At 40.5% G+C, this 57,671-nt stretch carries 47 protein-coding genes (1 of these 47 running past the window's edge); 29 read left to right on the top strand and 18 right to left on the bottom strand.

Features of this window, described 5'->3' with window-relative positions; genetic code table 11:
- The first annotated feature begins 240 nt into the window (after window positions 1-240).
- The 4 genes from ACK4HU_RS11125 to ACK4HU_RS11140 all read left to right on the top strand — a co-directional run bounded on the left by ACK4HU_RS11125 (window position 241) and on the right by ACK4HU_RS11140 (window position 4,992).
- The gene (locus tag ACK4HU_RS11125) at window positions 241-504 is read left to right on the top strand and encodes a hypothetical protein (RefSeq protein WP_409806735.1); all 264 of its coding nucleotides are present in this window, start codon (window positions 241-243) and stop codon (window positions 502-504) included.
- A 294-nt stretch (window positions 505-798) separates the two neighbouring features.
- Window positions 799-2,331: a SulP family inorganic anion transporter gene (locus tag ACK4HU_RS11130; RefSeq protein WP_409806737.1), complete on the top strand. Its 1,533-nt coding sequence runs from the start codon at window positions 799-801 to the stop codon at window positions 2,329-2,331.
- A gap of 84 nt (window positions 2,332-2,415) precedes the next feature.
- Complete coding sequence (locus ACK4HU_RS11135; RefSeq protein ID WP_409806739.1) at window positions 2,416-3,480, top strand: hypothetical protein; 1,065 nt, start codon at window positions 2,416-2,418, stop codon at window positions 3,478-3,480.
- Window positions 3,481-3,705: 225 nt separating this feature from the next.
- Window positions 3,706-4,992 carry an MFS transporter gene (locus ACK4HU_RS11140; RefSeq protein ID WP_409806740.1) on the top strand — a complete coding sequence of 429 codons (1,287 nt, stop codon included), beginning with the start codon at window positions 3,706-3,708 and terminating at the stop codon, window positions 4,990-4,992.
- A 65-nt stretch (window positions 4,993-5,057) separates the two neighbouring features.
- On the opposite strand, the gene ACK4HU_RS11145 is transcribed toward ACK4HU_RS11140, so the two are convergent.
- The 4 genes from ACK4HU_RS11145 to ACK4HU_RS11160 all read right to left on the bottom strand — a co-directional run bounded on the left by ACK4HU_RS11145 (window position 5,058) and on the right by ACK4HU_RS11160 (window position 10,889).
- Window positions 5,058-5,249, bottom strand: coding sequence for a hypothetical protein (locus ACK4HU_RS11145; RefSeq protein ID WP_409806742.1), 192 nt, complete (start codon window positions 5,247-5,249; stop codon window positions 5,058-5,060).
- Window positions 5,250-5,631: 382 nt separating this feature from the next.
- Complete coding sequence (locus ACK4HU_RS11150; protein ID WP_409806744.1) at window positions 5,632-7,638, bottom strand: glycogen debranching protein; 2,007 nt, start codon at window positions 7,636-7,638, stop codon at window positions 5,632-5,634.
- Between the two features lie 144 nt (window positions 7,639-7,782).
- Window positions 7,783-9,939 carry an acylase gene (locus ACK4HU_RS11155; protein WP_409806746.1) on the bottom strand — a complete coding sequence of 719 codons (2,157 nt, stop codon included), beginning with the start codon at window positions 9,937-9,939 and terminating at the stop codon, window positions 7,783-7,785.
- A gap of 62 nt (window positions 9,940-10,001) precedes the next feature.
- Window positions 10,002-10,889 (bottom strand): aldo/keto reductase, encoded by an 888-nt coding sequence (locus ACK4HU_RS11160; RefSeq protein WP_409806748.1) that lies wholly within the window; start codon window positions 10,887-10,889, stop codon window positions 10,002-10,004.
- Between the two features lie 150 nt (window positions 10,890-11,039).
- On the opposite strand from ACK4HU_RS11160, the gene pfkA reads away from it, so the two are divergent.
- Together pfkA and ACK4HU_RS11170 are read left to right on the top strand one after the other, a co-directional pair.
- Complete coding sequence (gene pfkA, locus ACK4HU_RS11165; protein ID WP_409806749.1) at window positions 11,040-12,014, top strand: 6-phosphofructokinase; 975 nt, start codon at window positions 11,040-11,042, stop codon at window positions 12,012-12,014.
- A gap of 1 nt (window position 12,015) precedes the next feature.
- Window positions 12,016-12,351 (top strand): hypothetical protein, encoded by a 336-nt coding sequence (locus ACK4HU_RS11170; RefSeq protein WP_409806751.1) that lies wholly within the window; start codon window positions 12,016-12,018, stop codon window positions 12,349-12,351.
- Here ACK4HU_RS11170 and miaA read toward each other — a convergent pair.
- Complete coding sequence (miaA, locus tag ACK4HU_RS11175) at window positions 12,339-13,247, bottom strand: tRNA (adenosine(37)-N6)-dimethylallyltransferase MiaA (protein ID WP_409806753.1); 909 nt, start codon at window positions 13,245-13,247, stop codon at window positions 12,339-12,341. The two genes, ACK4HU_RS11170 and miaA, sit on opposite strands and share 13 nt — an antisense overlap.
- A 135-nt stretch (window positions 13,248-13,382) precedes the next feature.
- Here miaA and ACK4HU_RS11180 point away from each other — a divergent pair, with 135 nt between their 5' ends.
- Genes ACK4HU_RS11180 through ACK4HU_RS11200 form a run of 5 tightly spaced genes read left to right on the top strand, consistent with a single transcriptional unit; the run spans window position 13,383 to window position 17,128 of the window.
- Complete coding sequence (locus ACK4HU_RS11180) at window positions 13,383-14,138, top strand: response regulator (protein WP_409806754.1); 756 nt, start codon at window positions 13,383-13,385, stop codon at window positions 14,136-14,138.
- Complete coding sequence (locus ACK4HU_RS11185) at window positions 14,135-14,512, top strand: response regulator (protein WP_409806755.1); 378 nt, start codon at window positions 14,135-14,137, stop codon at window positions 14,510-14,512. The genes ACK4HU_RS11180 and ACK4HU_RS11185 overlap by 4 nt, the downstream gene beginning before the upstream one ends.
- Window positions 14,512-14,790 carry a hypothetical protein gene (locus ACK4HU_RS11190; RefSeq protein WP_409806757.1) on the top strand — a complete coding sequence of 93 codons (279 nt, stop codon included), beginning with the start codon at window positions 14,512-14,514 and terminating at the stop codon, window positions 14,788-14,790. The genes ACK4HU_RS11185 and ACK4HU_RS11190 overlap by 1 nt, the downstream gene beginning before the upstream one ends.
- A complete protein-coding gene (locus ACK4HU_RS11195) occupies window positions 14,787-15,551 on the top strand; it encodes an MBL fold metallo-hydrolase (protein ID WP_409806759.1) in 765 nt (254 codons plus the stop codon). Before ACK4HU_RS11190 ends, ACK4HU_RS11195 begins: the two co-directional genes overlap by 4 nt.
- The gene (locus ACK4HU_RS11200; protein ID WP_409806761.1) at window positions 15,551-17,128 is read left to right on the top strand and encodes an NFACT RNA binding domain-containing protein; all 1,578 of its coding nucleotides are present in this window, start codon (window positions 15,551-15,553) and stop codon (window positions 17,126-17,128) included. The genes ACK4HU_RS11195 and ACK4HU_RS11200 overlap by 1 nt, the downstream gene beginning before the upstream one ends.
- Window positions 17,129-17,130: 2 nt before the next feature.
- Here ACK4HU_RS11200 and ACK4HU_RS11205 read toward each other — a convergent pair whose 3' ends face one another.
- From ACK4HU_RS11205 to ACK4HU_RS11230, 6 genes are all read right to left on the bottom strand, one after another.
- Complete coding sequence (locus tag ACK4HU_RS11205; RefSeq protein WP_409806763.1) at window positions 17,131-17,490, bottom strand: hypothetical protein; 360 nt, start codon at window positions 17,488-17,490, stop codon at window positions 17,131-17,133.
- 3 nt (window positions 17,491-17,493) lie between these two features.
- Window positions 17,494-18,270, bottom strand: a complete 777-nt coding sequence (locus ACK4HU_RS11210) for a LytR/AlgR family response regulator transcription factor (protein WP_409806765.1) — start codon at window positions 18,268-18,270, stop codon at window positions 17,494-17,496.
- Window positions 18,215-19,333 (bottom strand): sensor histidine kinase, encoded by a 1,119-nt coding sequence (locus ACK4HU_RS11215; protein WP_409806767.1) that lies wholly within the window; start codon window positions 19,331-19,333, stop codon window positions 18,215-18,217. The genes ACK4HU_RS11210 and ACK4HU_RS11215 overlap by 56 nt, the downstream gene beginning before the upstream one ends.
- A 145-nt stretch (window positions 19,334-19,478) precedes the next feature.
- Window positions 19,479-21,341, bottom strand: coding sequence for a fasciclin domain-containing protein (locus ACK4HU_RS11220; protein WP_409806769.1), 1,863 nt, complete (start codon window positions 21,339-21,341; stop codon window positions 19,479-19,481).
- 153 nt (window positions 21,342-21,494) lie between these two features.
- On the bottom strand, window positions 21,495-22,925 hold the full coding sequence (pyk, locus tag ACK4HU_RS11225; protein WP_409806771.1) for a pyruvate kinase: 1,431 nt from the start codon (window positions 22,923-22,925) through the stop codon (window positions 21,495-21,497).
- Between the two features lie 6 nt (window positions 22,926-22,931).
- Entirely contained in the window at window positions 22,932-23,360 is a 429-nt protein-coding gene (locus ACK4HU_RS11230) for an IPExxxVDY family protein (protein ID WP_409806772.1), read from the bottom strand.
- Between the two features lie 151 nt (window positions 23,361-23,511).
- Between ACK4HU_RS11230 and ACK4HU_RS11235 the strand changes: the two genes are divergently transcribed.
- The 5 genes from ACK4HU_RS11235 to ACK4HU_RS11255 are packed head-to-tail and all read left to right on the top strand — an operon-like array spanning window position 23,512 to window position 28,746.
- Complete coding sequence (locus tag ACK4HU_RS11235) at window positions 23,512-23,748, top strand: acyl carrier protein (RefSeq protein ID WP_026950184.1); 237 nt, start codon at window positions 23,512-23,514, stop codon at window positions 23,746-23,748.
- 19 nt (window positions 23,749-23,767) lie between these two features.
- On the top strand, window positions 23,768-25,018 hold the full coding sequence (gene fabF, locus ACK4HU_RS11240) for a beta-ketoacyl-ACP synthase II (protein WP_409806774.1): 1,251 nt from the start codon (window positions 23,768-23,770) through the stop codon (window positions 25,016-25,018).
- Between the two features lie 5 nt (window positions 25,019-25,023).
- Entirely contained in the window at window positions 25,024-25,764 is a 741-nt protein-coding gene (gene rnc, locus ACK4HU_RS11245) for a ribonuclease III (protein WP_409806776.1), read from the top strand.
- Between the two features lie 30 nt (window positions 25,765-25,794).
- On the top strand, window positions 25,795-27,633 hold the full coding sequence (gene nadE, locus ACK4HU_RS11250) for an NAD(+) synthase (RefSeq protein WP_409806778.1): 1,839 nt from the start codon (window positions 25,795-25,797) through the stop codon (window positions 27,631-27,633).
- A 9-nt stretch (window positions 27,634-27,642) separates the two neighbouring features.
- Window positions 27,643-28,746 carry a prolipoprotein diacylglyceryl transferase gene (locus ACK4HU_RS11255; protein ID WP_409806780.1) on the top strand — a complete coding sequence of 368 codons (1,104 nt, stop codon included), beginning with the start codon at window positions 27,643-27,645 and terminating at the stop codon, window positions 28,744-28,746.
- Here the strand turns inward: ACK4HU_RS11255 and yidD are convergent.
- Window positions 28,743-28,967 carry a membrane protein insertion efficiency factor YidD gene (yidD, locus tag ACK4HU_RS11260; protein WP_409806781.1) on the bottom strand — a complete coding sequence of 75 codons (225 nt, stop codon included), beginning with the start codon at window positions 28,965-28,967 and terminating at the stop codon, window positions 28,743-28,745. The genes ACK4HU_RS11255 and yidD overlap by 4 nt on opposite strands.
- A gap of 61 nt (window positions 28,968-29,028) precedes the next feature.
- On the opposite strand from yidD, the gene ACK4HU_RS11265 reads away from it, so the two are divergent.
- The 7 genes from ACK4HU_RS11265 to ACK4HU_RS11295 all read left to right on the top strand — a co-directional run bounded on the left by ACK4HU_RS11265 (window position 29,029) and on the right by ACK4HU_RS11295 (window position 40,610).
- Window positions 29,029-30,462: a BamA/TamA family outer membrane protein gene (locus ACK4HU_RS11265; protein ID WP_409806783.1), complete on the top strand. Its 1,434-nt coding sequence runs from the start codon at window positions 29,029-29,031 to the stop codon at window positions 30,460-30,462.
- 68 nt (window positions 30,463-30,530) lie between these two features.
- Complete coding sequence (locus ACK4HU_RS11270; RefSeq protein ID WP_409806785.1) at window positions 30,531-31,349, top strand: hypothetical protein; 819 nt, start codon at window positions 30,531-30,533, stop codon at window positions 31,347-31,349.
- Between the two features lie 95 nt (window positions 31,350-31,444).
- Entirely contained in the window at window positions 31,445-33,442 is a 1,998-nt protein-coding gene (locus ACK4HU_RS11275) for a ComEA family DNA-binding protein (RefSeq protein WP_409806786.1), read from the top strand.
- A 63-nt stretch (window positions 33,443-33,505) separates the two neighbouring features.
- Window positions 33,506-35,920 carry a zinc-dependent metalloprotease gene (locus tag ACK4HU_RS11280; RefSeq protein ID WP_409806788.1) on the top strand — a complete coding sequence of 805 codons (2,415 nt, stop codon included), beginning with the start codon at window positions 33,506-33,508 and terminating at the stop codon, window positions 35,918-35,920.
- Between the two features lie 591 nt (window positions 35,921-36,511).
- Window positions 36,512-38,548 (top strand): M3 family metallopeptidase, encoded by a 2,037-nt coding sequence (locus ACK4HU_RS11285; protein WP_409806789.1) that lies wholly within the window; start codon window positions 36,512-36,514, stop codon window positions 38,546-38,548.
- A 51-nt stretch (window positions 38,549-38,599) separates the two neighbouring features.
- Window positions 38,600-39,694, top strand: coding sequence for an AI-2E family transporter (locus tag ACK4HU_RS11290; RefSeq protein ID WP_409806791.1), 1,095 nt, complete (start codon window positions 38,600-38,602; stop codon window positions 39,692-39,694).
- Window positions 39,678-40,610 carry a tetratricopeptide repeat protein gene (locus tag ACK4HU_RS11295; protein WP_409806792.1) on the top strand — a complete coding sequence of 311 codons (933 nt, stop codon included), beginning with the start codon at window positions 39,678-39,680 and terminating at the stop codon, window positions 40,608-40,610. Before ACK4HU_RS11290 ends, ACK4HU_RS11295 begins: the two co-directional genes overlap by 17 nt.
- On the opposite strand, the gene ACK4HU_RS11300 is transcribed toward ACK4HU_RS11295, so the two are convergent.
- The 3 genes from ACK4HU_RS11300 to ACK4HU_RS11310 all read right to left on the bottom strand — a co-directional run bounded on the left by ACK4HU_RS11300 (window position 40,598) and on the right by ACK4HU_RS11310 (window position 47,622).
- Window positions 40,598-43,531, bottom strand: coding sequence for an ATP-binding protein (locus ACK4HU_RS11300; RefSeq protein WP_409806794.1), 2,934 nt, complete (start codon window positions 43,529-43,531; stop codon window positions 40,598-40,600). The genes ACK4HU_RS11295 and ACK4HU_RS11300 overlap by 13 nt on opposite strands.
- 369 nt (window positions 43,532-43,900) lie before the next feature.
- The gene (locus tag ACK4HU_RS11305) at window positions 43,901-46,168 is read right to left on the bottom strand and encodes an aconitate hydratase (RefSeq protein WP_409806796.1); all 2,268 of its coding nucleotides are present in this window, start codon (window positions 46,166-46,168) and stop codon (window positions 43,901-43,903) included.
- A 137-nt stretch (window positions 46,169-46,305) separates the two neighbouring features.
- Window positions 46,306-47,622, bottom strand: a complete 1,317-nt coding sequence (locus ACK4HU_RS11310) for a TIGR00366 family protein (RefSeq protein WP_409806797.1) — start codon at window positions 47,620-47,622, stop codon at window positions 46,306-46,308.
- Window positions 47,623-47,713: 91 nt separating this feature from the next.
- On the opposite strand from ACK4HU_RS11310, the gene ACK4HU_RS11315 reads away from it, so the two are divergent.
- Window positions 47,714-49,495, top strand: a complete 1,782-nt coding sequence (locus ACK4HU_RS11315; RefSeq protein ID WP_409806798.1) for a histidine kinase N-terminal 7TM domain-containing protein — start codon at window positions 47,714-47,716, stop codon at window positions 49,493-49,495.
- Here ACK4HU_RS11315 and ACK4HU_RS11320 read toward each other — a convergent pair.
- Complete coding sequence (locus ACK4HU_RS11320; RefSeq protein ID WP_409806800.1) at window positions 49,488-50,507, bottom strand: acyl-CoA reductase; 1,020 nt, start codon at window positions 50,505-50,507, stop codon at window positions 49,488-49,490. The two genes, ACK4HU_RS11315 and ACK4HU_RS11320, sit on opposite strands and share 8 nt — an antisense overlap.
- A 135-nt stretch (window positions 50,508-50,642) precedes the next feature.
- Between ACK4HU_RS11320 and ACK4HU_RS11325 the strand changes: the two genes are divergently transcribed.
- The 5 genes from ACK4HU_RS11325 (at window position 50,643) to cas6 (ending at window position 54,776) form a co-directional block, all read left to right on the top strand.
- Window positions 50,643-50,990, top strand: coding sequence for a 4Fe-4S binding protein (locus ACK4HU_RS11325; protein ID WP_409806802.1), 348 nt, complete (start codon window positions 50,643-50,645; stop codon window positions 50,988-50,990).
- A 184-nt stretch (window positions 50,991-51,174) separates the two neighbouring features.
- Window positions 51,175-51,504 carry a DUF3276 family protein gene (locus ACK4HU_RS11330; RefSeq protein WP_409806804.1) on the top strand — a complete coding sequence of 110 codons (330 nt, stop codon included), beginning with the start codon at window positions 51,175-51,177 and terminating at the stop codon, window positions 51,502-51,504.
- Window positions 51,505-51,587: 83 nt separating this feature from the next.
- A complete protein-coding gene (locus ACK4HU_RS11335) occupies window positions 51,588-52,682 on the top strand; it encodes an AI-2E family transporter (protein ID WP_409806805.1) in 1,095 nt (364 codons plus the stop codon).
- Window positions 52,682-53,779 (top strand): redox-regulated ATPase YchF, encoded by a 1,098-nt coding sequence (gene ychF / locus ACK4HU_RS11340; RefSeq protein ID WP_409806807.1) that lies wholly within the window; start codon window positions 52,682-52,684, stop codon window positions 53,777-53,779. Before ACK4HU_RS11335 ends, ychF begins: the two co-directional genes overlap by 1 nt.
- 97 nt (window positions 53,780-53,876) lie before the next feature.
- Window positions 53,877-54,776, top strand: a complete 900-nt coding sequence (gene cas6, locus ACK4HU_RS11345; RefSeq protein WP_409806809.1) for a CRISPR-associated endoribonuclease Cas6 — start codon at window positions 53,877-53,879, stop codon at window positions 54,774-54,776.
- A 33-nt stretch (window positions 54,777-54,809) separates the two neighbouring features.
- Here the strand turns inward: cas6 and ACK4HU_RS11350 are convergent, their stop codons facing one another.
- Together ACK4HU_RS11350 and ACK4HU_RS11355 are read right to left on the bottom strand one after the other, a co-directional pair.
- Window positions 54,810-56,084 carry a DUF5103 domain-containing protein gene (locus ACK4HU_RS11350; protein ID WP_409806811.1) on the bottom strand — a complete coding sequence of 425 codons (1,275 nt, stop codon included), beginning with the start codon at window positions 56,082-56,084 and terminating at the stop codon, window positions 54,810-54,812.
- A 38-nt stretch (window positions 56,085-56,122) separates the two neighbouring features.
- A protein-coding gene (locus tag ACK4HU_RS11355) for an ABC-F family ATP-binding cassette domain-containing protein (protein ID WP_409806813.1) crosses the window boundary here: on the bottom strand, window positions 56,123-57,671 show its 3' portion. Its footprint extends 380 nt past the window's final position; 1,549 of the gene's 1,929 nt are visible here — the last part of the coding sequence; its start codon lies off the right edge, out of view — the gene reads right to left on this strand; its stop codon occupies window positions 56,123-56,125.

Consider the following 57,671-nt stretch of genomic DNA (forward strand, 5'->3'; position numbering starts at 1 on the left):
TTTTTTTTTTCTCGGGGGGGGGTGCGCCGCCCCCCGCCCCCCCCCCCCCCCCCCCCCCTCCCCCAAAAACAAAGCGCACGGACGCCGAGCAGCTTGCCCGCCGTGGAGGGAAGTCGAGGTGCAACTTTATTAAATGTGGCTAGTGGCAGAATTGCGGATATTCATAAAAAAATAAAGCCCGCTAATCATTGATAGATAGTATGCTAGCTTGGGGTATTTTCCAATCCTAAATTTCAAAAAATGGACGATACACCACAACCAACCAAAGAGGAAATCCTGGAAACGATCATTGGAATTTTAAAAAAACAAAAAAGATTCAAGGATCTGAAAATCAAAGAAAAAACTCACCTCGACAGGGATCTGAAAATGAATGCGACGGAAATCTCCGAATTCTCAAGAGGAATTGAAGTTTCATTCGGAGTACTGATCACTTCTAACACAATGGTATTCCTCAGAGATATAGAAAGCTTGGTATTCTATGTTCACAGCCAAATTTTAAAGTAAATTTCCGACGCTTAACCTCATCATGAAGAAAAATATTTCCTCTTCGTTATCGATTGCGGATGAGTAGAATTGAGTTTTTCAATTAAAGCATATTCTTAGGCATAATCCACTTTCGCAAAATATTATTCTGTTCAATCTATTTTAGCTACCTTTGCAAAACCATGCAATTATTCAGCTCGATCGCCACTCCACCTTGATTTTTTCTCGAATCCATTCGGATAGTTGTGCAGTGTAAGCCAGCATAAGTCTTGTTTTTTCTCCTATTGATTATCAGTTTATCATCCCTATTCATCTATGAAGAAGTACTTCAACCTATTTGATTTTAGCCAACGCGTTGATTACAAGACCGAAGTGCTATCAGGTATCACTGTTGCACTTGCCTTGATTCCTGAGGCAGTTGCCTTCGCCTTGATTGCTGGACTTTCTCCTCTTACAGGCCTATATGCAGCTTTTGTAATGGGTTTAGTCACCTCCATCCTCGGTGGAAGACCTGGAATGATATCCGGTGCTACCGGTGCGATTGCGGTGATCATCGTTACCCTAGCTGTTACCCATGGTGTGGAATATGTCTTTGCAGCAGTGGTTCTCTCGGGACTGATTCAAGTTGCAGCAGGATCGCTGAAACTTGGTAAACTCATCCGCTTAGTCCCTCACCCCGTAATCTTCGGATTTGTAAATGGACTGGCAATTATCATTTTCATGTCTCAACTGGACCAATTTAAAGGTGCCGACGGTACTTGGTTAGAGGGAAATACACTTTATATTTTACTTGGCTTGGTATTTTTGACCATGTTGATCATTTGGGGATTGCCCAAATTGACAAAAGTAGTCCCTGCATCATTGGCCGCAATTGTGGTTGTTTTTGGATTAGTTGCAGCTCTTGGAATTGAAACCAAAACGGTCGGAGATATCGCCAGTATCAAAGGAGGATTTCCTCCCTTCCACATTCCTTCGGTCCCTTTCAATCTGGAGACACTGACTTTGATTTTCCCTTATGCGGCTATCATGGCCGGGGTTGGTTTGATCGAGTCTCTTTTGACACTGAATATTATTGACGAAATCACCGAAACTAGAGGCCGAAGTAATAAGGAAGCAGTAGCTCAAGGAGTAGCAAATATCACATCGGGATTTTTCTCAGGAATGGGAGGTTGCGCCATGCTAGGTCAGAGTTTGATCAACATATCTTCCGGAGCTCGAGCAAGATTATCCGGAATAGTAGCCTCAGTAATGCTTTTGGTATTTATTATTTTCGGTTCTGGTCTGATTGAACAAGTACCGATGGCAGCTTTGACGGGCTTGATGATCATGGTAGCAATCGGCACCTTTGAGTGGGCAAGTATCAAAACGGTAACCAAAATGCCTAAGAAGGATATCTTCCTGATGTTTTTGGTGACAATAATTACGGCAGTGCTTCACAATCTAGCCCTTGCGGTATTGATCGGAGTGATCCTCGCAGCACTTTTCTTTGCATGGGACAATGCCAAAAGAATCCGTGCTCGGAAGTTTATTGACGAAAACGGCGCAAAGCATTATGAAATGTTTGGACCGCTCTTTTTTGGCTCTGTGAGTGCTTTTTCAGAGAAGTTTGAGGTGCTAACCGATCCAAATGAGGTGATTATTGACTTTGCAGAAAGCCGAGTAGTCGACATGTCTGCTATCGAAGCTTTGAATAAAATCACAGAACGTTACCATAAAGTGGGCAAAAAAGTTCACCTTCGTCACTTGAGTCCTGATTGTAAGCGACTTTTGGCAAGAGCGGATGAAATCATTGATATCAATATCATGGAAGATCCGACTTACAAGCTTGTTGTAGACGAATTAGCCTAAAAATCATATTTGAATGACCGCCGGGAATTGATTCTCAATTGCTGGTGTTGTCCTTGAGTGAATACCAAATAAAAAAGAAAGAAGATGATCGAAAATGCAACAATTGAAGAAGTTCAAGGACAAATTGAAAAAGAAAGAGAAGGGCTGAGGGTTCTGATCACATCTGAGCATTCACAAGATGAACTAGTTGCGAAATTGGCCAACTTGGAAGTTGATGTACAATGGCGAGAAATAGCAGAGCCACTCACAGGCTTGGAGGATACGTTTACCTTTCGGCATTTAAAGCCTGTTTTTGACTATGCTGAGAAAAATGGCATTGACTTAGTGATTGCGGTGGATTCCACTTACGACAAGTTTACCCTTGGAGTGCGAAAGTTGGTGACGGGCAATTTCGTTTTGTTGAACATCCATCATACTTCTCTGATACTTGCCAAGCTATTGTTGGAAAATCATGGTTCATTAAGCTGCAAGAAGTCAATTTTCATCACAGATCTTTTGGAAAAGATTTTTGCAAAACATGATGCCTCGATTACTACAATTCCAAATCTTCCAACCCCACTGAAGGAGCATTCAGAGTTCTTACTTTCTGAACCTGACGAAACGCTCTTTATTTCTGAGAATCAGGAAATTCTTCTGAAAGGCCAACAAGACAGTTTGGGCTATTTGCTTTCCAGATTAATTCTATCTGCTAAAAAAGCAAAAAGTGAAGATCACACGCTTTTTGACAGTTTGATTGAGATTTATACAGATTATGGATTTCAGCGAGAAAAAAATCTTGCCGTATCCATTGAGGAGCCTTCGCAGAAGGTCTTTTTCAAGAAAGTCATTGCCCGATTGAAAAAGAAACCACCATTGACTCTAGGTATGACAGAGATCACAAGCATCGAAGACCTCAGCAATGGTACTTTGAAAAATCTCCTGAGCGGTCGTATCGTTCCTTCCAAATCTCCTATTGCGGATGCACTTCAAGTTCAATTGGGAAATAATAGCAGATTTTTGATTTTCCCAACGGAACAGAAAATCAACTTCTTCTTTACCAGCCATGGAAAGCTGATTAAGAAGGATGATTTCACCACATTGAGTCAACAGTTTGATCAGCGAGTGGTAAAGTTGCTTTCTGAAATCAACAGATTGGGGATAGAGAATTGAGGGTTTTGATGTCCGATGTCCGATGTCGGATGATAGTAGTTGAAAGTTTGAGATGGGAAGTCCGATTTGAGATATAAATCCAATCTTGAGTTACTGGCATCTTTGAATACATAACCGGAAAAGAAAAGGCTTTAGCCGAAGTACTTTCCAGATAAATTGGATCCAAATGAGAGAATAAAAAACTCCCATTTGGATTTATTTTTGTTTAAAATCCACCAAGAGCCTTTGAATTATTTTCAATTTATTCGGCAAAATAGAATCATGGTCATGTTCGGGATTATGATGACGGCACTATCCAGTTTTGGACAGACTTTTTTGCTTGCGCTGTATGTACCCTACTTGATTTCTGACTTTTCGCTCACCAACAGTTCGGTTTCTTCTTTTTATGGGATAGCGACGATAGTAAGTGCTTCGATCCTACCTAAAATCGGCAAACTGATCGACACGGTTCCTCTCAAAATATTCACTATCATCACCACACTGATATTCTCATCCTCTTTGGTATTGTTTTCATTGGCGACGACGTGGTGGGTAATCCCAATCGCCTTTTTCGGATTAAGACTAGCTGGCCAAGGATTGTACTCCCACATTGCTATTACTTCGATGTCACGGTATTTCGAGGCAAATCGAGGCAAAGCAATCAGTCTAGCCTCTTTGGGACATCCCTTGGGTCAAGCAGTTTTACCGGCACTTATTTTAGTAGTCATTGGCTGGGTAGGGTGGAGAGAGTCTCTTTGGCTAAATGCAGGCCTAGTGACTGTTTTTGTTACCCTTTTCACACTTTTTGGCGTGAAACAAAGACACCTTCAACCTGAGGACTCCTCAGAGGAATTAGAGGCTACTGAGCTTGATAAACCTGCCAAAAAAATACGGCAACGGGACATCATGCGTTCAAAGGAATTCTGGCTTTTGGCTCCAAATATTTTCTTTATTCCTTTCGCGACCACCGGACTATTTTTCTATCAAATTGCCATTGTCGAGTTTAAAGGATGGCAGGAAGGAATAATAGCTGCGGGGCTTTCTACGTATGCATTGGCGGCGGCGACAAGTATTATTTTTGCCGGCCCTATGATCGATCGCTATCGAGCCCGAACTTTCTTTCCGTATTACTTGATCCCTTTTTTGATCGCCATTTTGGGTATTTGGCTGATTCCTAATACTTGGTCCATGTTTGTCTACATGATTTTCATGGGCATCTCAGTTGGTTTTGGCAATGCAATACTTGCAGCCTTGCAGGTGGAGTTTTTTGGGAAAAAGTTTATCGGATCAGTTCGAAGCCTTTTTACTTCGATGATGGTATTGAGTTCTGCGGTAGGTCCCACACTTTATGGGTTAATCTTAGATGCTGGTTGGGGATGGGAAGTCGTCTTCCCTGTCAATTTGGCTCTTTTGATTCCTATTATTTTACAATCTTTTAGAGCTTTACCACTATATACCAGAGCCAAGTGGAAGTTTAAATACAAGCGTGTGACGGGGAAATTCAAGAAGTCAGGAAATCTGCCTCCCGTATAGATCCTCGAATTTTTGGACTTACCCTGCCCCTCTATGGCGATTTATTGTAAAACCACAATTAAACGTCAATCTTCTCCCCCATCCTTCCAAGTATCAAGATTCACCTGTTGCTTGATCAGGAGCTTGTTGTAATGTCTGTTTCTTCTACCCTTTTTGGCATCTGATCTTTTTTGATTGCGCTTATCTACCACAAGGATGTCCAAATTGTTGAGGTCAGTGATAGACTGAATTTGGTTAGGAGAAGTTCTCTTAGGCATAAAAACCAGTTGTGTTATGATGTAAGCTTAACAGCTAAACCGGATATTCAGTTTTTAAAAATATTAATTGTGATTATCCGCTTTTTTGCCATTACATCAAAATGGCCTCGACTTCGCTCGGCCACCGGATTTCAGGTTATTAAAGGGAGGGGAGGAATATGCGGCTGCGCCGCATATTCCTCCCCTCCCCCAAAAACAAAGCCAACGGACACCGAGCGAAGTCGAGGTGCAACTTTATAAAATTTGGCTACTGGCAGAATTGCAGATAATCATGATATTAAATGACCAAAAAAAGAAAATCACAATTTGAAGAACAATCCTTTGATGGATTTAGAATTCAATAAAATAAGAGGAGTTAAAACCCATGTTTCTTCCTTCAGAGTTAAGACTCCAATACTACTATCGAATACGCATTGACCTGAAAATGTGATTCTGTCACCTGAGGTCCGTTTCCCCAATCAAAAATATCCTCAGGGGATTTTCTGTAAGTATTCACCCAAAGTCTCCAATTTTTTCCACGCTCTTGAGGTTGAGGAATCTCAAATTCCAACATTTCAGGTTTAGCATTGATCATGATATGTATCGCAGCCGACTTCCTCATGAACTTAACACTGACTGCGATGGAGCTTGATTGGTCTGACCAATCTGGCTTATTAAGCTTCACGCCATGATAAGAAATTCGACCAGAATTCAGCATCTCATTCAAGCTCATAGTATTTTCCAACTGACCCAATTCACGGCTCCGCCTACGGGCGATCAGCATTTTTACAAATCGAAGCAGATTTCGGTTTTTCTCAACCAAATCCCAATCAAACCAAGTCAATCTATTGTCATGGCAATAGGGATTATTATTTCCAAGCTGAGTTCGCTTGACTTCATCTCCCATAGATAGCATGGGAGTTCCTACTGCCAATAAAATCGTGGTGAAATAATTTCGGATTTGCCTCTCTCTCAGGACTGCTATTTCCGGGTCATCGGTAGGACCATCAACTCCACAATTCCAGCTAAAATTTTCATTTGTACCATCACAATTCCCTTCCCCATTAAGCTCATTATGCTTGTGATTATATGAAACAAGGTCATTAAGTGTAAATCCATCATGACAGGTTACAAAATTGACGCTTTGCTCCGGTTCTCTATTTTGGTGTGAATAGAGATCCGGGCTACCGATCATCCGGCTGATAAACGCTTTTACTTTTCCTTTATCTCCTTTGATAAAGCTGCGGACATCATCTCGGAATTTCCCATTCCATTCTTTCCAGCTGTCCCCTACAAATGACCCCACTTGAACAAGCCCGGCAGCGTCCCAAGCCTCCGCTATTAGTTTGGTTCCTGCAAGAACAGGATCTGATTCAATATCCCATAGGATTGGAGGATTTTCGATGAGATTACCCTTTCCATCTCTGGAAAGAATGGAGGCAAGATCAAAGCGAAAGCCATCCACATGCATGTGCTTTACCCAAAAATGAAGACTGTCGATGATCATCCTTCTGACTACAGGTTGATTGGAGTTGAGGATGTTTCCACAGCCCGAATAATCCTTATACTTAGACTTATCCTCCTCAAGGGCATAATACATTCGATTGTCTATTCCTTTAAAAGAATAGGTTGGCCCTTCTTCTCCGCCTTCGGCGGTATGATTGAACACTACATCCAGGATGACTTCTATTCCGACCTGATGAAGAGCTTTGACCAAATCTCGAAATTCGTTCAATGCATGAATGGGTTCTTGACCACTGGAATACCCTTCATGCACTGCAAAAAATGAAACTGGATCATATCCCCAATAGTTATTTCTCCCGTCCCTAGTTTTGGGATCGAATTGAAATACAGGCATAAGTTCAACGGCTGTAATTCCCAATTCCAGCAGATAGGGGATTTTTTTGATCATCCCTGCATAGGTGCCGCGGATCTGATCTCCAACTCCCGAATTTGGGTTTTTGGTAAATCCCGCTACATGCATTTCGTAAATAACTGTTTGAGAAAATGGTCTATAAAGAGGCAAATCTTCCTCCCAATCGTATTCATGCAGATCGACAACAACACCTTTTGGACAAGATTCCGAAAAAGCCACTGCCTTAGCATATGGGTCTAATAGAACCTTGGTCGAATCAAATCGGTGTCCTCTTGAAGGGTCATTAGGACCGGTGATTCGATATCCATATAGCTGCCCAGGAGATATATCCGGTAAAAAGATATGCCAATAATGATAAGTTTTGTTCTCTCGGGGATCAAGTCTAATAATGATCGAAGCATCATCGTCTTCCCTCGTATTAAAAAATAAAAGCTCGACGCTTTCTGCATGCTTTGAAAAAAGCGAGAAATTCACCCCATTCTCACTGTATGTGGGGCCTATGGGAAAACTCTTTCCTGGAAGAACCTTAGTCATCAAGTTCGTTTTTTCTTCAAGCTACCGTGAATGTAACTAACACAAGATGACATATGTCAGGTAAAAAAATGATAAAGTTCGAAACCCCAAAAAAAGCCTCCAAGAAGCATGTGCTTTTTGGAGACAGATCACTTGGGGTTCAATTTATTTTCGTTGTCCAGGGAAGTACTTTTCTACAGCTCTTTTTTCTACATCTTCTTTGTAGAAGGCCACATCTTTGAAGTTGACATCAGTATAGCGCTGCGCCTGATCAAAGAAGTGAGGAGAATTGGGATCGGAACTTTGACCCCCAGCCAAAATAGTTTTTGCTTTTACTTTCTCTCCAAATTCAACCACGGCCACAAAGCTGTTACCACGATAGCCGTAGAGTCTTTTGGTTCCTTCGTAAGTTCTTGCACCATAAGCAGCGAGCGCTCCCCAGTTACCTGAAGCCAATCCAACTGGCACATAAGGGGCATTGTCATCGTACTTGAGGTCAATATCACCGGAAAGCCGCTGGAAACGGTTGATCTCGGACCAAGGCGTATTCCAAGTACCGAAATCTGCATTCATCTGTGTAATGGTTTTGTCGAAAACGGCAGAGATTTCTTCAGCATTTGGAACTTTGGCTGTAGGCATGGGATTGATGAATCGGTTCATGCTTCGGAATTCCCGCTGGTAGTTTTCCCCGTAAAAATGTGCTACAGACATGGCAACTGATTCTTTGGAAGTTCGATAATCCCAAGCTTTCAACAGGGCCAAAACTTCCTTTTGATCCGCTTTTTCATATTTCTCCAAAGCGGAAATCAATTCTGGAATCAAGTATTCAAAAGCCGGTAAATACGGATCATAAGCTAACTGAAGGAAAGTATCCAAGTTTAGTTTTTCCACTTCCTGAAGCACTTTGATAGCATGAATCGCTCTAAAATTCTCAGCGTCAGGCGCCATGTAAACTGGATAATCTTCCTTTTTCGGGCTGTGTTCTGCCGCTGCTGTGAAAGGTGTTGAGTTGCAGTTTTGGATCCAGCCATTTTTTGGATTTAAGATCAAAATACTTTCATCGACTGTGTGAAGTCCCTGCCAATCGGTAGCTGGATTACTTCCATCGACCGGTTTCGAAAAGTCGAATTCAGGATTCCGCTTTGGGATGAAGTTGCCATGGAAATAGGCAATATTACCCTCTGCATCCGCAAAAACGGTGTTATTCGATGAATTAGTACGGATATTCATCATGTCTTTAAACTCCGCATAGTTGTTCAATTTGGTTCGGATATAACTTTGGGAAATTGCATTCACAGGATCCCAGTTGATTTTAGTGGCCACCCATTTTTCCCCGTTTTTGTGCGTGATCGGTCCATGGTGTGTTCGGTAAAAAGTGAATTCTTTTTCCTTCAATTCCGAACCGTCTTTGTATTTCAAGGTGATTGTTTGCTGCTCCACATCTCGAAGTTCTTCCCCGTATTTGTATTGGAATTTTCCATCAGATTCCACGATTTCTTCTTCAAACTCGTCCTTAAAATCCACAAAAGTAGAGGTATGGATAAAACCGGTTTTTTCATTGAATCCTTGATAAATGAAAAATTGACCCCAAGTCACTGCACCATAGACATTGAGACCTTCTTCACTGACAACATGCACTTCCGGGCGAAAGTAAAAGGAGGTATGCGGGTTGATTAACAGCATCGCATTCCCTGATTCTGTCAATCCCGGTGCGATAGCGATGCCATTTGACCCTTGAGGTTCCGTTAAGATATCTTCCATTTCGGCAACGGATGCCATTGCTTTATTTTCTTCATAGAAAGCCTGAATGCGATTGGTAGAAATGCTCTCAATATCACCACCGATGGAACCCTCGAAAAAAAACATGGGCATCCAAGGCTCATATCGAGTGATCACCTGAGGATTGGCTTCAGGATGCATATGAAGGTAGTAATTGATACCGTCGGCAAAAGCCACACAGAGATCTTTGAGCCAATCCTGTGCTGTCTCATAAGCTTCCTTGGCTTCTGCTTCGGTCATAAACAGATTGGCACGAAGATCGGAGTAGATCTCCTCCTCCCCTTCCAATTCGGCGAGTCGACCAATCGCCCAAACATAGTTGCGTTCCACTCTTCGAAAATCATCCTCACACTGTGCGTACAGCAATCCAAAAACTGCATCCGCATCCGATTTGCCATAGATATGCGGCACTCCAAAATTATCCCGAATGATCTCTACTCGCTCCGCTTGCGCTTCCCAGCGCTTGAGTTCGTCGTTTGGATTTTGACTTTGACAGGAAAAAAGGGCTACAAGGCTGATCAAGAAGATAAATCTCCGAAGCATAAAATTTGGGTTTGGGTGAAGTTCGAAAGTAAGTGATTTGGTAAAGCTTCGCAAAAGGTTTGTTACCGATGGTCTTGGTACCGATTGGGTGTGAATTTGCTTTTCATTTCATGAATTAAAGCCACAGTGATTTTCTCACTTTCTTCGATTCCTTTTTGAAGTTTTGCTATTTGTTCCACTGAACTTGCCCCGATAATCAGGGATGAAACTGCCTTCTCTATCAAACCAAAGCGAATCAAAACAGCCTCGGGACTGAATTCAAACTTTCGAATTTCTGCTTTTATCTCGGCGACTTTTTCACTGGGAAAATCCAAAAAATCGGAAACTGGCTTATCAATCAACATTCCTTTTGCGAAAGCACCTCTGACCAAAACTCGTGTACTCGTCTTCTCCAAAAGCGGAAAAATTTCCTCCTCCGGTCTTCGGTCCAAGGGGCTGTATTGCATCATGATGGTGGCCGGCGGATTCATTGCCATCACTTTTCGGATCACATTAGGACGGATGGAAGAAATCCCAAAAGCCCGAATCTTGCCCTGAGATTTTAAAATATCAAAAGCCTCAAGCGACTCTTCCCAAGGATCTTCGATTGTGCCGCCATGAAGCTGGTATAAATCGAGGTAATCCGTTCTCAACCTTCTCAGACTTTCTTCCACAGCTTTAAGTATATACTCTTTTCGTGGATTCCAGGACCATGCAATTCCATCAGCATTCCATTCATTTCCTACTTTGGAAGCGAGAATAAGTTGAGTTCGTTTGGATTGAATCGCCCTACCGATATTTTTCTCATTTTGGCCTTTTTGGTACAAATCTGCGGTATCGAAAAGGTTAATTCCAGAATCAATGGCTGCATGAATGATTTTCTCAGCATCGAAGTAGCTCTCAGGCAGGGACATACATCCCAATCCTCTTTTTGGCAAAGGAAAAACGGAATCATTTTCTATTTCTGACATTTTCAAAACGTTAAATTTCACCTTGTCTAAACCTAAATTAATTAACACCCATTTCCCAACTCTACTTTTAAATTTGGGTTTGAATAATAGAAACATGCGAGGGTATTCCTTCTTAAATATCTATTTTTGCCCTGCCAAAAACCTTAAACGATGAAAAAAATAGCTGTTTTCACCTCAGGAGGAGATTCCCCTGGAATGAACGCTTGCATCCGTGCTGTTGTCAGAACGGGGATATATAGAGGCCTTGAGGTCTATGGGATTCAGCGTGGATACGAAGGAATGATCGAAGGAGATATCAAGCGAATGCACTCCTATTCGGTCAGTAATATCATTCAGCGTGGTGGGACTATTTTGAAGTCAGCTCGATCTCTGGAATTCAAAACACCTGAGGGTAGAAAAAAAGCTTTTGACAACCTCAAAGATTTAGAAATCGAAGGCTTGATTGCTATCGGGGGTGATGGAACATTTACAGGAGCGAAAGTATTTTTCGAAGAGTATGGGATTCCGACTGTAGGTTGTCCGGGCACGATCGATAATGACATCTATGGAACAGACTTCACCATAGGCTTTGACACAGCAGTCAATACGGCACTTGAGGCCATCGACAAAATCCGTGATACAGCTGCGGCTCACGACCGGATTTTCTTTGTAGAAGTAATGGGTCGGGATTCGGGATTTATCGCAGTAGAATGCGGAATTGGCGGAGGCGCTGAATTCGTCATGGTGCCTGAGACCAAAACTGACTTGAACAGTGTAGTCAAATCCCTCAAAAACCTTCGAAAATCGAAATCTTCGAGTATCATCGTTGTGGCTGAAGGCGATGACCTGGGAAATGCTGACCAAATTATGCATATGGTGAAGGATAAAATTAAAGACCCTTCGAAGGAATTTAAAGTGACTACTTTAGGACATATTCAGCGAGGCGGAAACCCTACAGCCCGTGATCGTGTTTTGGGAAGTAGATGCGGAATGGGCGCAATAGACGGGTTGATCGCAGGCAAAACCAATTGTATGGCCGGTGTCATGAGCAATACAATAGTTTATACTTCTTTTGAAGACTGCATCAGCAAGCCAAAACCATTACATCCTGATCATCTGGCATTAATCGACATTTTAAGTATTTAATATGGGTTTTATTCCTTTGTTTTTGACAGTAGGCGGAGCTTGCTTGCTTTTTTTCTTGACTGTGAAAAACACCATGCAGCGCAAGCTTAATTTCCAGCGGGAACTACTCTCCAAATTGGGTTTAGCACATCCTGAGTTAGGTCTGATTTTGGGACAAATTGCCGATCCTGAAACTGTTCTTGAAAGTCTGAAAAAATCCAATTCTCAGGAAAATATTTCCAAGAAGAGCTTAGAAATGATCAAGCAATTGAAAATCAACAAGTATCAATACAACTCACTTATCAAAAAAGCTCCCTACAATTGGGTGGCAAAAATTGCCGGTTTTCAGCCTATTTGAGTTTCAATCCAAGCCGTAATTTCTTTCTTTTGATCCGGATGAAACCATCGGATTTCTTCATCCCGACGAAACCAGGTCATCTGCCGCTTAGCGTATCGTCTGGAATTTCTTTTTAGCAAACGAATCGCTTCAGTGCGATCATATTTTCCTTCCAAAAAATCGAAAATCTCAGTGTAGCCTACCGTCTGCAAAGCATTCAAATGCCTTTTGCCAAAAAGTGCATCAGCCTCATCAAAAAGTCCGGCTGCAATCATTAGATCCATACGCAGATCAATCCTGTCATATAATTCCTGACGATCTCTATCCAGCCCAATTTTAATTATTTGAAAAGATCGAGTTGCTATTTTTTTCACTCTAAAAGAGCTGAATTTCAATCCTGTACCACGATACACTTCAAGAGCTCGCATCAGGCGTTGAGGGTTTTGTTTGTCGACTTGATCGAAGTATTCAGGATCCACTTTCGAAAGTTCGGATTGAAGCCATTCCAATCCCTTTGCTTCAAATTCCTTAATAATTTCCTGTCGAATATCAGGATCGACATCGGGGATTTCATCCAGACCCTTGGTGACTGCATCAGCATAAAGACCTGATCCTCCTGTCATAATTGCGATCTTAGATTTTACAAAAATGGAATCCAGAATCCTAAGGGCATCTTTTTCAAACTTTCGCACATCAAACTCTTCTTCTACAGAAAGTGAATTGATCAGGTGATGCTTTACTTCCTGAAGTTCTTCAGGTGAAGGTTTAGCCGTACCCAAGTTCATTTCCCGATAAAATTGCCTACTGTCACAGGAAATAATCTCTGTTTTGAATTTTTTGGCTAGATTTAAACAAAGGTCGGTTTTGCCCACAGCGGTTGGACCGACCACTAGAATAAGAAATTTTTTATCCGACAAAATACCGCGTTTTTTATTCAAGTAAAGGTCTTAAGGAATTAAATGGAATCAAGCATTTCCCCAAAATGTCACACATAAATATAACAATAGGTATTGCGAGATTCGATGTGACCAATGTAAATAAATCATGATCAGATGAAAAGTAAGAAGGTATTAATCGTAGATGACAACGACCTAAACAGAAAACTTTTTGAGAATCTCATTGGTCAGATTTATTCTTTCGAATCTGCGAAAAATGGAATTGAAGCTATCACCATGACAGAAAACGAACATTTCGACCTTATCCTGATGGACATTCAAATGCCACAAATGGACGGCATCACAGCAATGCGTAAAATTCGACAACGAAATAATGCCGTATGCCCGATACTTGCTGTGACTGCCTATGCTGAGGAAACCGATAGGGATAGTTTTATAAACCAAGGATTTGACGACTTCATAACCAAACCTATCAGACCAAAAGAATTCATTAAGCTTATACAGGTCTATCTTAATCAAAGTAGAAAAATTGAAAATTTAGCACACCAAAATGAATTGTCCTATCACGAAATTCTGGACAAAAATATCGTAGAGCAGCTTTTGAAATACAACTCAAAATCAGTCTTTAAGATGATTTTTGATGATTTTTTAATTGAGTGTAACGAAACCAAAATAATGATTGAAGAATATTATTCGAGTAACCATTATTTGGATTTAATTGAAAAAATTCATGCTATCAAAGGCAATTCCGGAACACTCGGTGCAATGAAAATTTATGCTTCAGCAGCTAAAGCTGAGGATTTTGGAAGGAAAGAAAATTACGTCCAATTCGAAGAAGAATTGAAAATACTAGAAAATGAAATCCTGAAATTCCAAGATTTTCTAAAACAAGAAACTATTTTTGACCCATGAGTGATCCCAAAAAAATCCTTGTTGGTGAGGACAGTTCCATTATCATCAACTTGACCAAAAATGTTTTGGCTTTCGAAAACTATCAGATGAAAGCCGCAAGAAATGGCCAACAAGTGCTCGATCTTCTGGAAAAAGAGAATTTTGATCTCATTTTGATGGATATAAGCATGCCTGTCATGGACGGAGTGGAATGCACCAAGCAAATCCGAAACCTCTCCGATCCCTCCAAAAGCAAACTTCCAATCATTGCGATCAGCGGGAATATCAAAAACTACACTCCTGAAGAATTTCGCAAACTTGGGTTTGATGATTTTATCCAAAAACCACTTGACTATGACAAGGTATTGGCCACCGTTAAAAAATTTCTAAGCTGATGGTCATCAAATACACGAAGCATTTTTTGGACAAGTTGGAAAACCTTTTTGCTGCCTCAGAATACATCCTGAGGTATGAAAAAGGCAACTTCAAGTCAGGCTACTGTGTATTGAAAGAAACCAAAATTGTCATTATCAATAAGTACTTCCCAATCGAAGGGAAAATAAATGCACTGATTGACATCATCAACGAACTAAATTTTGATCCAAAGGATTTCAATGAAAAATCCACTCAGGATTTTCTCAGTGAACTCCGTCAAACTACATTAAAATTTTGAAAGTAACTTTTCTAGGAACAGGCACCTCACAGGGTGTACCCGTGATCGGATGTGAATGTAAAGTTTGCAAATCATTGGATTTCAGAGATAAAAGATTTCGGTCTTCTATCCATTTAGAGGCAAATGGAGTTTCTATTGTCGTGGATACCGGACCTGATTTTAGAATGCAGATGCTTCGTGCTGATGTAAAAAGACTGGATGCTATCATTTACACACACGAGCACAAGGACCACACTGCCGGCTTGGATGACATTCGTCCCTACAATTTTTCCCAGCAAATGGATATGCCAATTTTCGGAAGAAGACAGGTATTGGACCAAATCCAACGGGAGTTTGATTATATCTTCAGTGCAAAAAAATATCCGGGAGTTCCTCAGGTGAATGCCATAGAAATCACCGACAATCCATTTCAAGTTAACGGACTTTCCATCATTCCAATTCCTGTCCTACACTACAAATTACCCGTTTTGGGTTTTCGGTTTGGCGACTTCAGCTATGTGACAGACGCTAATTTCATTCCCGAAGAATCGATGAAACTATTGGAGGGTACCGAAATCCTCATTTTGGATGCACTTCAAAAAGATTCGCATATTTCACACTTCACACTGGATGAGGCCGTAGAGATAGCTCAGAAAATCGGCGCCAAACAAACCTATTTCACTCACATTTCACATCGGATGGGTCTTCATGAGCAGATTGATCGTGAACTACCGGAAGGGATCGCTTTGGGCTATGACGGTTTGGAGATAACTTTGGATTGATGCACCTCAATTTCCATTTCCTGAAGTATTTGGCACCTGCATTAAATGATGCCTATGCAGGGAATAAAATTTTATCGTGTTTTTCACAAAGCAAGGATGAACTCATCATCGAAACGGAAAACGACCATTGTATTCATCCAATTCGAGCTCATCTACTTCCTCCACAGGTTTATTTGAGTTTTCCGGAACAATTTCACCGTGCAAAGCGAAACAGTGTCAATTTATTTCATGAATTGATTGAAGATACGATCAAAGAATGTGGAGTCTTTAGTTTTGAAAGGGCTTTCTACTTTGATTTTGAATCAGGTAAAAAACTGGTATTCAAACTTCATGGAAACAGAAGCAATGTGCTTTTGTATCAAAAAGAAGACGATACTCCTACCCTACTTTTCAGAAATGAAATCAAGGAAGACAAAGAATTGGACTGGAAAAGTCTGGAAAGACAGCTCGATTTGAGTTATGATCGGTTTGTGGAACTAGCTGGAAATGCATCCCAATTCCTTCCCACTTTAGGAGCCATACCTCGTGGATGGCTGAAGGAACGTGGGTATCCAGAAGCTGAAATCGATCACAAATGGAAATTGATGCAAGAACTTTTAGATATACTGGACAGTCCTCTTTTCGCTTTGGTGGAAAAGGAAGGCGTTCAGTTAAGCCTTCTACCCGAACCTGATGCGCTGAAGACTTTTTCTGATCCAATCGCTGCAACCAATGAGTTATTTTACTTGGCTTTGGTCAAGGGGAATTTCGACAAAGAAAAAAACTCCCTCCTCAAAAGCTATCAGGACCAACTCAAAAAGACAGTTTCTTACATTCAGAAGTCATCCTCGAAATTGGAGGAATTGAGAGCATCAGCTCCTCCAAGCCAACTTGCGGATGTAATCATGGCCAATCTTCATGAATTTCAAGAGGGAAAATTGGAGGTAGAACTACTGGACTTTTATACTGGAAGCCAAGTAAAAGTCAAACTGAAGCCAAACCAAAAACCACAACTTCTTGCAGAATCCCTCTATCGAAAATCCAAAAATCGACAGATCGAACTCGACCAAATCGAAAAAACGATTGCTTCCAAAATCAATCTAAAAACAGAACTGGAGCAGAAAATTCATGAGATCGAAGAAATAACCGGACACAAAGGTCTCAAAACCTATCAAAAAACGAATAAAGAAGACAAGGCAATTACCAAAGAAGTAAGCGGTTTACCTTTCAAAGTTTTTGAATACGAGGGCTTCACCATTTGGGTGGGAAAATCCGCCAAGGACAATGACGAGATGCTCAGAGGATTCATTCACAAGGATGACCTTTGGCTTCATGCCCGTCAAGTCCCTGGATCGCATGTTGTCATTCGAATGAAAGGAATGTCTGCTTTACCCAATTCGGTCTTGGAACGTGCCGCAGGATTGGCAGCTTTTTATTCGAAATTCAAAACAGAATCGTTGGCGCCTGTGATTTACACTGAAGCTAAATTTGTAAGGAAGGTCAAAGGTTCAGCACCAGGGTCGGTTATGGTCGCTCGGGAGAAAGTCGTCATGGTACCACCTGTTGGCCCGGATGAAGAAACTTCAGCTAAAAAGTAAGGCTAACGATTTCTTGGAAGCGGCGGACCTAGACTGATTTTTTTAAATCCTTTAAATAGGATGACAGTACCAACAATTCCGGTGGCGCCACCTACATAAAGTAAGGTTTCTCCCAATTCGGGCTTAGTCCCTAGCAATTGTCCCCCAATGATTGTCACTGTGTAGCCGAGTGTCGCCACAAGAATGCCAGTTTGGAGTTGATTTTGGGCTTGGTGGAGATTTAGCTGTACATCATAAAGCTCCTGATCTAGTTGGATAATTTCTCTTTTCAAGGAGTCATATGAAACCTGATCTTTTGATTGGGCGACTAGTTCTATTGAAGAAAAAACAGAAAAAAGGAGTACGAAAAAAACGGTACGCATAAATTACTGATTGATCCAAGATTTGAACTCGTTTACTCGCTCACGAGCTACTACAATTGCTTCATCACATTTGGCATTCATGGATAAAGCAAGTCGACCATTATGATATGGCTTCATTTCCATCAAATTTTTCAGATTGATAATAAATGATCTATTGATTCTATAAAATTTATTTGGATCAAGAAGGTCACTTTCGAGTTCATTGAGACTATGATCGATAATGAATTTATTGGAGGATCCCGATTCGACCAAAAAAGTCACTCCCCCCTCAGCATAGAAGAATGCGATATTTTCCACTGAGGTGAAAGATAGTTTACTTCCCGACTTGGTCAAAAATCGCTTTTTGTATGTTTTTTGAGAATAATGTTGGAGAAATTTTTCGACAAATTCCACTGAAATAATTGGTGAGGTCGGGATTGTATTTAAGGATTCAACCTTTTCAAAAGCTTTAATCAACCGCTCCTCTTGAATTGGTTTCAAAACATAATCAATGCAATTGTGATCAAAAGACTGCAAGGCATACTCATCGTAAGCTGTAATAAAAATTACCGGTGTTTTGATTTTTTTCCGCTGAAAAGCTTTGAAGCTTAATCCATCAGCAAGGTGAATATCACAGAGAATGAGATCAAATACATCTTGATTATCCAACGCTTTGCTTAATTCGACAGTACTTTGGGCTGTATCGGCAACTACCCAACTAGGTCGATGCTTCCGAAGAATTGCACTAATTCTTGCTTGTGCTAAGGGCTCGTCCTCGACTAAAAGTAAGTGTTTTGTCATCGATGAGTGGTAGTTCAACCATGAAATGATCCTCCTCATCTTCGATTCGGATATCACAATGAAGAAACTTATATCTATCGGATATGTTTTGAAGACCAATACCAGAGGAGAATTCGACGACTTCTTTTAGCTGCTTTTTATTGAAGAGTTTAAGTGAAAATTCATTTGATGAAATAGATACTTCTAGCGGTTCCATCCGAGTGAAGTAATTGTGTTTCACCACATTTTCGACAAGTAGTTGAAGTACAGCTGGAGGGATAAGTTTTTGAAAAGATGACTTTTCAAGGTCAAGAGAAAATTTCAGAGAATCTTCAAATCTGATAGTCAGGAGTTCCAGGTATTTTTTCAGAAAATCAATTTCTTCTGTCAAAGGAATCAATTCGTTGTTTTTGTTTTTGAGAATGTACCTGTATACGTCACTTAATTTTTGGAGATATTGATCAGCTGTGTTGGCATCCTGATGAATCAAAACAGACAAGGTGCTAAGATTATTAAAAAAAAAATGTGGATTCAGCTGCGAATTGACTGATTTCAATCTAGCTTCGGTAGTTAAGGTTTTGAACTTTTCAGCCTCTATTGCTTTTTCTTTCAACTTTGAATTATAGAAATAGATCGCATTTATACTATTCAAAAAAAGGTTGATCCTAGTTACAAAAGCCGAAGTCAGCAGGAAATTTTGCCAAGAAAAGCTAAACGGTCCCTCTAAAATGTATCCTGTAATCTGCGAAGATAAATAGGCCAAGAGAAGAACTAAGGCTACACTAATTCCAAACTGAAGAATCAATGGATGAATTTTCGATGTTTGCTTTCGAATCGCATTTTCAACCTGCCTATTGATATACCAAACAGAAAAAGATAAAGTCAAAATCAGGGCAAATAATGGAAATGGATCCACTGCAACGGCAAACAGTCGGTCTCCATCTAAAAAAAATATATTTAGATAGGAATACAAGCCTAATATTCCTGCAAACCAATGGCTATATCGATGACTAAACATATTCCAACCCCTTCTCTTTGCTTTTCCTCGTAAGAATTTTTTAAAAGAAAAAAGAGGCTGTCTCATAAGTACCGAATGTCACATTGAGCGAAGTCGAAATGTAGTCTAATTCCCTAGAAATGGCCTTCGGACTGCCCAACTCTCGTTGGTCAGGTGCTCAGGCTGACATAAGAACTCTTTTTGAGACAGCCTCTTTTCAAAATATTGGTGATTATAGGGTTGGTAATAGAACTCCGTCGATTACGTGTACCACTCCATTTTTAATTGCGACATCAGCAGCGACCACATTAAAGGTATTTCCTGCTTTATCTGTGACAGTTACATTGTTGCCCGTTCTAGTTACGGTCAGCATCTCACCTGCCAAAGTTGGCACTTGCTGCGCACCTGCTGCAAGGTTGAAGGAGAAGGCCGTTGCTGGTACTACGTGAAAACCAAGCACTTTTGTAACCGCTTCTGCACCTAGTGTATTGATCAGATCAGTTAAAGAATTTAGATTCAAAGCTTGGAGCAAGTTGGAGAAAGCCTGATTTGTTGGAGCGAATACTGTCATCGCTTCTTGTCCCAGCAATGCACCACCTAAGCCTGCTGCTGTTACTGCCTCCAGGAGTATAGTCAAGTTTGCCGCTTGGGCTGCTTCAACCACATTGGGGAGATCAATAGTTGGTAGAAGAACTTTGTCAATCACATGCACTACACCGTTGGCAATTGCCACATCAGCGGCTACTACAGCGGCAACATTCCCGCTAGCATCCCTCACGGATACATTGTTACCTGTTTTGGTCACTGTGAGCTGCTGACCAGCCAAGGTAGTAAAGGTGTTGGTAGGACCCAGCTCGAATGAAAATGCAGCGGCAGGTACCACATGAAATCCAAGAACCTTTTGAAGGTTAGCCACTCCTCCGATTTTTGCAACCAATTGATTAAGATTTGCGGCTCCAAAAGCTTGCAATGCAGCGGTGAAAGCGGCATTAGACGGTGCAAATACAGTCATTTGGGGCGCATTGAGCAGCGTACTTCCCAAACCCGCAGCAGTGACAGCATCAAGAAGGGTGGTCAAACCCGCAGACTGAGCCGCTTCGACTACCGTTGGAAGACCCAAATTTGGTAACATCATTCCATTGATGACGTGCACTACACCATTGGATATTTCAATATCTGTTGCTACTACTTGTGCTACTCTACCCAATTGATCTTTCACGGAAACCATCGTACCGGATTTTTCTACAGTAATGGTCTGTCCTGATAGTGTCTGAAAAGAATTGGTAGCTGCCAGTGAGGAAGACAATGCCTTAGCCGGTACCACATGAAAACCCAAAACCTTTTGGAGGTTTTCAGCTCCACCGATTTTAATTACTAATTCATTTAAGTCTTTTGCCTTAAATACTTCAAGAGCCGCTGCAAAAGCCTCATTAGTAGGAGCAAAAACAGTAATAGCAGGAGCAGAAAGTAAAGCATCAGGAAGTCCTGGAACAGCAGTCACAGCCGTTAAAAGTGTTGTCAATCCTGCATTAGTTGCAGCCTCGACTAAAGTAGGCTTGGGTAACTCAATAGAAGGAATCAAAACTCGATCAATCACGTGAACAACGCCATTCTCGATTTGTACATCGGCCTGAATTACTCGGGCCACGTTACCTGCCGCATCTGTTACGGTTACAGCACCCGGAGTTGAATTGACTCTGAGTTGCTGACCTGCGAGCGTAGTGAAAATATTTACTTCATTTAGATTCCGAGAAAAAGCAACAGCTGGGACTACGTGAAAACCTAAAACAGTTTGAAGGTTTGCTGCTCCTCCTAATTTCACCACTAAATCATTGAGATCAGTTGCTCGGAAAGTTTGAAGTGCGTTGGCAAAAGCTTCGTTTGTCGGTGCAAAAACAGTAATCGCTTGTTGATCTTGTAGCGATGCTTCTAATCCGGGAATCGCTCTGACCCCGGCGACTAAAGTAGTAAGACCGGCTTCATTTGCCGCTTCGATCAAAGTAGGAAATGGAAGTCCTCCTTGATAATCATCACTGCATGCTAGGATCGAAAAAAACAATGATCCCATGAGCAAGTATTTAAATAGTTTTGTCATAGTTTGATTTGGTTTGTTTGAGTTTATAACCAAAACTGACTACGGGGGTCACAAAAAATTCCTCAAACTGTCTAAAAAAAAGGATGAACCGTTCGATTCACCCTTTGAATTGTTGCTTTAAAGGCTTAAAAACCCAATCTTACTTTTTGAGAGTTATTCCACCATGTGAATTTTGAGCATATTGGTTTTCCCCTTTTCTTTCAATGGCATACTTGCAGTATTGATGATAATATCACCTGATTTTACATGTCCATCTTTTTGCAGGGTATTTTCGATATCTGTGAAAGTAGCATCTGTTGAAACTTGACTTTCGTAATAATAGGCTCTGATTCCCCATACCAATGACATTTGGGTGAGTAATTTTTTATTTCTGGTGAAAACAAAAATATTCGCCGAAGGACGATGAGAAGCTAATCGAAGTCCAGTGAATCCTGAAGAAGTAATTCCGACTATCGCTTTTGCCTTTACATTTCTCGATAGTCTTGAGGCCATGAGGATCAAGTTATTACTGAAGAAAGTATGGTCGTCTTCCGGTATTTTATATAGGTTGTGGTAGACATCGGCATTTTCTTCCAAGTAAGTAATGATACTTGTCATCGCTTTGACTGCATTTACAGGATATTTTCCTGAGGCAGTTTCCGCAGAGAGCATTACCGCATCAGCACCATCCAAAACCGCATTCGCCACATCGTTGGTTTCCGCTCTTGTTGGTCGGGGATTTTGGATCATACTTTCCATCATCTGGGTAGCAATGATGACTGGTTTACAGGCTAGTTTGCATTTTTCAACCATCTTTTTTTGCCAAAGCGGCACTATTTCCATCGGAACTTCCACACCCAAATCACCTCTCGCAACCATAATAGCATCAGTCGCTTCGATGATTGAATCGATATTCTCGAGAGCCTCAGGTTTTTCGATTTTTGCTACGATTTTACAGTCTTTCCCAGCCGCCTTGATTCGCTCTCTTAGATCCGTAATATCCTCAGCAGATCTGACAAACGACAAGGCAATCCAATCCACATCCTGAGACAAACCAAATTCCAGATCTTCCAAATCTTTCTCTGTCAAGGATGGAGCAGAAACTTTAGTATTGGGAAGGTTGATTCCTTTTCTGGATTTGAGGATACCCCCATGGATTACGGTAGCATTTACATTTTTACCATCCGTGCTATTGACTACTATTTCCAGATTTCCATCATCGATGAGAATTCTATCACCGGCAACAACGTCCTGAGGAAGATTTTGATAAACTGTACTGACTAAAGAGGAGTTGCCTATAACCGGGTCATTGGTAATGGTGATTTTTTCTCCTGGGAAGATTTCTACACCATCGTTTTCCATTTCACCCACTCGGATTTTGGGTCCTTGGAGATCCTGAAGAATTCCAAGATGGCAATTCAATTCACTGTTTATTCTTCTGATGATTTCTACTACTTCCTTATGAATATCATGTGTTCCGTGGGAAAAATTCAGACGAAAAACATTTGCTCCGGCCGCTGCCAGGCTTTTTATCATTTCATAATTATTGGAAGCAGGGCCTATTGTAGCTAAAATTTTTGTCTTCTTAAATGGGAGGTGGCTCATTGGGATTTAATAAGTTAATAGGTTTTCTTTTGATTTAATTTTTGAGATATCCAATCTTACCACACTTTGGATGTAAGCGTTTTTCGCCAAATGCTCCACAAATGTGGTAATGCTGGTTTGTTGTGTTTGGTCTTGTACCAAGAGGAAGTAGTCCAAATTTCGCAATTCCGGTATCAAATATGCCAATTGCTGGGAAGTATTTAGTGCTTTATTTTTCAAAAGTTGAATAAAACCGTGGGGTAAAGAAAGTAAATATTGGGATATTTCCAGCCTGGGTGAAGATAGAAATTCAATCTGTATATCCTCTGACTTGACTAGATCCAAGTTCAATTCACGATTGATCAGCCAAGCCATTTTATAGTCTTTTACAGGCGATACAAGACCTAAAAGCTCAAAATCAAAAATGGGTTCTACAAATAGTTTGGTCTTCTTCATGGAGGAAGAATGGTGATCGTAGCAAAGGTAGAAATTAAAATGGAAGGGTACGAACGGTCAAATTGTGTAAAAATTAACTTCTGCCTTTTCTTTGTCAATTAGGTATTAAATATATTTCTTTGCGAAGTGTTAATAACTAAACGATCACAAAATGTCTGAAATTGCACAAAAAGTAAAAGCCATCATTGTAGATAAACTTGGCGTAGAAGAGTCTGAAGTGACTATGGAAGCAAGCTTCACCAATGACCTTGGTGCTGACTCTCTTGATACTGTGGAATTGATTATGGAATTCGAAAAGGAATTCAATATCTCCATCCCTGACGACCAAGCTGAGCAGATCGGCACTGTAGGTCAGGCTATTACCTACCTTGAAGCAAACGTAAAATAAGGACTGCTAAATTCATTTTATGAATTTAAAAAGAGTTGTTGTAACAGGTCTCGGCGCACTCACCCCAATAGGAAATACCACAGAAGAATTCTGGCAGGGATTGATTACTGGAGTGAGTGGTGCTGCGCCTATTACTCGGTTCGACGCTTCACTTTTCAAAACTCAGTTTGCCTGCGAAGTCAAAAATCTAGACCTCGATCAATTTATGGATCGCAAAGAGGCTAGAAAGATGGATGCTTTCACCCAATACGCCATGATTACCGCCGATCAGGCGATGGTGGATTCGGGATTGGATTTGGAGTCCATCGACCGGTCAAGGGCAGGTGTCATCTGGGGATCCGGTATCGGAGGACTCAGAACTTTCCAAGAAGAAGTAACAGACTTTGCCAGAGGGGACGGTACTCCCAGATTTAACCCATTCTTTATTCCTAAAATGATTGCGGATATTTCCGCAGGTTTCATTTCTATTAAGTATGGATTTAGAGGACCAAACTTCGTTACAGTATCTGCCTGTGCTTCTGCCACCAATGCACTCATTGATGCATTCAATTACATTCGATTAGGCAAAGCTGATTTATTTATCAGTGGTGGATCTGAAGCAGCAGTGTCCGAAGCTGGAATAGGTGGATTCAATGCAATGAAAGCACTTTCTCAAAGAAATGACTCTCCTACCACAGCTTCAAGACCTTTTGACAAAGACAGAGATGGTTTTGTACTTGGTGAAGGAGCAGGAGCGTTGATTCTTGAAGAATTAGAGCATGCGAAAGCTCGGGGAGCTAAAATCTATGCTGAGCTTGTAGGTGGTGGAATGACTGCGGATGCTTACCACATCACTGCACCACATCCTGAGGGCTTGGGTGCAAGTAGTGTCATGCAGATCGCTCTAGAAGACGCGGGACTTAAGCCTGAAGATATTGATTATATCAATGTTCACGGTACCTCCACTCCACTTGGAGATGTAGGGGAAACTAAAGCAATCCAAAAAATATTTGGTGAGCATGCTTACAAATTAAATATCAGCAGTACCAAGTCGATGACTGGGCATCTGTTGGGTGCGGCGGGTGCTGTGGAAGCAATTGCATCAATTTTTGCAATCAATCACGGCATAGTACCTCCTACGATCAACCACTTCACAGATGATGAAGCTTTTGATCCAGGATTGAATTTGACTTTCAACAAAGCGCAAAAGCGAGAAATCAATTATGCGTTGAGCAATACCTTTGGATTTGGTGGACATAACTGTTCCGTCATTTTTAAAAAATACAATTAATCAGAGTGAAAATTTTCCAAAAACTCGGAATCCACACTCTTTTCTTTAGCTCACAAGACAAAAGGCTTGCTTCCTCGATCAAAATGATCATAGGTCGCAAGCCTTTAAATTTATCACTCTATCGACTAGCACTTACTCCATCCGGTCTCGGAGAAGAAACTCATGGTGGTTTCAAAATCTCCAATGAACGATTGGAATTTTTGGGAGATGCGGTCTTGGGGTCCGTGATTGCAGAGCATTTGTTCAAAAAATTCCCCTATCGAGACGAAGGTTTCCTTACCGAAACTCGATCCAAACTCGTAAACCGAGAGACCCTCAACGAAATTGGGATAAAAATCGGATTGAAAAATACCCTTGAACAAGTCGTCAGCAAAAGACAGTTTACGGGTAACAAATCTTTATTTGGAGATATTCTTGAAGCTTTTCTAGGGGCAGTTTACTTAGATAGAGGGTATCGGTTTACGCAAAAGTTGATTCTACAACGTATACTTGTCCATATGGATTTGGATGGTATGATTTCCACTGTGACTAATTACAAGAGCAAAATCATTGAATGGTCACAAAAAGAATCAAAAGTAGTTGATTATAAAGTTTTGCAAATCAACGGCAACCAACGCTTTAAAGAATTTGTTGTAGAGCTGAATGTAGACGGCAAATCTGTGGCAGAAGGAAAAGGCAGTACCAAAAAGAAAGCAGAGCAGGAGGCTTCCAAAAATGCTTGCGATATCCTGCATATTGCCGTTTAGAACTTTACTTTTGTTTTCCAAAATTACCCCATGGCTGCAATAAAAATAGCAGGTGCTACTGTCAACCAAACCCCTCTCGACTGGAAAGGAAATCTGACGAGAATTAAAGATGCGATCCAGAAAGCCAAATCTGAGAAAGTGGAACTCCTTTGTTTTCCGGAGTTAGCCATTACTGGCTATGGTTCTGAGGATCTTTTCTTGAGTTATTGGTATCCCCAAAAAGCTGTAAGTCAACTTAAAGAACTCATCCCCTACTGCTCAGATATTACTGTTGCGGTTGGGCTTCCGGTAAGAATTCAGGACAAAGTTTATAATACCGTCGCTGTCATAGAAAACGCAAAGCTAAAAGGCATCGTGGCGAAACAGTTCATGGCAATCGATGGAGTTCATTATGAATTTCGCTGGTTCACGCCTTGGGAGGCAAATCAGGTTATAGATTTTGAGTTTGATGGCAAACAAGTCCCATTGGGTGACCTTACGTTTCATCACAGAGGAATTCACTATGGATTCGAAATCTGCGAAGATGCTTGGAGAGGTAAAGTTCGTCCGGGATACAGATTACGCGACCGAAAAGTTGATTTGATCTTCAATCCCAGTGCTTCACATTTTGCAATGGGAAAGACTTTGGAGCGAAAAGAGCTTATCGAATACAGCTCAGAAATTTTCAATTCTTATTACTGCTACGTCAATCTCCTTGGTAATGAAGCCGGTAGGATGATATTTGACGGGGAAATTCTCTTGACTAAATCAGGAAATACACTCGCCCGCAACCAATTGCTTTCCTATCAGGATTTTCAAGTGTTCTCTTTTTATTTAGAAGAAAAAAGGCAGGAAGTTGCCGAAATCCAGCCAAAGGAATGGGAATTTGTTCAAGCATCGGCTTTGGGTCTTTTTGATTACCTAAGGAAAAGTCGGAGCAATGGTTTTGTGCTCTCCCTATCAGGAGGTGCTGACTCCTCCACTATTGCTGTCCTTGTAGCTGAGATGGTCAGTCGAGGGATTTCAGACTTAGGAGTGGAAAATTTTACCAAGAAGCTGGGATTGGATTTTTCACCACAAACAAATAACCCTGAAAAAGAACTTGTCGGTCATCTACTGACAACGGCCTATCAAGGGACTTTAAATTCTTCCGATGATACCTTCCAGTCTGCAAAAATGTTAGCTGAAAGTCTGGGTGCAAATTTTTATTCCTGGACAATAGACTCTGAGGTAAACTCCTACACCGAAAAAATCGAAACTGCCATCGGGCGAAAACTCACATGGGAACATGACGACATTACTTTGCAAAATATTCAGGCTCGGTCCAGATCTCCAATTATCTGGATGCTGGCAAATCTGAATAATGCACTGTTGCTTTCTACCTCCAATAGAAGTGAGGGTGACGTCGGATATACCACCATGGACGGAGACACGAGCGGAAGCATCTCTCCGATCGCAGCGGTTGATAAGCATTTCATTTTGCATTGGTTGAAATGGGCTGAAAAAAATCTGAATCGCCCGGGTCTTTCGTATGTTAATTCTCTGACACCTACGGCAGAACTTAGACCCCTGGAAAGAACTCAGACTGATGAAAAGGATCTGATGCCTTATGCGGTTATTGTAGAGATCGAACGACTCGCGATACGGGACAAACGATCCCCTATGGATATTTTCCTGCTTTTGAATGAGGAACTCGGATTGGATGAAGACGTTTTGAAAGATTATATCAAAAAATTCTTCCGACTTTGGTCCAGAAATCAGTGGAAAAGAGAACGACTTGCTCCTTCCTTTCATCTCGACGAATTCAATATTGACCCAAAAACCTGGTATCGTTTTCCGATTTTATCGGGTGGCTTTGCTGAAGAACTTGAACAATTAGACAAAATCTAATCCGACAATATGTTAGAATCATTTCTGAGTTATGTAGTATGGGACCCAAATCAAGCTGTATTTTCAGGTTTTGAACGATTAAGATGGTACAGTTTACTATTTGCCATGGGTTTCATCATCTCCCAACAGTTTATGGTTTACTTTTTTAGAAAAGAAGGTCAGGACGAAGCACTGGTAGACAAATTGACAATATATATGGTCCTAGCGACCATCATCGGAGCGAGACTGGGGCACGTTCTTTTTTATGAACCTGAAAAATACCTGAGCAATCCCATTGACATTTTGAAAGTGTGGGAAGGTGGACTTGCCAGTCATGGTGCTGCTATTGTAATTCTCTTCGCTCTTTGGGTTTATTCCAGACGGACTCCAGGTCAAAGCTACCTGTGGGTAGTAGACAGAATTGTGATTGTAACTGCGATGACAGGAGCTTTAATCCGAGTTGGTAATTTGATGAATTCTGAAATCGGCGGAAAAGATACCGGAACGGACAGCGGATTCGTTTTTGCTCGTGATGCTGAGGAAATTCTTGAAACCTTAAAAGTGCCCTTTGAGTCTATTGAAGCTTACAAACCATCAGACCGAGCAAATGAACTTCAGGGAAACGGGATTGTCCCGGTAAACTTTGAATTGAGAATAAACAAAGGAAATTTTTCGAAAGAAGATCTTTCAAGCATTCTCGAACGAGATATAAAATACGCACTGACTCAATTTAGATCCTCCAAAGAATACTTGGCAGAACCCGTAGAAAGTCCACTCAATTTTGAAATTAAGGAGGAACCAACTGGATATCTGGTAACAGTCAAAACCTTCGGAAGAACAAAATATCCAACTCAGATCTACGAGGCACTTTCATATTTTGTGATATTCCTGATTTTGCTTTCACTTTGGGTCAAATACAAATCAAGATTACCAGAGGGGCTATTATTGGGTCTATTCTTGATTTCTGTATTTGGAATGCGTTTTGTCTGGGAATTTCTCAAGGAAGTTCAGGTAGATTTTGAGCAGTCTATGCAATTTAATATGGGGCAACTCTTAAGTATTCCCTTGGTGATAATCGGAATCATACTTGTAGGAAGAGCTTTGAAAAATGGAATTAAACCAGAGAAAAGTTAAGGAACTGGATCGTGCCCATGTCCTCCCCAAGGATGACAACGGCCGATTCGTCTGAACCCAAGTAGACCTCCCCTGAATACGCCATGCTTTAGAATCGCCTCCTTCATGTATTGACTACAAGTCGGTGTGTATCTACAGCTAGCAGGAAGAATGGGGGAAATCACATATTGATAAACCAAAATGGGAAATATGGCTATCTTTCTCAGGTAGGTTTTGATCATTGAAACATTTTTAAATCAGCTAAACCAAAATTTACACAGTTAGATTCCTTTGATTCCCACTTTGAGAAATATCCTTTGTCTTTCGGTTTTCTTCCTGTTGTTGAACTTTGTAAAAGTCAATGCTCAGGATACAACTTTAGAACCTGTCAATCCTCCGACTCCAGAGCGGGTAAAGGTGAATAATATTTTCATCATTGGAAATGTAAAAACTCAAAAAAATATCATTCTTAGAGAGCTGGATTTTACAACTGACTTCTTTTATGATTGGGAAGTATTTTTAGATATCATCAAATCGGATCAGCAAAAGATCTATAATCTAAGGCTATTCACTGAAGTTGAAGTCACACCACTTTTTACTGGAGACGAGGAAGTTGAAATCCTTATTTCGGTAAAAGAACGTTGGTTCGTAGTTCCTTCTTTCATTTTTCAGCTAGCCGATCGAAACTTTTCAGAGTGGTGGACTAATCAACAAAGAGATTTTTCCCGAGTAAATTATGGACTGAAAATAAATCACAACAACGTAGGTGGAAGAAATGAAAAACTCAGGTTCTCCGGTCAGCTTGGATTCACCAAGGGTTTGGACCTGGTTTATACCAAACCCTACATTGATAAGAAGCAAAAACAAGGCCTCGCCATCCAACTGACTTATGCAGATCAAAAGACCCTGCCCATACGGTCTTTGGACAACAAGCAGGTTTTCTTCAAAAGCGAGAGCGAAGAGGTCTTAAGGAAAAGTTTTTCTACGGCTTTGAGATACAACTACAGAAGGACTTTTTACAATTTTCATTTTATGACTTTGGGGTACACCAGAACTTGGATAAACCCAGAGGTATTGGTTCAAAACCCCACTTACTTTCAAAATGACGATAATAACTTGAAGTATTTATTTCTCCAGTACTCATTTCGCCACGATAAGCGAGACAATATTGCTTACGCTACACAGGGGGAACTACTTCAACTTACTGCTACCAAGTATGGAATTTTGGATACTAAGGATATTAATGAAGTTGAGTTGAATATCATAGCCAATAAATATTTTCAGTTCAGTGATAAATTTCACCTGGCTACCGGCTTGACGGGAGTTTGGTTTTTGAGCCCAAATCAACCTTATACTCTGGTAAGAGGAATTGGTTATGCGCCAAACTTTATTCGAGGCTATGAACTGAATGTGATCGAGGGTCAACAGTTGTATGTACATAAAAATAGCCTCCGTTACAAACTATTTGACCTGGAAGTTGATATTTCTAAATATATGCCCTTGGATCAATTCAGTACGATTCCGTTTAAACTCTACCTCAGCGGAAACTTCGACCATGGGACTGTGACAGATCGAAACAATATTCCTGAAAATTTACGATTGACGAATAAGTATCTTTTTGGATATGGACTTGGTCTGGATATCGTGGGTATGTATGATTCAGTTTTTAGATTTGAATACTCATTGAATAACACCGGCCAAGGGAATCTATTCTTCAACTTGAGGGCTCCCTTCTGATTTTGAACCAATTACTTTTCTTGATTTCGATTTTTAACTAAATTAGGTTCAGATTTTTTCCGAACCTAATGAGGCAGTTCCTTTTTTTATGCTTCTGGATTTGGACGTTGAGCGAATCTTTTGCTCAGACCGATCCACTCACTCAGGCCCACGGCGCCCGCAGTCAGGGTATGGGCAATACAAAACTCTTTTTACCAGATTCCTGGACCTATTTCAATAATGTCGGGGCATTGGACCGGATCGGAGAAACCCAGATCTCAGCTGGATTTGATTCCAGATTCGGTATCCCTGAATTGAGCACGGTGGGTTTGGGATTGGGATGGAAAAATGACTTCGGCACCATCGGACTAGGGATTTCAAGATTTGGCGGGAAGCTATTTAACCAACAACTTCTGGGTGTCGGGTTTTCAAATACACTGGGGATTGTAAGTCTTGGAGCAAAAGTAGATTGGTTTCAAACTCAAATGGAGGGTTTTGGAACTGGAAACGCATTTATTTTTTCCCTTGGAGGAATAGCAGAACTAGGTCCTAGATTCTTTCTTGGAGCTAATTTCTCGAATCTAAATCGAGCGAAACTCAGCCAAACTAGCGAACAGCGGCTTCCTACAGTAGTGCAAATGGGATTCTCTTACTTATCAGGAGAATCGGTCCGAATTATAGCCGAGATCGAAAAAGACATTGAATTGAACCCAATTATCCGAGCGGGAATAGAATATCGGGTTCAGGAGTGGATTTTTCTTCGCACAGGTATCAGCAGCAATCCAGCTAGAGTAAGTTTCGGCTTGGGATTACGAAAGGATCATTTCGGCTTTGACTATGCCTATGGTCAAAATACAGCTTTGGGGCGCACGCATCATTTGAGCTTGGTGATGAAACTCGGAAAGTGATGAGAGCTACTTGCTGCATTTTTGTCCTTTGCATTGTTTCTTTTTTATCATGGGCACAGAATCCTCCAAAGCAGGCGATTAACCTCGAGAGTTTTATGGAGCGACTTTTTCCTGTGCAGGGAGAGGACATAGATTACGAATCAATTTATGAGGCGCTTTTTCAGCTTTACCTGAATCCCATTGATATCAATCGTGCTGATGCAGAGACATTGCAGGCAAGCTATTTACTCAGCCCTTTACAGATCAACAATTTATTGAGTTACAGAAATTCATTTGGACAACTGCTTTCACTTTATGAACTACAGGCTATTCCTGAATTTGATCTCCAAACAATAGATAATTTGATGCCTTTCATCACAATAGGAAGTTCCGGCTTGAGAAGTAAGAAGTTTTGGAACCGTGTGAAAGAAGAGGAACAGGCCTATCTCCTCTTTCGGCATCAACGAACCTGGCAAACACGAAGAGGATTTACTCCCGCCGACACGAGCAGATCAGGCATTATTTCAAGCAGATATCTAGGGGATCCAAATACCATTTATTTAAGATTTAGAATTCAACATGCCCGGGATTTCAGCATGGGTGTCACCTTGGAAAAGGATGCAGGTGAACAGTTTATTTGGGATAGTAAAACCGCTCGCTATGGATTTAATTTCTTTTCCTTCCATTTCACCCGATACTATGTAGGAAAGTGGAAAACCATTGCACTTGGCGATTTTCAAGCTTCATTTGGTCAAGGGCTCATATTCGGTGCAGGATATTCCTTAGGAAAAGGTGCTGAAACAGTCCCAACCGTTCGTAGAAGCAGCATCGGGATCTTGCCATACACCGCTGCAATGGAATTCGGATTTTTTAGAGGATTGGGATTGACAAGACAATTCAAAAATTGGCAGGCCACATTGATCGCTTCTCATGCACCCAGAGACGGGAGATTAGCTTCCTCCATGGACAGTTTGGAGTCGTCTGTGGATGTGATAAGTTCATTCAACCAAAGTGGATTACATCGAACACCGAGTGAAATCTCCACCAAAAACCAATTTCAGGAGACAAATTTGGGTGCCAATGCACAATATTCACATCCTTCAGGAAGATTTCAATTGGGAGCAAACTCCTTATTCACAAGATTCAATCGTCCTTGGATTCGGACACCTCAGATCTACAATCGGTTTGAATTTGCGGGGCAAAGCAACCTGGTGTCGAGTGCCTATTTTAATTACAACTGGAAAAACTTCTTTCTATTTGGAGAATCAGCTATTTCTCAAAGTGGTGGATCGGGATCAGTATTAGGCTTTGTGAGTAGTCTGAGCAAACAGGTGGATTTTTCAATGCTTTGGAGAAAATATGATAAGAATTTTCACAGCTTCTATTCTACAGGATTCTCAGAAAACACACGTCCTATCAATGAACAAGGTATTTATATGGGAATTCAAATTCGTCCTGAAAAACGATGGAAAATCAATGCTTACTATGACTATTTCAGCTTTCCATGGCTGAGATATCGAGTTTATGCACCTTCTAAAGGTTATGAATGGTTGGCCCGTATCAGCTATCAACCCGCTCGAAACCTTATCGCATTTATTCAAATACGAGAGGAACAAAAAGACCGAAATCTCCCTGATTCAAGGGAACCCGCCCTACCCTATCTAGTCAAACCCATCAATAAACTCAATGGTCTGCTAAGCCTTGAATACCATGTAAGCAAGGACTTTTTTCTAAGGTCAAGAATTCTCACGAGTCGTGTAAAAATTGCGGAAAACATCACCCATGGACTCATGATTCTTCAGGATGTCCAATATGGACAAAACAAATGGAGGCTGACAGGTAGAGCAGCACTTTTTGATGCCGAAACATTCGATAATAGATTGTTCGCCTTTGAAAACAATGTGCTTTGGACTTTTTCCCTTCCTTCCTTTTTTGGCCAAGGGATGCGTTATTACCTACTTGGGCAATATCAATTTTCCCCAAAACTCACAGCATACTTTCGGTTTTCCAAGACCAGCTATACCGATAGAGATGTGATCAGCAGTGGACTTCAGCGAATCGATGGACCAAATCAAACTGACACAGCGCTGATGCTTCGATACTTTCTTCGGTGATTTTCCATTAGTGGTGCTGAAGTCCTTTCCCTTTTTGATAATTTGGAACAAAGTTAAACACTTATGAAAAAACCACTTTACCTTCTGAGTTTTTTAATGCTTTTGTCCTTTTCAGGTTTCTCGCAAAACCTGGATTTGAGTAAAATGAGCAAAAAAGACGGATTCATGCCTTTTTTCCTGGATGAGGAAAAAGGCAAGATTTACCTTGAAATCTCTTCCTTGGACAAGGAATTCCTTTACGTCAATTCCTTGACCGCCGGAGTAGGATCCAATGACATCGGCCTGGACCGAGGCCAACTCGGGGATAATCGGGTAGTTGAGTTTCGCCGAACAGGAAATAAAATCCTAATGGTGCACAAAAATTTTGGCTTCCGGGCATTTACCGACAATCCCTATGAGGCCAAGTCTATTCAGGATGCTTTTGCAGAATCTGTACTTTGGGGATTTGAAATTGCTCAGAAAGAAGGTGAAAAACTGATCGTGGATGCTACCAACTTCTTCTTGCAGGATGTGCACGGCGTATCGGAAACTTTAACCCGATCCCGGCAAGGAACTTACCGAGTAGATGCCAGCCGATCAGGACTTTATTACCCTACGACCAAAAACTTCCCGGAAAATACAGAGGTAGAGGCAACAATCACTTTGACTGGAACAGGTGCTGGAGGCTATTTAAGATCAGTCACCCCTACTCCTGAGGCGGTCACTGTCCGAATGAGACATTCATTTATTCAACTTCCAGAGTTGTATGCAACCAGAAAATTTGATCCAAGAGCTGGTTACTTCTCTATCAGCTACCAAGATTATACTACTCCAATCGACCAACCATTGGTTAAGCGATTTATTTCCCGACATCGATTGGAGAAAAAAGAACCAAGTGCGGCTCTCTCAGAAGTGGTCGAGCCGATTGTCTATTACCTCGATCGAGGCACTCCCGAGCCAGTTGCTTCAGCTTTGATCGAAGGAGGAAATTGGTGGGCGCAGGCCTTTGAAGCAGCAGGTTTCAAGAATGCATTTAGAGTAGAACTGGCTCCGGAAGGGCTAGATTTATTGGATGTCCGATACAATGTCATTCAGTGGGTACATCGTTCTACCCGAGGCTGGTCTTATGGCTCAAGTGTCAGAGATCCTAGAACTGGCGAGATCCTGAAAGGACACGTTTCTTTGGGTTCATTACGCGTAAGGCAAGATTATTTGATCGCTCAGGGATTGCTACAACCCTTTGAAGATGGAAAACCAGTCGATCCGAGAATGATGCAAATGGCACTGGATCGCCTCAAGCAACTTTCTGCACATGAGATTGGTCATACCATCGGAGTCGCGCATAGCTATGCCACCTCACCCAACGATCGGGCATCCGTGATGGATTATCCACATCCTTTTATTACAGAAGGATCGAATGGTGAATTGGACTTCAGCCAAGCTTATGACTTGAAGATCGGGGAATGGGACAAATGGGCTATCAAATATGGCTATGGAACTCCAGCTCCGGGACAAAGCGAAGATGAATTTTTGGAAAAAACACTAAGAGACACGTATGCAGCCGGTTTTGAGTTTATTACTGATTCGGATTCCAGAAATCCAAGTGGAGCTCATCCCCGCTCCCACTTATGGGATAATGGTGCTTCGGCACCCGGAGAATTGATGCGAATGCTGAAATTGCGAGAAAATCGAATGAAAACATTTGGCTTGAACGCAATTCGAGAAGGAGAGCCACAAGCTATTTTGGAGGAAGTATTTGTTCCGCTTTACCTGATGCATCGCTATCAGCTCGAAGCTACCAGCAAATTGATCGGTGGACTAGATTACACTTACAAAATTAAAGGTGACAATCAACCCAATCAAAAATGGGTTTCTGCTAAAGAGCAGAATGAAGCACTCAATGCGCTGCTTGCTACAATTTCCATAAATCAGCTGGAAGTTCCCGCTCATGTCCTGGCATTGATTCCACCGAGACCAAGCGGTTACAGCAGAAATCGAGAGACTTTCCCTTCCCGAACTGGGCCTACTTTTGATCCCATTGCTCCGGCAGAGAATATCGTAGATGTGACATTCAGCTTCCTGTTTGAAAGTGGAAGAATCAATCGAATTTATTTGCAAAATCTTCAGGATCTAAAATTGCCAAGTTTTGAAACTATACTGAATCAAGTAACTACTCAGGTATTTTCAAGTACCATGCCTGGAGGATTGAAAAATGAAATCAAACTGATGACTGAAGCAAAGCTTGTGGATCATTTGGTTGCGCTATCCAAAAACCCGAATGCTTCTCAGACGGTGAGAGCAATCACGAGAATGCAATTGGCTAAAATTGCAGGAATGCAAAGTCCTGCAGGGATTTTGAAGGCCCACAGGACCTATCTGGGAGATAAAATTGGGGCTTTCTTAAAATTGCCAGAGGAATTTACAGCCCAACAATCACTCAGCATTCCAGATGGTGCGCCGATTGGAATGGAAGAAATGAGTTGTGATTTTGACTTCTAAAATAAAAAACCGGGTTAGGAGCCCGGTTTTTTCATTTTAATTGCATCCTTGCATACAATTCCAAAAAGCTCGTTTATCCAATTCAGGGAGAGCTTCACGCATTTTTTGCTGATTCATTGCTATTTCAAACGTTATGTCAGGTGATGCGCCTATAATCAAACCAAGCACCGAACCTATCATTCCAAATAATGGGACATAAAGAATTGACAATTCTTCGCCATCAATCAGTGCTACCACTGCTCCTATACTATTTCCTGTGATTGCGCCAACCGCATATCCTTTTAGAACTGCTCTGGTTTTTTTTGTTCTTATACCAGAAAAAAACTAAGTAGATATCGGTTCATCTTGCTTCCTTTTCAGAAAGCTAGTTTTTGTTTTCCCATTCCTTTCTTCAAAAAATAATAAGTCTGAAAAATTGATTTGCAAAATTTACTTCTACAAAAACAGAGGTGGGCTCGATTTGATCAATGGCAATTCGAGAACTTCTCTGAACAATTAGGTAATTTGGCAATCTAATTGAAAAATTCGGACGTCTCCTCGAACCAAAATGGAGAACTCCCGATTAACTACCCAAACGATTATCCTTTCCACATGACAAATCCACTTTTGGCTGAGTTCACCAGCCCCTTTGAAACTGCACCTTTTAACCTTTTAAAGAACGAATACTTTCTTCCCGCAGTCAAAGAAGCCATTCAATTCGCAAAGTCTGACATTGAAAAAATTAAATCAGAATCGCTGCCGACATTTGAAAATACCCTTGAAGCACTGGATCGATCCGGTAAAAAGCTAAGTTTGATATCGGCTATTTTTTTTAATCTCAATTCAGCTGAAACCAACGATGAAATCCAAAAACTGGCAAGAGAAATTTCACCCCTACTTACAGAATATTCCAATGATATATTATTGGATCAGGAGCTTTTCCAGCGCGTATCTTCAGTTTTTGCTGACAAGGAAAATCTTAATCTCACCTCCGAACAGACCACATTGCTGGAGAAAACCTATAAGTCTTTTGTGAGAAATGGAGCTAAACTAAATAAAGAGGATGCTTCGAAACTTCGAAAAATCGATCAGGAACTGGCTCAGTTAGGATTGAAATTTGGCGAGAATGTATTGGCGGAAACAAACAAATTCGTTCATTTTGTAGACAATGAATCAGAACTGGAGGGTTTACCGGATGGCATAAAGGAAGCCGCAGCACAAATCGCCACTGAGAAAGGCCAAGCAGGAAAGTGGGCATTTACGCTTGACTATCCAAGCTACATTCCGGCCATGACCTATGCCAAAAACCGGGAACTTCGTAGGAAGCTTTTCATAGCCTACAACACCAAATCAGCAAAGGGTGATGAACTCGATAATCAAGACACAATCAAGAACCTGATCAAACTTAGGCATGATCGGGCAAAACTTTTAGGTTATGCTTCCCATGCTGATTTTGTATTAGAAGAGCGAATGGCAAAAAACCCTACGATTGTGCTGGACTTTTTGGAATCCTTACTCAAAAAAGCAAAACCAAAAGCGGAAAAAGAAGTAGAGGAAGTTTCTGAATTTGCTAGGAATCTGGAAGGATTAGACAAATTGGAGCGCTGGGATTTTGCCTATTATTCTGAATTGCTCAAAAAGGAAAAATACTCGCTCGATGATGAGTTGCTTAGACCCTATTTCAAATTAGAAAATGTAATTGAGGGAGTCTTTAAAACAGCAGGAAAACTCTTTGGACTTACTTTTCAACCCAATCCTGAAATCCCGGTCTATCATCCAGAGGTAACTGCCTACGAAGTAAAAGACCGAGATGGAAATCACCTGTCTGTGTTTTATGCGGATTTTTTCCCCAGACCGGGAAAAAGAAATGGCGCTTGGATGACCTCTTTCAGAGGTCAATACACAATAAATGGTCATGACAACAGACCACATATTTCTATAGTTTGCAACTTCACCAAACCAACCAAAAGTAAGCCTAGCCTATTGACTTTTAATGAAGTCACTACTTTATTTCATGAGTTTGGGCATGCACTTCATGGAATGCTGGCTAAGGGAACTTATGAGTCATTAACCGGAACAAGTGTTTTTTGGGATTTTGTGGAGCTTCCTTCTCAGATTTTTGAAAACTGGTGTTACGAAAAAGAGTGCCTCGATCTCTTTGCGAAGCATTATCTTACCGATGAGAAAATCCCTGAGGAGCTTGTAAATAAAATCAAAAACGCATCTAATTTTCAGCAAGGCTATATGACTATGCGTCAGATTAGTTTTGCTCTGCTGGATATGGCTTATCACAGCCAAGACCCTAGTTTAATAACAAATATCAGAGGTTTTGAAGAGGAGATAATGAGTAAAACAGAACTGCTTCCTAAAGTCCCTCAAACCATGGCAAGCACCAGCTTTTCCCATATTTTTCAAGGTGGCTATTCTTCTGGATATTACAGTTACAAGTGGGCTGAGGTGTTGGATGCGGATGCTTTTGAATTGTTCTTAGAAAAAGGGGTATTCGATCAGGAAACGGCAAATTCATTCGAGAAAAATATCCTCTCGGCGGGAGGCAAGGAGCACCCTTCCATCTTATATAAGCGATTTAGAGGCAGGGATCCAAAACCTGAAGCACTGCTAAAGAGATCAGGACTAATTATTGCTTGATTGGAAAATCAGTTATAAACCCTATCTTTTTGCAAGTTCAACTTACTAAATATGGAATCTAGACCAATGATTACGTCTTCTTACTTGAAGGCACTTTCAGTCATGGCATTTATTATTGTATTGGTTTTTTTCCTGATCGTAGGAAAAAGTCTGTTGGTTCCTCTTTTCATGGCAGGATTTTTTGCAATCCTTTTTACTCCCTTTAGTATGTTTTTGGAGCGATACAAAGTCCCAAGAACACTGTCATGTGTGATTTCCTTATTGTTGATGATTGCCATTGTAGCTGGTTTGATCAGTTTTATCATTGGGAATGTGGTGAGTTTTACCAAAGATTTTAACAATGTTTCAGAACGACTCGTGGCAGTGGGAGAAGGAATAGATAACTGGACCTCAAACAATTTGGGATTCAATGAAAACTTTGCTGAGAAGGCAGAATCAGAATATTTTATTGGATTACTAAACGAAAATAGTTCGAGCATTTCAGCATTTGCACTCAATGCAATCGGATCCCTTTCGGGACTTATTCTTATCCCGGTTTTTATGTTTTTCTTTCTTTTATACCGAGATCATCTCTTACAAATGATGGTCATGATCTATCGGGACAAAGATCCGGAACTAGTAAAAACGCGAATTACAAACCTCCGAAAAGTGATCCAAAACTATATTACTGGGGTTGGAAAGGTCATGGTCATCTTAGCCATATTGAACATTACAGCCTACTCGATTCTGGGAATTAAGCATGCGATTTTCTTTGGAATTATCGGAGCTGTATTGAATATTATACCCTATGTAGGACCATTTATTGGTGCTTTGCTCCCTGCTATTTATTCCTTTTTGACAATGGATAGCTTGTTCGTGCCCCTTGCTGCTTTGGTTGTGTACCAGGTGATTCAGATGGTAGAAAGTAATTTTCTTACACCAAAAATTGTCGGTGGAAATGTGAATCTTAACGCATTCATCACCTTCCTTGGATTATTGGTTGGCGCTGCAATTTGGGGAGTGGCGGGAATGATTCTGGTAATCCCCACCATGGCTATCCTAAGGGAAATATTTGAACTTAGCGAAAACACAAAGCCTTACGCTTTGCTTTTAGGTGAAGAAAAAACTGACAAAAAGAAAAAACCTAAAAATGAAAATAAGGAATAAATTGATATTAACCCTTACTTTTTTAGCCCTAATCAGTTGTGATTCTGAGGAAACCAAAAAAGGTAGATTCCTTCTAAAGGGTAATGAAAAGCTACAGGATAACGATCCAAAGTCTGCTATTGCATTTTACATTGAAGCAATAAGCATGGACTCCACCTATGCTGACGCTTATTTCAATAAAGCAATGGCGCATCTTCGACTTAATGAATTGGACAAAGCAATTGCAGACCTAAACCTCGCTGTGAAATTCCGGCCGGACTATTATGAAGCCATTTTTCAAAGAGGGTTATCCTTTCTCGACAACGGGGAGTTTTATAAATCAAGGGAGGATTCTGATCGTCTCATTAAACTGGATGCAAACAATTGGAAATCCTATTTTTTAGCTGGATTAAGTCAGGAAAAACTCAGGAATTTCCCTGCTGCACTCGAAGCTTTTGAAAAGGCGGCAGCGCTAGATCCAGCGAATTCGGACCTTCTCGTCAATCAGGCCACTATTCTATATTATCAAAAAGAATTTGAAAAGGCCAAAGTCCTACTTTCAAAAGCTGAGGAAATGAACCCTTCAGAGTCTAATCTTCACAATCTCAGATCGATGATTCTCTTCGATGAGAAAAGAATAGAGGAAGCTTTGAATTCCGTGGAAAAAGCAATCTCACTGGATAATAGACAAGCCTACTTTTACAACAACAAAGGCTTATATCTATTATTCCTAAACCGGGCCGATGAAGGACTGGATTTAATCAATCAAAGTATACAGATGGATTCCAAAAATCCATTTGCTTTTAGGAATAAGGGAATTTACTATGTGATGAAAGAGGATAAAATCACAGCTTTACAATACTTAACAGAATTGGAGGCAACTTATCCGGATATGGATTTAGTGAAAGAATACTATGAGAAGGCTCAGGCCTTATAGTTGCTTTCTTTAATGACCTCCTTTATTCTTTTCAATAATTCAGCAGCATCAATTGGCTTAGCAACGAATCCTTCAAATTTACATTCGTCAATTCGCTCCATGATTTCGAGTTTGGCCGCTGCAGTGAGTGCGATAATCGGGGTGCCTGAAAACTTCTTGATCTCAATCGTGGCTTCAAAACCATCCATGACAGGCATTTGAATATCCATTAAAATACAATCGAATTTCCCAATTCGAGCGGCTTCGACCGCTTCTTGTCCATTGTGGACCCGCTCGTAAGTGTAGCCCCACTTTTTGATAATTTTACCTAAAACAAGGGCATTTACATCATTATCTTCAGCCATCAGCAAATGTAGACCATTAAATGATGGAGTTTGATTATCTACTTTCATTGGGATCTTCTGCTTCTCCTCCTCCACGTCAAATTCTAATTCGAAAAAGAATTTGCTGCCCTTTCCTACTTGCGAATCCAAACTAATCTTTCCACCCATCAGGCTAAGTAGCTTTCGGGTGATCGAAAGTCCCAGACCGGTGCCTCCATATTTGGTGCTAAATGTTGGTTTTACCTGGTCAAAATCATCAAAGATTTTTTCTTGGTGCTCAGGGGCTATTCCGATTCCAGAATCTTTTACCTCAAAATAAACTTTTACTTTATTCCTAACTTGCCCCAATAGCTCGATTCTGACGTCCACATTTCCTTCATTGGTGAACTTGAGTGCATTGGTGATCAAGTTATTCATGATCTGGGAAAGTCGGGTTTTATCTCCCTTCACAGCAATGTCGAGACCTTCAGAAAGATGGAGGTTCAGCTTGTTTTTACTGTCTTTGGCATGGAAGGAAAGTCCTTTCAGCACTTGGTCAACAGTATTTTTTAGATTAAATGGAATATGTTCAATGGTAAGTTTCCCAGCTTCAATTTTTTGAAAATCGAGGAGATCATTGATCATGATGATCAGATTTTCAACTGCAAAATTGATTGTATTCAGGGCTGATTTCTGATTATCGGTTGGGTCTTCATGAAATAGTGAATAAACAGATCCTGAGATCGCATTAAGTGGCGTTCTCAGTTCATGGCTTATCATGGAAAGGAAGTCCGATTTGATCTGATTAGCCTTCTCAGCTGCCAATCTTGCTTCATCCAACTTGGACTCAAATTCTTTTTGTTTGGAAATATCTGTCAAGTAGCCATACCAAACCATGTCTCCATTTTCCAGAGCTTGAGGTCTTGCCGCCCCGAGCACCCAGCGATATTCCTGATTATTATCGCCGGATTTGACTCTGAATTGACACTGCCAAGGTTCCATTTTTCGGGCTGATGCCACGGATGACATGATTACCTGAGGTAGATCTTGAGGATGTACTTTGGAAATTGCAGTAGAAATATCATTGAACTCGTGGATTTTTTGAGGAGATATTCCCAATACCGCATTGATGCCTTTTGATAAGAAGGAGAAATTCATTTGGCCCTCAGAATTCAACACCATCTGGTATAATCCACCGGGAACCTGATCAGTCAGATTCATGAGGAAATTACTACTATCCTCTACTTTCTTTTCGAGATTGATTTTTTCGGAAATATTTCTGAAAGAAAGAGTGATAAACATGGAATTATCAAATTCCATCCGACTTGCCGCCAATTCAAGGGTCAACTGCTGTCCTTTTTCATTGATCAAAAGCGTGGAAAATCTCGAAATCGAGGCGTCACCAGATGGAAAATTTACCCATTCCCTCCAATCGTATGATTCCTCGAAGAAAACATTCAAATCTTCCAGATGGGTAATTTTGCTATTTTTTTCCAGTCCAAAGAGTTGATTTACTTCTTTATTTGATAAAACTATTTGACCATCAGGCTTGACGATCATCATTGCATCGGGACATTCGATCCAAGCCTTTTTAAGAAAGTCAAACTCACTTATAATTTTCCGGCTTTTGCTATTATCCCAAATTACACCCCAGATAATTGATCGATTTTTGTTGGGAAAAAAGGCTGAGAAGTCCACTTTTTCACTTTCAGAAACCCAAAATTCACCTTCAAATTCCTGCTGTTCAATAGTAAGTGTTTTGACAGATTCTTTGAGTTGATTCAAAAATCCGGATTGAAAAGTATCTTTTGCAAGGTCATTTCCTAAAAGACCTTCGATGATGAGGTTGGATGAAGGTTCCAAGAAAACAGTTTGTTCTTCAAGATCAACTTTCCACTTACCGGATTTGGTCAAATCAGGCACACTGTCAATCAAAGAATCAAGCTTGTGGTCATTTTTGGCTTGGATGTATCTATAAGATATATCTCTGGCTATGACAAAAAACGTCTCAGGATTGAACTGAACAGAGCATTCGAGGTGACGGTAATTTCCATCCTTTCCCAAAAACCTTAATTCACATAAAGCTACTTCCTGATTTTTTTGATGTGATTTCCAAATTCCCTGTATTCGTGCGAGATCCTCCTCATGAATAAATGGACAGAGATTGGTGTTCAATAATTCTTCAGTTTCATACCCAAGCACCGACAAAACGGATGAGTTTAAATAAGTCAGATGGTCATATTTACCGATTGCAATCAGATCAAGCTTGGATGTAAAAAATTGATATGCTTCTTTTCTGCTTGGAAGCCCGTGTGTTTTGATTTCTTTCCCTTGGTAGAAAAGAAAATAATTGGACCCACTGTCTTGAGGTAATTCAAGCTTGAAAGAAAAATCTTTCTTACCATGGGTCAGAACTAGTTCTTCTTTGAAAATGTAGGCATTGATATCAAGACCTAGTCCGACTAAAGTCTTTTCCTTTAAAGATTCCCCTATTTCCTCTTCAAAGGATTCATTGCCATAGAATATAGAATACGGATAGGAATCATCAGCAAGAAAGACCATTTCCGAGGACTCATAAATGATCTTTTTAAACGTGCTATTAATTCCCTTGTCCTGCATTTCAGCTGAATTGCTATATTTTCCTGGATTGATAATTACCTTCTGATTTTAAATTTTGGTAAACATACAGCAATTTGCATTTCATAGCAAATATTTTACTTTTCAAATAACAATTTTTGCTTTAAAAATTATAGAAAAAACTGGGTTTGGCACATAGACTGGTTCTTAAGCCCTCTTGGATAAATCCATCTGTGCGATAATCTACTGCCCACGCCAATTTTTCGTTGCTATTGAACAATTTTCCAAGAGAATGTGTGGAAAAAAAAATCCCAAAACTTAAAAGTAGAATTGGGAATATTTTCAACAAATCAGATTTGCTCATATCAGAAAAATAAAAAAGCCGCGGCTGAATAAACCGCGGCCCTTGATTTACTTACCTATTGCGGCTTTGATCAAATTTAAAGCTGAACCAGCTTTGAACCACATGATTTGGCCGTGATTATAGGTGTGATTTACGGTGATAGTATGGCTGCTTCCATCCTTATGGTTCAATACTACATCCAGAGACTTCCCTGGCATAAATGAAGTCAAACCAACAATATCTATTGAGTCATCCTCCTGAATCAGTTCATAATCAGTAGGATTGGCAAAAGTCAAGGCTAGCATGCCCTGCTTTTTCAAATTGGTTTCATGGATTCGAGCAAAGGATTTCACCAAGATGGCTCTCACTCCAAGAAATCGTGGCTCCATAGCTGCATGCTCTCTTGAAGAACCTTCACCGTAATTTTCATCTCCAACTACGATTGAACCGATGCTATGCTGCTTATAATTCCGCTGTGTAGCCGGAACTTCCCCATACTCACCAGTCAACTGATTTTTTACTCTGTTGGTCGATTCATTGAAATAATTAACAGCTCCGATCAACATGTTATTGGAAATATTATCCAAGTGGCCTCTATATTTCAACCAAGGTCCAGCCATAGAAATATGGTCGGTAGTACATTTCCCTTTTGCTTTGATCAAAAGCTTTAAACCCTTAAGATCCGTTCCTTCCCATGGTGTAAATGAATCCAGCAACTGAAGACGATCTGATGCAGGATCAACCAAAACTGAAACTTTTGATCCATCTTCAGCGGGTGCTTGATAACCGGCATCTTCCACAGCAAAACCCAAAGTTGGAAGCTCCAAACCAGTAGGCTCATCCAATTTCACGGCATCGCCATCAGAATTGATCAGGGTATCTGTAAGAGGATTGAATGTCAAATTACCAGCAATTGCTAAAGCGGTAACAATCTCTGGAGATGCTACAAATGCGTGGGTATTAGGGTTACCGTCTGCACGCTTCGCAAAGTTTCTGTTAAATGAGGTGATGATTGAGTTTTTTTCCTGCTTCTCTGCTCCATGACGAGCCCACTGCCCGATGCAAGGTCCGCAGGCATTGGCAAGCACTACTCCACCCATTTGACCAAAAGTATCCAAGAATCCGTCTCGCTCTACCGTGTAGCGAACCTGCTCGGAACCCGGTGTGATGGTGTATTCAGATTTTGCGATCAATTTCTTATCAACCGCTTGTTGAGCTAAAGAAGCTGCTCTGGAAATATCTTCATAGGAAGAGTTGGTACATGATCCAATTAACCCTACATCCAACTTTGCCGGCCAGCCATTTTCTTTTACTGCGGCTGCAAATTTAGAAATAGGCCAAGCCAAATCCGGGGTAAATGGTCCATTGACATGCGGCTCGAGCTCAGAAAGGTTAATCTCGATCACTTGATCAAAATATAATCCGGGATTCGCATATACCTCCTCGTCACCTGTCAAATGTTCTGCAATTAAATCTGCCAAAGCAGCAACATCAGATCTGCCTGTTCCATGAAAATAAGCTGCAGATTTCTGATCATATCCAAAAATTGAGGTAGTAGCTCCGATCTCCGCTCCCATATTGCAGATGGTACCTTTACCAGTGGCGGAAAGTGAACGTGCTCCTTCACCAAAATATTCTACGATTGCGCCAGTTCCACCCTTCACAGTGAGGATTCCAGCAACTTTCAAAATGACATCTTTAGCTGAAGTCCAACCAGACATTTTACCGGTAAGTTTCACACCGATAAGTTTTGGGAATTTCAATTCCCAAGCTAATCCGGCCATAACATCACATGCATCAGCACCTCCGACACCGATTGCTATCATCCCAAGTCCACCGGCATTTGGGGTGTGAGAGTCAGTACCGATCATCATCCCACCTGGGAACGCATAATTCTCCAATACTACTTGGTGAATAATACCCGCTCCCGGCTTCCAAAATCCAATTCCATATTTATTGGAAACTGAGGCCAAAAAATCATATACTTCTCTATTTTTATCCTTGGCTTTCGATAAATCTTGTTCTGCTCCAACTTCCGCCTGAATCAAGTGATCACAATGCACCGTAGAGGGAACTGCAACTTGATCTCTTCCAGCCTGCATAAACTGTAGCAAGGCCATTTGCGCAGTCGCATCTTGCATTGCCACACGGTCAGGCTGAAAGTCAACGTAGGAAGCACCTCGACTATATGCTTGAGAAGCAGGGCCTTCACTCAAGTGAGCATAAAGAATTTTTTCGGTCAAAGTAAGTGGTTTCCCTACAGCTTTACGGGCTGCGGCTATTCGCTCCGGAAACCGGGCGTACACCTCTTTGATCATATCGATATCAAAAGCCATTTTTTTGGATTTTAGGTGGATAAAAGATTCAATTTTTGGAATGCGAATATAAGGAAAAGCCCTCAAAAAAGGTAATTAACCGCGAACTGGATTGAAGTGTTTGTACCAGCTTTTTGTCATTTCAACATGTATTTCTTTCAAAGGAACAAGAAAATTGAAACCATTAACCAAATCAAACCCACCAAAAAGAAAATGAGGGTATAAGGGAAGATTTTTCGTACTGAAACTCCAGTAATTGCCATTAGCGGAAGAGCCCAAAAAGGCTGTAAAAGGTTGCTGATTTGGTCTCCATATGCAAAGACCATGATCATTTTTCCTTTGTCAAGTCCAATCGCCGATGCTGTTTCAAAAATAATCGGACCTTGAATAGCCCATTGCCCACCTCCTGATGGTACAAATAGATTTACCAATGCTGCGCTGAAAAATGTAAAAAACGGGAACAATTCAGGATTAGCCATAGCAACTCCCCAATTCGAAAAAGTGGTCAAAAGACCCGAATCTGTTATTAACCCAAGAATCCCTGCGTAAAAGGGAAATTGAATAAATATATCTACAGAACTTTTGAGGCCACTTCCTACGGCAATTGAAAAATTCGCGGTGCTACGATATACAATTAGGGTTAATGAAAAAAGCAGGAAATTCACCCAATTGAGGGAAACAAAGCTCAGTCCTTTGTTCTCTTCAAAAACCACTCCGACAATCAGAATGAAAAGCATCCCCAATCCGGCAATTCTCGCAAGATTATTTTCTACTCCAGGACCTATTGGTTTAATCGCAATGGAATCCGAGGCCTCAGATGTTTTGCTACTTTTCCTTGCAAAGTACCAAGCAGTACTTAGAAAAATCAGAAACAGTCCTACTGTGGTAACCAAATTAAAGCTTGAAAAAAGCGTTGCTTCGACAGGAATTACCCCGACTTTCCCCTCAAGAAAATGTCCTGATTCTGCCACAGTCAAAGGAGCGGAACCTGACAGACCTCCATGCCAAATACCCATTCCCAAATAGCCGGAAGCAGCCAAAAGAGCTGGATTTGTACTTTTCCCTTTTTCTTTTAATGCCTCATGCATAAACCTAGCTAAGACTGCTCCGACTATCAAGCCAAATCCCCAATTGAGCAAACCGGAGATCATTGTAATCGAAGCGGTAAGTATAACGGCAGAAATGAGCTTCTCCGGAAACGATGCAATTTTTCTTAGAAAAAGATTTACGGGTCTGAATACGGCCAAAGAATATCCAAACACCAGGATCATCATCATTTGGAGTGTGAAGCCGATCAATCCAAAAAATCCGTGTTGCCAAAATCCAAAAACATCCACAAGCCCGTAATTACCAGCCGAATGAGTTTCAGGCATATATACTAAGACAAGAATAAAAGTGAAAACCGTTAGGACAATTACGAGCCCAAAAGGGGAAAACAAAGATTCAATCAAATTATCCCGGACTAATTTGTTCAACACTTTTTTAGTTTAATTTTATCGTTTATTATTGATACATCATTAAAACCATTCATATACGCGACCAACCGAAAGTCAAAAATCAAATCCAGTGGAACTCATTTTTAATCCATTCGCACTTGCCCTGATCATTTCGAGTTTAACAGTCGGAGGTCTTTCGGTTTATATTGGCATTAAAGTAGAATCTTCGGTCAAATGGATTGCTTTTGTAATGCTGTCTTTTTCCATTTGGGGATTTTTTTACGGCCTTGAATTAGCTTCTCAAACGCTCGAAAATATGCTCTTTTGGAGCAAATTCCAATATATAGGTTTGGTATTGGCGCCATCCTGTTGGGTTGTATTTTCTTTGAAATATACTGGATATGATACGTCCAATAAACCCTGGATTTATCCAGCTATTTTTACCCTTCCTGTCATTACATTTTTAATCGTATTGAGCAATGAATGGCATCTTCTGCATTATAAAAACACATGGGTGCTTACAGAAGCTCCTTTCCCGCTTCTAGGGATAGAAAAAGGAGCATGGTATCCTGTGCAGATTGTTTATTCTTATTTTTTCTATTTTCTTGGTACTGTAATACTATGGACAAGATTTCGCTATGCAAATATTCATTTCAAGTTTCAGACAAAACTTTTAATAGTTGCGGGATTCTTCCCACTGATGGTCAATATCCTCTATCAGTTATCCTGGATTAAACCCTATGAAGGTTTGGACTTAACCCCCTTTGCCTTTATTTTTACATACTTCTTAATCTCTATTGCAATCCTACGTTTTAATCTCCTAAACCTTAAACCCGTTGCCAGAGACAAGATCTTGGATGTAATGCCACGAGGGGTGGTTGTCTTTGACCAACAAGAAAAGATTGTTGATTTCAATGCCGCCTCAAAAACATTTTTCTTTCATTCCAAAAAAATTAGGATGGGACAATTGGCTACAGAACTTTTTTCTGAAAATCCAGAAATTCAAAAATTAGTGAGAGACCAAGCAAATCAATCTATCGATTGTAGGTTAGTAATCAGAGAAGAAGAGCGGATTTTCAGGGTGGAATCTCTACAAATATTGGATAACAAAACTCTTTCGATTGGGGTGGTACTGTTTTTTGATGACATTACAAATCAGATTAAGACCAACGAACAGCTAAAGCAGCAGGCAAAAGATCTGCAGCAACTCAATGATCTTAAGGATAAATTTTTCAGCATCATTTCGCATGATCTCAAAGGCCCCGTATTTGGTGTTAAAGAACTTATCCATCTGACACAAAACGGAACTGTCACAGAAGAAGAGTTTTTGGGAATGATACCCGAGATATCCAAAAACATGGAGCATGTAGCACTCTTGTTAGATAATCTTTTGGCATGGACAAGCTCCCAGCTTAAAGGCGAGTACCTTCAGCCAGAAATCCTTGATTTGAATAAGTTGATCCTGAGTCAAAAAAATCTTCTGGACAGAATTGCTCTTGAAAAATCGATTTCTATTGAAATCAAAGGGTTTGAAAATTCTTGGGTAATCGCAGACAAGAATATGCTGGAATTGATAATCCGAAATTTAATGTCCAATTCTATAAAGTTTTCTGGATCCGGAACAAAAGTGCTTGTCACCTGTGAAAAGCAGGAAGAGCATTTAAAAATTTGTTTTCAGGATTTTGGAGTTGGAATATCTGATGAAAACTTACAAAAACTAAATGATGGAATCTCTTTCACTACACGGGGTGAATCCAATGAAACCGGAACGGGGTTAGGTCTATTACTTGTCAAAGAGTATATTATGAAAAACCATGGCAGTATGACTGTTCAGTCAAAAGAAGGCGAAGGAAGCAAATTCTGTGTCACCCTTCCACGATCCTACGAATTTGAACTAAGCCGACTCAACTGACCAAGTTCAGTTTTAGAAGAAATTTCAATGTATCCACATTATCGGCATAGTCCCAAGGCTCAGGATATTGTGCTTCTCCGAAAGGAATAGAACCTGAGATCAACCTCTCGTCCGCAACTACACACTGTATCTTTTCTTTCTGGGAACTTAATAATTTGAGGAGTTCCTCTTTGGAATCATACACTTCATAAAAAAGTACCCCAATCGGTGAGACAAGGTCCTTACTTTCCCGAAGAATCAAAAAGCCATTGTCTAGGTGAGGTTCACGATTTACAAGGTAAATTGATTTGATGTATTCGTAATTATTGAGGTATTTGTGATTGGAAGCAACCCAACTGAATTTTTCCATCACGTCTAAAAAATGCTGTAGGTGTACCACGTTTTTAACAAAAATCTTGGATACATTTCTACATCCCAGGCCATAATAAAGGAAGATATCCTTTCCCAATTTATCCAGATCCTCATCGGTTTCTTCACCGGTTAAAATGGCAATTGAGGTCCTGTTTGCACGAATGATACTGGGATATTTGCCAAAATAATAGTTGAAATACCGAGCCGAATTATCACTTCCAGTAGCGATATATGCGTCCATTCCTTTGAGCATTTCCTCAATTCGAATGAACTTTTCAAACCTAGGCTCTACTTCCAAAAGTTTTTGGATTAACCAATTGGAAAAAAAAGAATCCGCAGAACTTAACTTGGGCACTGCAATGTGTCCAGCAATCAACACACACATCAAGTCATGGAAACCAACACCCGGAATATTCCCCGCCATTAGAATTCCGATATTTTTAGGAGCTTGGAATTCTGAAATTGAGTAATTGGAAATCCATTTTTCTAATTTCTTTTCTTCTAAAAGTAAGGCAAGCCCAGCCAAAGCAGAGTCCATCGACACCTCTGAAAACCAACTATTTTGATTATTTGATCTACGGAAAAGTTCACCCTTCTCTTCGGGACCAAGAGTCCTTAATAAATTCCCTAGTTGGCTAAATGCTTCAATTCTTTCTTTCAAAGATAAATTTGGATTCATCTTGCAAAGGTACCAAAAGCAAGAAAGGATGGAACAAATTTAAATTAATTAGTATGACAACTTTTTATTGCCTTGGAGCTTTCGAGATTGTACTTTTGGGGTAAAATTGATCGAACCATGGCAATAATGATTACAGACGAATGCATCAATTGCGGTGCATGCGAACCTGAATGTCCAAATACAGCGATTTATGAAGGCGGAGTAGAGTGGACATGGGGAGGCGGAACATCCCTAAAACAAGTTACTCTTGAAGATGGAAGCGTTGTAGATGCTACTGCAAAGCAACAGCCTATTTCAGATGAGTTTTATTACATCGTGACAGCAAAGTGTACAGAATGCAATGGCTTTCACGAAGAACCACAGTGCGCTGCAGTATGTCCGGTGGATTGCTGTGTGGATGATCCTGAACATAGAGAAACTGAAGCCGAATTGCTGGGCAAAAAGGCATTTATGCATGGCGAGTAAGAGTGGTCCTAGCACCACTCTTATTTTCCGAAAACAATCCTTTCATCCCTATTTTTTAACATTTTACACCTTAGTTCTCAGAAGGTTTTAAAAAAAATCAAAGATCCTTTTTGAATTCTACATGGCTTTTGTTTTACTTTATCTCAATATTTAGTACAACCCAACCCTAAAATAAGGAAGCACTGTGGAAGATCACCGAGGATACGACCGAGAAGAAATTTTCTCCAAAAAAGTAAAGGCAGGAAAGAGAACCTATTTTTTCGATATTAAATCCACCCGAGCAAGCGACTATTACATCACCATTACGGAGAGTAAAAGAAGAATGAACGGTGATGGTTTTACATACGAAAAACATAAAATTTTCCTCTATAAAGAAGATTTCTTCAAATTTGTGAATGCGCTCAATGAGACCGTGGATCACTTGAAAGAGGAGTTAATGCCAGAAGTTGATTTCACACAGTTTGAAAAAGAGGATTTAGAAAGTGAAATCAATGATGAGTTGAAATGGGAATAGCACGTGATGGCTTTGTTGATTGTAAATCCAGAGTTGATTAAAGTATATTTGAGGAGGCCAAGGCCTCCTTTTATTTTGTAGCTATGCAGCGGTTTTTCATTTATCTTATTCTGTTCATTGCCGCCTTTTTATTATTTGGCTGGTATTTTTCCAATGTCACTTTATACCTGATAATTTCCCTGATTTTTGCGGCATTACTTCGGCCGCTTACTAATAGACTTAATGACTTCCATCTTGTTGGGCAGCATATTCCGCGTTGGCTGGCAATTCTGATTTCCTATGCATCGATTGGTTTGTTGATTTTTCTATTGAGCTTGATGTTTTTACCACTGATCAACAATCAGTTACTCATCTTGTCTGAAATGGATCTTGAGGGAATTTATATTCAAATCCAGGAGCCAATAAGTAGGATAGAACGTCTACTGATGCGCTATCAATTGGTGGAGAATAAACCGGGGTCTCTTTTTGAGGAATTGAAAAATTCCATAATTGATTTTATAAAAACATTTGACTTCGGTGGATTTATCAGCGGTTTGATCAATCTGACAAGTAGCCTTTTGATTGGCATTATGGCTGTAGGATTTATTACTTTTTTTCTCTTGCTGGAAAATGGTCTTTTGAGAAGAAATCTTTTGAATCTGATTCCTAACTCATACTTCGAGCTTTCTGTAGCCACATTTACTAAAGTAGAGAAGCTACTTTCAAATTATCTTTTTGGACTATTAATTCAAATGCTTTTCATTTTTTCCATTGCCAGTTTGGGCCTCACGATCGCAAATGTCGACTATGCCTTGACCATTGCACTATTTGCGGCAGTAGCCAACCTTATTCCCTATGCCGGTCCTATCCTAGGTTCTGTTTTTGGGATTATTGTAGGCATCTCTACTGGTACTTTTACTAGTGATGCTGAGTACACTTACTTTCTTTTCAAGATTTTGTCTGTTTTTGCTGTAGTCCAACTCACTGATAATGTGGTACTACAGCCGATGATTTTCTCCAAAACAGTAAAGGCCCATCCGCTTGAGATATTTGTTATTATCTTTGCCGGGGCAAAAATCGCAGGCATCCTTGGGATGATCTTCGCTATTCCGGTTTATACCATTTTCAGGGTTTCCATTTTGGAGTTCTTCAGAGGGTACAAATCCTATCGAATATTTAAAATTAAAGCAACGAATTAATGGCATTACAATGTGGCATTGTTGGACTTCCTAATGTTGGAAAATCCACCTTGTTTAATGCGCTATCCAGCGCTAAAGCAGAAGCAGCAAACTTTCCTTTCTGTACTATCGAACCTAATGTGGGCGTGGTATCCGTCCCAGACAAAAGACTTCAAATCCTTGAAGGATTAGTCAATCCTCAACGCGTTGTACCTACAATAATCGAATTCGTTGATATAGCCGGATTGGTTAAGGGTGCTTCTAAAGGAGAAGGTCTTGGAAATAAATTCCTAGCTAATATTCGAGAAGTCGATGCAATCATTCATGTAATTCGATGCTTCGAGGATGATAATATCGTCCATGTAGCAGGTGGGGTCGATCCTATTTTTGATAAAGAAGTAATCGATACAGAGCTACAATTGAAGGACCTGGAATCTGTAGAAAAGAAAGTTCAGAAAGTTGAAAAAATCGCCAAAGCGGGAGATGCAAAAGCCAGAGTCGAACTTGAAATTCTTAATCGATTTAAACAAGGATTGACATCAGGATTGAACGCCCGTGCTATAGAAGCCGACAAAGAAGAACTGGAAGCAGTGAAGGATCTTCATCTGCTTACAATAAAGCCTGTACTTTACGTAGCCAATGTCGATGAAGGAAGTATCCTGACAGGTAATAAATTTGTAGACACGCTAAAGGAGAAGGTCAAAGAAGAAAATGCAGAAGTAATACTTCTTTGCGCAGCAATTGAGTCACAAATTGCAGAATTTGAAGATGCTGATGAAAAGGCAATGTTCCTGTCCGAGTATGGTTTGGAGGAAAGCGGACTGAACCGTTTGATCTCGGGAGCCTATTCTTTGTTGGATCTTATCACTTATTTTACTGCCGGAGTTCAGGAAGTTAGAGCATGGACGATAAAAAAAGGCTGGAAAGCTCCTCAAGCTGCTGGAGTAATTCATACCGATTTCGAACGCGGCTTTATCAAGGCTGAAGTGATCAAACTAGCTGACTACCAACAATTCAAAAATGAAGCGGGCTGTCGGGAGAATGGGAAAATTTCAATTGAAGGAAAAGAATATGTAGTAAAAGATGGTGACATTATGCATTTTAGGTTCAACGTTTGACTTTTTTTGAAATTTATTTGTATTTTCGCAATTGCTTATCCACCCAAACACGTAAGTATTTTAATTCATTGTTGTCTCATTTTATTTTTAATTCACCGTGAGAGTTAGACTAATATTTTCACTTAAAAACAAAGGCTCTTATCTGCCTTTCCATCACCAGTATATCCTGGCACAATTCCTTAAGGGGTTAATTGTAAAAGGAGGAAGAGAAGAATTCTTCAACTACAACTTCTTTAATTTTTCTGGCCTTAAAGGTCAGACCAAAGTAAGTAGAAGTGGGTTGCATTATTACTCCAGTCTGGTCACGCTTGTTCTTTCTTCGCAAAGCGAGGATTTCATAGACTACTTGCTAGAGCAGGTTTTTGCTACGCCAAAAATTGAACTCGGCAACTTGATTCTATCACCGGAATACACCGAATTGGAAACCGAGCCTACGCTTGAGACCAACAATAAATTTGTGTGTATCTCTCCGCTTGTATTAATCACTCCAGCCTTCAATGAAGAAGCTGGAAAGCGATTTATCAATCCGGACAGTGATGAATTTTCTGATTTGCTCTACGAATCAACCCTGACCCGAATGGAAAAGTCGGGCTGGTACACTCCAGAGCAAATGGAATCTTTTTTCAAGTTTCAGGTAGTTCCTGACATGGTTTATGTCAATAAACTGAAGGAGCAACAAAAGAAATTCGCTAGAATCTATGCAGTGTATGACATGGATGTAAAATATGAGGTAAGAGGATACACACTTCCTTTTACTTTATATGCTGCTCCTGAAGTTCAAGATTTCGTGTTCAAATGTGGTCTTGGCGCATTCACTCACAAAGGTTTTGGAATGCTCGATTTAGCAAACCATCCTTCCGGATCTAACAGAACTACAACTTACAAATTCAAAAGAGAAGGTTTTGTTCCCTACAAACCTACAGAGCGAGTAAGGCAAAATGTAGCCCCAACATCTGAAGAAGGTGAAGGAGAATCTGAGCTTCCTGAAGAATTATAAAAATCAAAACCTCTCAAACTCGAGAGGTTTTTTTTATATCCTTCGTCGATTAGGATGGAGATCAACATAACCAACGAGCTGATCATATCGAGATCCCAAGGCTCGATAGTAGACCAATACCTCATACTCGTTTTCAGTCTCAAAATAACTCCCTTCGATAGATTCGGAATCATACCCATCTGCTGTCTTATAAGCATAATGGTAATCATACCAACCCTGTTTCATCAAAATTGAGGTGCTGTAAAGTCTAGTCTTTGGATCATAGACCATTTTTGATTCAGGATTTTTCCCCCAAGCGGTCAATGCACCCAGCATATATATTTCACGATTAGGCTCAGCTTGAAGGTGAAAAGTGGTGTAGATGTATTCGCTTTCCACTTCAGGATTACCGCCTATCCTATCGTTTGTGTATACAATGTATTGACCATTAAGGTCTAGGTATTGCGAATAAACTCCACCGGGACGAGGCTTATCAACCAAAGAATTTGCGAGAATGACAGTTTCTTCCACTTTAATATCTGCTATATTAACTCCTGTTGCTCTGATAAACCGCAAATCCACAAATCGAAATTCATTCCCTGCTTTGAATGTATTGGATCCGTCAAAAGCCTCGTATCGGATGCTTTTGGAGCTTTGATTGAGAAAAGTAGGCTTAGCAAGAAACATTGCATTATCCCATCTCTGATTTTGACGAATGATTACTTTCACCTGAGTGGTAGGATCGACCAGGTCAACTTGCGAGTAGTTCACCATGACATTGATTTGCTGAGCTTTTCGTCGATCTTCAGACTGACTTGGTGGAACAATCGATGCACCTATATTGAAAAGTTCTTCATAGACCATAAACCTCCGGGTTAGCACTACATCATTTTCATTCCGATTTCGGTAAACTTTAAGTACATAATTACCTGATTTGGTCACTCTAGGAACTGTAAAGGAATAATGGATATAAGGAATTCGAGTATTTACTGAATAGCCGTAGTCCAGAATATTAAACTCATTGAAATTGGTAGAAAAGTCATTGTTTCGAAGTGCAGACTGCTTCCAGTCGGCGTCACAGTGAATCAACTTGGCCGAATATTGCTCAGGATCATAGGCAATGTCGTCAAAGAGCAAAACCAAAGATCGAGAATCGGATAAAGATATCACGGGAGCATCCAGCTGACTATCTTGCTGTGATCCTTGAGGAAACATCCTTACAGAATGAACATGCTCTGAATAAACTCTATCTTCATAAATCTGCGATAAAGCAGAACTGTTCACAAAAAGAGAAACCAATAAAAAACCGAATAGCGTTTTAATAGACATAGTTCAAAATAGGAATTTTAGCTCATACTCAAGGGCTATTATCCTGCCAATTCTTGCAAGGAAGAGATCTGATCCACCAATTCTTCCCATTTTCCGTTGATTTCGCCCAAACTATTTTGAATATTTTGGTAGCTGTCCTGAAGTTTTTGTGCCTTCACCTCATCCACATAAACCTCCGGATCCGCCATTTTTTCCTCAGTCTCAGATTTCAGCAATTCAAGGGATTCGATCTCCTTTTCGATTTTTGAGAGCTGCTCTTCTAATTTTTTCAAATCTTTCTTGGCTTGCATAGCCTCCGGAGTCGCCCGAGGAGCCATTGGCTGTATCTTTTTTTCAATTTTTTCCGCAGGAGCAGCCATAACTTTTACTTCAACTTGTTGACTTCTCCAAAACTCATATTCATCATATGTTCCCGGGTATTCTTTGATTTCCTTATCCTCAATATACCAGATCTTATTTGCCACACCTTTGATGAAATGACGGTCGTGAGATACAGTGATAAAAGTGCCTTCGTATTGCTGTAAGGCCTGAATCAGGATGTTTACCGATTGAAAATCCAAGTGGTTGGTTGGTTCATCAAGCAGGAGGAAATTTGCTTCCGATATCAGTGTCTTAGCCAAAGCAACTCGGGATTTTTCCCCACCCGAAAGCACTTTAATTTTCTTATACACTTCTTCATTAGAGAACAAAAAGCATCCTAAGACTCCTCTCAATTCCATTTCAGTTTTCTTACTACCCGCTTGGGACATCTCCTGAATGATTTCATTATCCAGTGTCAATGCTTCCAACTGATGTTGCGCAAAGAAGGCCTTGATTACATTATGGCCTTCAGTTCGTTCGCCCGAAATCTGTTCTGTTCCGGCAATCACTCTCAGCAAGGTCGATTTCCCTTTTCCGTTTGCTCCGATCAAGGCGATCTTATCCCCTCTTTCGATTCGAGCAGTCGTATTTTTCAAAATCACCAAGTCGTCATATGCCTTGGAAACATGATCCAGTACCACGACATCTCGTCCTGATTTTTGAGAAAATTTGAATTTGAAGTTGACGAAGGCTTCGTCATTGACGACTTCGTTCACCCGATCCAAGCGATCAAGCGCTTTGATACGGGATTGAACTTGGTTTGACTTGGTAGCTTTGGCACGGAATCGCTCGATGAATCGCTCTGTCTGCTTGATCATCTGCTGTTGATTTTCATAAGCATTATTCTGAAGCTCCATTCGGATTTTCTTTTCTTCCTTATAGAAGGAATAATTTCCGGGATACGAAGTCAAAGTCTCGTTTGCCACCTCCACAGTAGTACTGATACAATTATCCAGAAAAGTCTGATCGTGAGAAACGACTATTACCGCACCTTCATAATTTTTTAAATAGTTTTCCACCCACTGAATCGAAGGGAGATCCAAGTGGTTGGTAGGCTCATCGAGCATCAGTAGAGATGGTTTTTCCAAAAGTAGCTTTGCCAGCATCACTCGCATTCTCCAACCTCCGGAGAAAGTTCGGAGTGGTTTTTCCAGGTCGGCAGTCTGAAAACCAATACCTTCCAAAACTTCTTCAGCTTTTGCTTTGATGGTATATCCTTCATTGGAT

This window comes from Algoriphagus sp., assembly GCF_046296635.1.
GTDB lineage: Bacteria > Bacteroidota > Bacteroidia > Cytophagales > Cyclobacteriaceae > Algoriphagus.

Bases quoted from the DNA above. Each gene is read 5' to 3' on its own strand.
- ACK4HU_RS11125 (WP_409806735.1), top strand. From the start codon at position 241: ATGGACGATACACCACAACCAACCAAAGAGGAAATCCTGGAAACGATC.
- ACK4HU_RS11130 (WP_409806737.1), top strand. From the start codon at position 799: ATGAAGAAGTACTTCAACCTATTTGATTTTAGCCAACGCGTTGATTAC.
- ACK4HU_RS11135 (WP_409806739.1), top strand. From the start codon at position 2,416: ATGATCGAAAATGCAACAATTGAAGAAGTTCAAGGACAAATTGAAAAA.
- ACK4HU_RS11145 (WP_409806742.1), bottom strand. From the start codon at position 5,249: ATGCCTAAGAGAACTTCTCCTAACCAAATTCAGTCTATCACTGACCTC.
- ACK4HU_RS11150 (WP_409806744.1), bottom strand. From the start codon at position 7,638: ATGACTAAGGTTCTTCCAGGAAAGAGTTTTCCCATAGGCCCCACATAC.
- ACK4HU_RS11155 (WP_409806746.1), bottom strand. From the start codon at position 9,939: ATGCTTCGGAGATTTATCTTCTTGATCAGCCTTGTAGCCCTTTTTTCC.
- ACK4HU_RS11160 (WP_409806748.1), bottom strand. From the start codon at position 10,889: ATGTCAGAAATAGAAAATGATTCCGTTTTTCCTTTGCCAAAAAGAGGA.
- pfkA (WP_409806749.1), top strand. From the start codon at position 11,040: ATGAAAAAAATAGCTGTTTTCACCTCAGGAGGAGATTCCCCTGGAATG.
- ACK4HU_RS11170 (WP_409806751.1), top strand. From the start codon at position 12,016: ATGGGTTTTATTCCTTTGTTTTTGACAGTAGGCGGAGCTTGCTTGCTT.
- ACK4HU_RS11180 (WP_409806754.1), top strand. From the start codon at position 13,383: ATGAAAAGTAAGAAGGTATTAATCGTAGATGACAACGACCTAAACAGA.
- ACK4HU_RS11185 (WP_409806755.1), top strand. From the start codon at position 14,135: ATGAGTGATCCCAAAAAAATCCTTGTTGGTGAGGACAGTTCCATTATC.
- ACK4HU_RS11190 (WP_409806757.1), top strand. From the start codon at position 14,512: ATGGTCATCAAATACACGAAGCATTTTTTGGACAAGTTGGAAAACCTT.
- ACK4HU_RS11200 (WP_409806761.1), top strand. From the start codon at position 15,551: ATGCACCTCAATTTCCATTTCCTGAAGTATTTGGCACCTGCATTAAAT.
- ACK4HU_RS11205 (WP_409806763.1), bottom strand. From the start codon at position 17,490: ATGCGTACCGTTTTTTTCGTACTCCTTTTTTCTGTTTTTTCTTCAATA.
- ACK4HU_RS11210 (WP_409806765.1), bottom strand. From the start codon at position 18,270: ATGACAAAACACTTACTTTTAGTCGAGGACGAGCCCTTAGCACAAGCA.
- ACK4HU_RS11215 (WP_409806767.1), bottom strand. From the start codon at position 19,333: ATGAGACAGCCTCTTTTTTCTTTTAAAAAATTCTTACGAGGAAAAGCA.
- ACK4HU_RS11220 (WP_409806769.1), bottom strand. From the start codon at position 21,341: ATGACAAAACTATTTAAATACTTGCTCATGGGATCATTGTTTTTTTCG.
- pyk (WP_409806771.1), bottom strand. From the start codon at position 22,925: ATGAGCCACCTCCCATTTAAGAAGACAAAAATTTTAGCTACAATAGGC.
- ACK4HU_RS11230 (WP_409806772.1), bottom strand. From the start codon at position 23,360: ATGAAGAAGACCAAACTATTTGTAGAACCCATTTTTGATTTTGAGCTT.
- ACK4HU_RS11235 (WP_026950184.1), top strand. From the start codon at position 23,512: ATGTCTGAAATTGCACAAAAAGTAAAAGCCATCATTGTAGATAAACTT.
- fabF (WP_409806774.1), top strand. From the start codon at position 23,768: ATGAATTTAAAAAGAGTTGTTGTAACAGGTCTCGGCGCACTCACCCCA.
- nadE (WP_409806778.1), top strand. From the start codon at position 25,795: ATGGCTGCAATAAAAATAGCAGGTGCTACTGTCAACCAAACCCCTCTC.
- ACK4HU_RS11255 (WP_409806780.1), top strand. From the start codon at position 27,643: ATGTTAGAATCATTTCTGAGTTATGTAGTATGGGACCCAAATCAAGCT.
- yidD (WP_409806781.1), bottom strand. From the start codon at position 28,967: ATGATCAAAACCTACCTGAGAAAGATAGCCATATTTCCCATTTTGGTT.
- ACK4HU_RS11270 (WP_409806785.1), top strand. From the start codon at position 30,531: ATGAGGCAGTTCCTTTTTTTATGCTTCTGGATTTGGACGTTGAGCGAA.
- ACK4HU_RS11275 (WP_409806786.1), top strand. From the start codon at position 31,445: ATGGAGCGACTTTTTCCTGTGCAGGGAGAGGACATAGATTACGAATCA.
- ACK4HU_RS11280 (WP_409806788.1), top strand. From the start codon at position 33,506: ATGAAAAAACCACTTTACCTTCTGAGTTTTTTAATGCTTTTGTCCTTT.
- ACK4HU_RS11285 (WP_409806789.1), top strand. From the start codon at position 36,512: ATGACAAATCCACTTTTGGCTGAGTTCACCAGCCCCTTTGAAACTGCA.
- ACK4HU_RS11290 (WP_409806791.1), top strand. From the start codon at position 38,600: ATGGAATCTAGACCAATGATTACGTCTTCTTACTTGAAGGCACTTTCA.
- ACK4HU_RS11295 (WP_409806792.1), top strand. From the start codon at position 39,678: ATGAAAATAAGGAATAAATTGATATTAACCCTTACTTTTTTAGCCCTA.
- ACK4HU_RS11300 (WP_409806794.1), bottom strand. From the start codon at position 43,531: ATGCAGGACAAGGGAATTAATAGCACGTTTAAAAAGATCATTTATGAG.
- ACK4HU_RS11305 (WP_409806796.1), bottom strand. From the start codon at position 46,168: ATGGCTTTTGATATCGATATGATCAAAGAGGTGTACGCCCGGTTTCCG.
- ACK4HU_RS11325 (WP_409806802.1), top strand. From the start codon at position 50,643: ATGGCAATAATGATTACAGACGAATGCATCAATTGCGGTGCATGCGAA.
- ACK4HU_RS11335 (WP_409806805.1), top strand. From the start codon at position 51,588: ATGCAGCGGTTTTTCATTTATCTTATTCTGTTCATTGCCGCCTTTTTA.
- ychF (WP_409806807.1), top strand. From the start codon at position 52,682: ATGGCATTACAATGTGGCATTGTTGGACTTCCTAATGTTGGAAAATCC.
- ACK4HU_RS11350 (WP_409806811.1), bottom strand. From the start codon at position 56,084: ATGTCTATTAAAACGCTATTCGGTTTTTTATTGGTTTCTCTTTTTGTG.